The sequence below is a fragment of the Streptomyces sp. AB3(2024) genome (assembly GCF_041862025.1).
In the GTDB taxonomy this organism is placed as follows: Bacteria; Actinomycetota; Actinomycetes; order Streptomycetales; family Streptomycetaceae; genus Streptomyces.
In genome coordinates this window covers 1-53,738 of sequence record NZ_JBGWAB010000045.1, presented here as the reverse complement: position 1 = coordinate 53,738, position 53,738 = coordinate 1, and the positions used below count along the sequence as shown (strand labels likewise).

Sequence of the window (53,738 nt, the reverse complement as noted above, 5' to 3'; positions counted from 1 at the left end):
CGCGTCGCGATCGAGGACGTCGGCGCCTGGACCGTCGGCGACTTCAGCTACTCCGACAGCTGAGCCGCTCCCGCACCGCACACGGACGGGGGCCCCCCCGCCCCCCCCGGGGGGGGGGGGGCGACCCCCCCGGGGGGGGGACCCGCCACCGTCATACGCCCTGCCAGGATGAGTGCATGTCCCGACTCGTCCACTCCCCCTTCAGGTCAGTGACGTACACGCGCTGGCTGCACCTGTGCGTACCGCTCCTGCTCCTCGCCGTGTGGATGTTCATCAACCCTCGGTGGCCGTGGATGCCCCTGCTGATCGTCATACCGTTCGGGTTCGTTCCGTGGGTACGGCTGGCGGAGGGGCTCCAGGCACGCTTCCTGCTGACCCCGCAGGAGCGCGAGAGCGAGGAGAGCGGCATCGGCACCGCCCCCGCCGCCCGCTGGGCGGATCGCTGGCGGACCGTGCTCTGGCTGGAGATACGGCTGGTCGTCTCCGGTGCGGCCATGTTCGCCACCGTATGGCTGCCGGTCATGACCGTCGAACTCGTCGCGACCGCTCTCGGGCACCCGCTCGACGACGACCCGGCCGTGCCGTTCACTCCGGCGCCCTGGGCCGCGGCCCTCCTCGCGCCGCTGCCGTTGGTCGTGCTGATCGTGGTGGTCGTCGTGCTCGGAGAGCTGATCACCGCGATCGCGAAGCGGCTGCTGGGGCCGTCGGCGGCCGAGCGGCTGACGGCACTGGAAGCACGCACGGAACAGCTGCTGGAGCGGACCCGCATCGCCCGCGAGCTGCACGACTCCATCGGGCACGCGCTGACGGTGGCGGTGGTCCAGGCGGGCGCGGCGCGCGCGGCCGGCGACCCGCAGTTCACCGCACGCGCCCTCAGCGCGATCGAGGAGACGGGCAGAGCCGCCCTGGAGGACCTGGAGCGGGTACTGACGGTCCTGCGCGAGTCGGGACAGCCGCCCTCGCAGCGGCCGACGCTGGCGGAGGCGGGCCGGCTGCTGGAGTCCGCCCGGGCCTCGGGAGCGGCGGTGGACGCCCGGCTGACCGGCCCGCTGGAGAAGTTGCCCGGACCCGTCACCCGTGAGGGCTACCGGATCCTGCAGGAAGCGCTCACCAACGTGCTGCGGCACTGCGGTCCCGTTCCCGTCCGGGTCCGGGTGGAGATGGCTGCGGACCGGCTGGAGCTGGAGGTCACCAACGCGCTGCCCGAACGCCCGAGGGTCATGTCAGGGAGCGGGAGCGGGCTGCGCGGCATGCGGGAGCGGGCCGCGCTGCTCGGCGGAGAGACCGAAACCGGTCCCCACGAGGGCCGTTGGAGAGTGCGCGCCCGGCTTCCGCTGGAGCGAATACGCTGACCGGATGCCGGTTACCGTACTGCTCGTCGACGACGAACCCCTGGTGCGCGCGGGTCTGCGCGCCGTCCTGGATGCCCAGCCCGACATCGAGGTGGTGGGCGAGGCCGCGGACGGTGCCTCCGTCATCCCCCTGGTCCGCCAACTGCGGCCGGACGTGGTGGCGATGGACGTGCGGATGCCCCTGCTCGACGGGATCGAAGCCACCCGGGCGGTCCTGCGCTCGGTGGACTCGCCGCCGAAGATCCTCGTGGTCACCACCTTCGAGAACGACGAGTACGTCTACCAGGCGCTGCGCGCCGGAGCGGACGGTTTCCTGCTCAAGCGGGCCCGGCCCTCGGAGATCGTCCACGCGGTGCGGCTGGTGGCGGAGGGCGAGACGCTGCTCTTCCCCTCGGCCGTCCGTGCCCTGGCCGCCGAGTACGGCAATCAGCAGGCGCGCGCGGTGCTCAAGCGGGCCGCGCTCACCGAACGTGAGGAGGCGGTGCTGCGGCTGATGGCACGCGGCCTGACCAATGTGGAGATCGCGGGGGAACTGATCGTCGGCACGGAGACGGTGAAGTCACACGTCAGCGCGATTCTGGGGAAGCTGGGGGCACGCGACCGCACCCAGGCGGTGATCACCGCGTACGAGTCGGGGTTCGTCTCCCCGGCCTGAGGGGTGGGGGTGATCGGGCTGATGGGGGGACTGGTCCTCGCAGCGGCGCCGGGGGCGCAGTACGATCCGGCTGACAGGGCCGCTAGCTGGGAGGACACACGTTGGGGCAGCTGACCGGCGGGGATCCCTCTCTGCTCCGGCGGATCAATTCGGCCGTGGTGCTCCGTGCGCTGCGCGCGGCCCGATCGCCGACCCTCACCGACCTCACCCGGGTCACCGGGCTCTCCCGGCCGACCGTCGAGGGGGTCGTGGAGGGGCTGATGGGAACCGGGCTCGTCGTCGAGGCCGAGGCCGAGGAAGGCGCACGCCGCCAGGGACGGCCCGCGAGGAGGTTCCGCTTCCGTGCCGAGGCCGGGCATCTGCTGGGCATAGAGATCGGCTCGCACCGGGTCGCGGTGCTGCTGTCCGGGCTGGACGGGCGGGTGATCGGCGCCGGAACGAAGGAGGTCGCCGAGACCGCTTCGGCCGACGAGCGCCTGGAGCGGGTCAGGGCTGCGGTGGCCGATCTGCTGCGCCGGGCCGGCGTGCCGCGGGACTCCCTGCGGGCGGTCGGTGTGGGCAGCCCCGGGATCGTGGAGGCGGACGGCACCGTCCGCCTCGGTACGGCGCTGCCCGGCTGGACGGGACTGCCGCTCGGGGACCGGCTGCGCCGCTCGTTCCGCTGCCCGGTCCAAGTGGAGAACGACGCCAACGCGGCGGCGGTCGCCGAGCATTGGAAGGGTGCGGCACGGGACACGGACGACATCGTGTTCGTGATGGCCGGGCTGAGCCCCGGTGCGGGCTCGCTGATCGGCGGCAGGCTGCACCGCGGGTTCGGCGGTGCGGCGGGCGAGATCGGCGCACTGCACCTGCTGGGCCGCGAGGTCACCCCGGAGCGGCTGCTGTCCACGACGGGCGAACCCCTGCACCCGCTGGACGAGCCGGCGGTCGCGGAGGTGTTCGCCATGGCCAAGCGGGGTGACGAGCGGGCGGTGGCCGCGGTGGAGCGGTTCATCCAGCGCCTGGTGCACGACGTGGCGGCGCTGGTGCTGGCGATGGATCCGGAGCTGGTGGTGGTCGGCGGCTGGGCGGCCGGCCTGGACGGGGTCCTGGAACCGCTCCGGCGAGAACTGGAGCGGTACTGCCTGCGGCCCCCGCGGGTGGCGCTGTCGCTGCTCGGCGAAGCGGCGGTGGCGACGGGGGCGTTGCGGCTGGCGCTGGACCACGTGGAGGAAGAGCTCTTCGCGGTGGAGAAGACGGTCACCGCCCGCCGGTGACCCCGCCGTAGCCCCCGGCGCCCCTGCCGCCCCGGTGGATCCCCGCCCGCCCACGGCCGTGGCGACGGGCCGGGGCTCCCCCGCCCGGCTCCGCGGGACGACGTCCCCCGGCCCGTACGGGGCGGCCCGGAGGCCCACAGCCCGGTGGTGTGCCCGGACCGGAGCCGTCCCGAGGGGCCGATCCCGTCCGGCGCAGCAGAACAGCAGCCGGACACCCGCGGCGCCGGCGCCGGAGAGCAGCCCACTCGATGCCCGAGGGGGTGGTCCGGCCGCCCGTCAGCGGACGGGCCTCGCCCGCATGAGCCGACGGAGCGGTCGTCGATTGCCGTGAACGGCTCAAGCGCGCCGGTGGTTCGGCGTGGACGTCCCATTGGCCGGCCGGGGACCCCTCGTTCGGCGTGTAGCGGTCAGTCGGCCGGCAGGACCTTGACGCCGAGCGCCGTGAGCTGCTTGACGACGGCGTTGCGGGGGGCGGCGTCGGTGATCAGTGCGCTGACCTTCTCCCACGGCAGGACGCGGAACCGCGATGCCGTGCCGATCTTCTCGGACGAGGCGAGGACGTAGGTGTCCGCGGCGCGGGCGGCCAGGGTGCGCTTCATCGCGGCCTCTTCGGCGTCGCCGGTGGTCAGTCCCGCTTCCGGGTGCACGCCGGCGACGCCGAGGAGGCACAGATCGGCGGAGACGTTCTGTGCGGCCTCGACCGCGGCCGCGCCGCAGGCGACCGCGGAGTGCTTGAAGACGCGGCCGCCGAGGAGGAAGAGCTCGGCCTGCGGGTGGCCGAGCAGGGCGGCGGCGATCGTCGGACTGTGGGTGATCACGGTGCAGGCGAGATCCCGCGGGAGCGCGTGGGCGACGGCCAGGGCGGTGGTGCCGCCGTCGAGGATCAGCGCGCTGCCCGGCCGCACCAGCCCGGCGGCCACCGACGCGACCTTCCGCTTGCCGTCGGTAGCCACGGCCTGCCGGGCGGCGTAGTCCGCCACGGCCGGGGAGGCGGGCAGTGCCCCTCCGTAGACCCGCTGGCACAGTCCCTCGGCCGCGAGATCGCGCAGGTCGCGCCGCACGCTGTCCTCGGAGATCCCCAGTTCGGCGGCGACGTCCTTGGCGACGATCTTGCCCTCGCGGGCGAGCAGCCCCAGCAGGTGGTCACGGCGTTCAGCGGCCAGCATCCGTATTCTCTCCAGTTCTTGCACGTTTCTGCATGTATCGTAGCGCCCCATGACCGGGCGGCTGCTTCGCGGCGGCCGCCGAAATCCCCCGCAGCACCCCGCAGGAGACCGCGTGACGAGCCGCCCCGGCATCGACATCCCCGACCACCGCGGCCGCACCGACCTCGACCAGGCCGGACGCGGCCTGGCCCGCAACCCCGACGTCGTGGTCCGCGACGTCGAGCTCACCTCCCAGGGCTGGCACGTCCTGCGCCGCACCACCTTCGACCACCGCCGTCGCGACGGACGTTGGGAGACCCAGCAGCGCGAGACCTACGACCGCGGCAACGGCGCCGTCGTCCTGCCCTACGACACCGGACGCGGCCGCGTCCTGCTCACCCGCCAGTTCCGCTACCCGGCCTACGTCAACGACCACCCCGACGGCATGCTCGTCGAAGCGGCCGCGGGGCTGCTCGACGCGGACGACCCGCCGACCGCGATCCGACGCGAGAGCGCCGAAGAACTCGGCGTCGTGCTCGGCCCGCTCACCCATGTCCTCGACGCCTACATGAGCCCCGGATCCGTCACCGAACGCCTCCACTTCTTCGCCGCCCCCTACACCCCGGCCGACCGGACCGGGACCGGCGGCGGACTCGAGGAGGAGGGCGAAGACATCGAGGTCCTCGAACTGCCCTTCACTCAAGCCCTTGCCATGATCCGTGACGGTCGCATCGCCGACGGAAAGACCATCCTGCTCCTGCAATGGGCAGCCCTGGACGGCCCGTTCGCCCCCGCCGCGGGCGGCCGCTGACCACACCGCCCCGGCGGATGGCCCGTCGGCCCGAACGCCATCGCGAGGGCAGCGTCCGGGCTGTTCGCGCCGTTGGTGCTGCGGGATCAGACGGCCAAAGGCGCCTCTTGTGACGGCCCCCGCCCGTGCGGAGGGTGCCTGCCGGGGCACTGTTAGCCTGACTGGCATGATCATGAAGAGCTCCGGGCAGCGGATATCCGGCTTACTGTCGCCCAGCGGTCCCCAGCGTGCCCTGATCATCGCGAGCTTCGTCAGCCGGGTGGGCAACGGGCTCTTCAACACCGCCGCGGTGCTCTACTTCACGCTGGTGGTACACCTGCCCGCCGCACGGGTCGGCGTCGGCCTCACGATCGCCGGGCTGGTCGGGCTGCTGGCCGGGGTCCCGGCCGGGAACCTGGCCGACAGGTACGGGCCGCGCACGGTCTGGCTGACGTCCCTCGCGATGCAGGCCGCGACGATGGCCGCGTTCGTCTTCATCCACGACTGGCTCACCTTCACGCTCATCGCCACCCTGGACCGGCTGGCGGCAACCGCCGGCGGCGCCGCGGGCGGTGCGCTCATCGCCCGCGCCGGCGGTGAGCGCCCGGCCGCCTTCAGAGCGAGGCTCCGCACGTTCGTCAACCTCGGCGTGGTCCTGGGCACCCTCGGTGCCGCCTTCGCCGTCTCGGCCGACACCCGCACCGCGTACACCGTGCTCATCCTCGCCAACGCCGCCAGCTTCGCCTGCGCCGGTCTGGTCACCCTGGCCGGGGTCCCGAACTACCGGCCCCTGCCCCGGCCCGAGGAGCACCATCGCACGGCCGTCCTGTCCGACCGGCCGTTCGTGTCCTTCGTGGCGCTCTACGGCGCGATGGGCCTGCAGTACCAGACCGTCTCCCTGCTGCTTCCGATCTGGCTCTCCGCCCACACCGACGCGCCCCGCTGGACCGTGGCGGCGGTCTACGCGGTCAACAGCGGGGTGTGCGTGCTGCTCCAGAGCCGGATCGGCTCCCGGGTGGAAACCCCGCGCCAGGGAGGCCGGGCGTTCCGCCTCGCGGGGCTCTTCTTCCTGGTCAGCTGCCCCTTGATGGCCCTGACCGCGGACGTTCCGGTCTGGATCGCGCCGGGGCTCGCCGTCCTCGCCGTCGCCGTCCACAGTCTCGGAGAGGTGTGGGAGTCCTCGGGCGGCTTCGCGATCGGCTTCGGTCTCGCCCCCGATCACGCCCAGGGCCAGTACCAGGGCTTCTTCGGCGTCGGCTTCGACGCCGGGCAGGCCCTGGCTCCTGTGGTGCTCACGACGGTGGTGCTCGGGCTCGGGCACGCGGGCTGGCTGCTGCTCGGCGTGTTCTTCGCGGCTCTGGGCGCGGCGGGGCCGCCGATGGCCGCGTGGGCGGAGCGCACCCGCCGCTCGAACCCGGACACGGCCGGCGCGACACACGACCGGCCCGACGGGGCCCCGCTTCCCGACGCCGTCTAGCTCTTCGCGGGCGGTGGCGGCCCCGGGCCCGCGGCTCCGGGGGAAGGCCGGGTCAGGAGGCCGCGCGGCTTTCGGTGATCTCCACGCCCGAGTCGCCGAAGGTCAGGCGGCAGGTGTCGGCGCGGTACGTGGCCACGGAGACGGCGGCGGTGCCCTCCGTCGTGAAGTAGCGGGTGGTCACGAGCAGCACGGGGGCGCCGGGCAGCCGGTCCAGCTCCTTGGCGTCGTCGGCGCGGGCGGAGCCCAGCTCGACCGAGCGGTCCTGCCCGTCGAGGGCGAGCCGCTGGAGTTCCCGCAGGACGGCGCGCGCCCGCGCGGGTCCGGCGGGGGCGTCGATGGCGGAGAGGCCGGGCACGGACGCGGCGGGCACGTACAGCAGCTCGGCGGCGACGGCCTGGCCCTGGGTGACCCGGGTCCGGCGCACGGTGTGCACCGGCTGCTCGGGGGCGGTGCCGAGGAGCTTCAGGACGGCGGCGGCGGGGACGGTCTCGGAGGCGTCCACGGCCTCCCAGCCGTCGGCGTCCTCTGCGGGCCAGCCGTGCTGCGTGCTGCCGACGGCGACGCCGACCCGCGGCGGGGCGACGGTGGTGCCGACTCCGCGGCGGCGCTGCAGGCGGCCTTCGAGTTCGAGCTGCTCCAGGGCCTGACGCAGGGTGGCGCGGGCGACGCCGAAACGCGCGGCGAGTTCACGCTCGTTCGGCAGGACCTCGCCGACCGCGAAGTCCTGGTCCAGCGCGTCGCTGAGCACGGTCTTGAGGTGCCAGTACTTCGGCTCCGGCACCGATTCGAGCTGCGTGGTCCCCACCCTGACTCCTCCTGCAATCGCCGCTATCGCCGTGTTCGAGCGGCAGTTCCGCACCGCAGTTCCGCGCCTTTGTTTATTAAAGGTTCCTGCACTATCCCTGCGACGATAGGACGGCACACCCCCTTGGTCAAGACCAATGCTCGCCGCTTTGCCGGGCAGATCGGGCATATGCAGCAAGCCGTTCACAGGATGTTCTCGCTGCCCACCCGCGGCGCACCCGCCCTTCACCCCGACTTCCACCCCGGCCTTCCCCGTCGTCCGGAGGTCTTGTAGGCGGGGGCTACCGGGCGGTAATCATGGGCACAGTCGTTACTGACGGCCTGTCTCACACGCGTCCACCCGACGAGGAGCAGCATGACCGCCACGGTCTCGTTCACGATCGATTCGCCGCTCGGCCCCCGCCCCGCCACCGTCGCCTACGAACGCAAGGGCGCGGGCGAACCGCTCCTCCTGCTGCACGGCATCGGCCACCACTTCCAGGCGTGGCACCCGGTGAGCCACGTCCTGGCCGCCGACCACGACGTGATCGCCGTCGACCTGCCCGGCTTCGGCGCCTCCGCCCCGCTGCCGCCGGGGGTGCCCTACGACCTCGCCACCGTCGCCCCGGCCCTGGGGGCGCTCTGCGCCGCCCTCGGCGTCGAGCGACCGCACGTCGCGGGGAACTCCCTCGGCGGGCTGCTCGCGCTGGAGATGGGGCGCAGCGGCCTCGTCCGCTCGGTCACCGCGCTCTCGCCGGCCGGGTTCTGGTCGCAGGGCGAGCGCCGGTACGCCTTCGCGGCCCTGCGCGCCATGCGCGTCGGCGCGCGGTCGCTGCCCCGCCCCGCCCTGGAGCGGCTGTCGCGCAGCGCCCCCGGCCGGGCCGCGCTCACCGGCACCATCTACGCCCGCCCGGGCCACCGTTCGCCCGGGGCCGTGGTCGCCGAGACCCTCGCCCTGCGGGACGCCACCGGTTTCGAGGAGACCCTGGCCGCGGGGGCCTCCGTACGGTTCGCGGACGACGTGCCGGGCATCCCCGTCACGATCGCCTGGGGGGCCCGCGACCGGCTGCTCCTGCCCCGGCAGGGCGTGCGCGCCAAGTACACCGTCCCGGGGGCGCGGCTGGTGCGGCTGCCGGGCTGCGGTCACGTGCCGATGAACGACGATCCGGCGCTGGTGGCGCGCGTGGTCCTCGACACCGCACGGGAGGCGGCCCCGACTGCCGCCCGGTCATGAGCGGCTGACGGCTGTTCATCCGGGGTTCGCGTGGGCGACGCGGCCGGTCCGGCGTGCGGCGGCACACTGGTCCGGCCCGCCCCCCGCCGTCCCCTGGAGACGACACCGATGGCACCGATGCCGCACACCCGACGGTCCCTGCTCGGCGGTTCGCTCGCCGTCCCGCTGGGTCTCGCCCTGTCCACGGCGTTCGCCGCTCCCGCCCTGGCCGCCCCGGCGGGAGCTCCCGCCTTCGCCCGCTCCGGCCGGCCGACGGCGCTCTGGGGGACCCAGTCCGGTGAGATCACCTCCTACTCCGCCACCGTCTGGACCCGGTCCGACCGGCCCGCGCGGATGTACGTGGAGACCTCCCCCAGCGAGTCGTTCCGCTACGGGGTGCGCCGCCACGGCGGCCCGTTCCTCGGCCCGGCCACCGACTTCACCGGTACCGCCACCCTGCGCGACCTGCCGCCCGGCCGGCAGATCCACTACCGGGTCGTGCTGACCGACCCGGACGACCCGCGCCGCTCGGGCGAGCCGGTGCGCGGCACCTTCCGCACCACGCCCGTCTCCCGCCGCGGCGGCGTGCGCTTCCTGTGGTCCGGCGACCTGGCGGGCCAGGGCTGGGGCATCAACCCCGAACTCGGCGGCTACCGCGTCTTCGAGGAGATGCGGCTGCGCGACCCCGACTTCTTCCTCTTCAGCGGCGACACGATCTACGCCGACGGGCCGATCCAGGCCGCGGTGCCGCTGCCCGACGGACGCATCTGGCACAACGTCACCACCGAGGAGAAGGCGAAGGTCGCCGAGACCCTCACCGAGTTCCGCGGGAACTTCCGCTACAACCTGCTCGATCGCAATCTGCGCGACTTCTACGCCCAGGTCCCCGTCCTCGCCCAGTGGGACGACCACGAGGTGCGCAACAACTGGTACCCGGGCCAGCTGATCGACGATCCCCGCTACACGGTCAGGGACGTCGACACCCTCGCCGGCCGGGCCCGCCAGGCCTTCGGCGAGTACTTCCCGGTCACCGACCTGCGGGGTGGGCGCGCCGAGGGGCGGATGTACCGGGTGATGCGGCACGGCCCGCTGCTGGACGTGTTCGTGCTGGACATGCGCACGTACCGCGACGCCAACTCCCCCGGCCGCCAGACCGACGACCCGGTCGGCATCCTGGGCTCCGAACAGCTCGGCTGGCTCAAGCGGGAGCTCTCCCGCTCTCGTGCCACCTGGAAGGTCATCGCCGCCGACATGCCGCTGGGCATCGTCGTCCCCGACGGGGCGGTGAACTTCGAGGCGGTCGCCCAGGGCGACCCGGGGGCTCCGCTGGGGCGCGAGCTCCAGATCGCGGACCTCCTGCGCCACATCAAGCACCAGCACATCACGGGAACCCTCTGGCTCACCGCAGACGTCCACTACACGGCCGCCAACCACTACGCACCCGAGCGTGCGGCCTTCTCCGACTTCGCGCCGTTCTGGGAGTTCGTGTCCGGCCCCATCGGCGCGGGCGGCTTCCCGGCAGGACGGCTCGACGCCACCTTCGGCCCGCGGACGGCCTACGTCCAGTCGGCCCCGGTGGCCAACATGTCCCCGGCCGAGAACCCCCCGTACTACGGTGAGGTGGAGATCGACGGCGGCAGCGGTGAGCTCACGGTCCGGTTGCGCAGCCAGGGGGGCGGCGTGCTCTTCACCCGGGTTCTCCAGCCGGGTCGTGTGGGGCAGGAGTGACCGCGGTCCGGCGGGCCGGGCACAAGCAGGCTCGGGGCAGGGCAGGGCAGGGCAGGCGACCTCATCGGAAATCCGCCTGAAAACTGGAAGAAACCGGCCAGATCGACACTTAACCAGTCGGTCACAGATCGTTCGTGATCACGCAACACCCCTGAGCCACAGTGGTGTGCATGACTGACCGTACCCCCGCTTCCGCAGCCCCGCGTCCGCACCGCCACCACTGGCGCCGTGACCTCGTCGAACTCGCCGCCCTCTTCTGCGCCGTGGCGGTCGCCGACGGCATCGCGAACCTCGTCGCCCACGGCCCCGGCGGCCCCGTCCTGCTGGTGGCCTCGGCCGTCGCGCTCCTGGTCACGGCGGCCTTCCACACCTGGTGGGCCCGCCGGCACAGCCATGCGCCGCCCCCGGCCGACACCGCGCCCTCCGATCCGGCGCCGCGCGCGGCGGCCGGGTCGGAGGGCTCCGGCGCCGGCACCTCCCTGTGGCGGATGCGGACGACCGTGCGCGACGAGCCCGGCAGCCTGGCGGCGCTGTGCACCGCACTCGCCGGGAACCGCGTCGACATCCTGAACCTGCAGACCCACCCCCTCCCCGAGGGCGGCACGGTGGACGAGTTCCTGCTGCGCGCCCCGCAGGACCTGGCCTCCGGTGACCTCACCCGCTCCGTCGCGCGGGCCGGCGGCCACAGCACCTGGATCGAACGCGCCGACGCCCACGACCTGGTGGACACCCCCACCCGGGTACTCGGCCTGGCCACCCGCACCGCCCTGGACGCCGCCGAACTCCCGCTCGCGCTGCGCCACCTGCTCGGCCGCTGCACCATCCACTCGATCCCGGCGACCACCCTCTCCGGCCGCCCCAACGCGGGCGCCGACGCCCCCGTCGAGGGGGTCCTGGAGTCGACCGTGATGCGGCTGCGCGACCCGTCGGGCGGCGCGATCACCGTCGAGCGGCCCTATCTTCCCTTCACCCCGACCGAGTTCGCCCGCGCCCGGGCCCTCGTCGAGCTCGACGCCCGCCTCGGCCCCCGCGTCCCGCGCAGCCAGGACGTCCTGACGCTGCCCGAGGGCAACGAGATCACCGTGCGCCGCGCCGACGGCGACGACCTCGCGGCCGCCCGCGCGATGCACGACCGCTGCACCGAGCGCACGCTCGGCCTGCGCTACCACGGCCCGGTCTCCGACGCGGACCGCTACCTGGGCCACCTGCTCAGCCCCCGCTTCGGCCGCACCCTCGCCGCCACCACCGCCTCCGGCAAGCTCGTCGCCCTCGGCCACCTGCTGTGGGACGGCGACGAGACCGAGGTGGCCCTGCTCATCGAGGACGACTGGCAGCGCCGCGGCATCGGCTCCGAACTCCTGCGCCGACTGCTGGCGATGGCCGTCGAGGCCGGCTGCGACAGCGTCTACGCGGTGACCCGGGCCGCCAACACCGGGATGGTCGCCGCCATGCGCGGCCTCGGGCTCCCCCTGGACTACCAGATCGAGGAGGGCACCCTGGTGATCACGGCCCGGCTGGACGCGACCCCGGTCCCCACGCGGCTGCCCTACGAACTCCCGCGCGCGCAGGCCCCGTACGAGGCACGGCACCGGCGCTGAGCCTGCGGGCCCGGACGGACACCGGCCGGGCCGCAGCCGTCCTGGGGCCACGCTCGACCCCGGATCGGGCGGCGCTGGGGCGGGCGGGCGCCGGGACCCGTCCGACGCCCCGGCGTCGTGCCGCCCGACGGGCGGCGCCACCGGCCCGAACGGACGGCACGGACGGCGATCCGGGTGTCGCGGAGGGCGTCCCCTCCCCGGCGAGGACCGCGCCGACAGGAGGCTGGGTAAGTACGGTGATGACGTAGGGGTGTCCGCCGTACGAAGATGGCCGCATGTCAGAGACCCTCCACAGCGACAGCGCAGCCCGTCTGCCCCGTCAGGTCGCAGACGCCTACGTCGACGACCTCATCGCCATCGACCCCATCACGGGCACCTACCTCGGTGTCGCCGCCAGCTCCGGCAGGCTGCCGGACTACTCCCCCGCCGGCCGCGCCGCCGCCGCCGAGCTGTCGCGCACCACCCTCGCCCGGCTGGACGCCGCCGAGCGGCTGCCCGGCGCCGACACGGACGCCGAGCGCCGCTGCGCCCGCCTGCTGCGCGAGCGGCTGAACGCCGAACTCGCGGTCCACGAGGCCGACGAGGACCTGCGCGCCGTCAGCAACATCCACTCCCCCGCGCACTCCGTCCGCGAGATCTTCACCGTGACCCCGGCGGACACCGAAGAGGACTGGGCGGCGATCGCCGAGCGGCTGCGCGCCGTTCCGGACAGCTTCGCCGGCTACCGCGAGAGCCTCGCCCTCGGTCTGGAGCGCGGGCTGCTGGGCAGCCCGCGCCCCGCCGCCACCTTCGTCGAGCAGCTCACCACCTGGGCCGGCGAGGGCGCGGACGGCGGCGGGGACTTCTTCGGCACGTTCGCCGCCGCCGGACCGGATTCCCTGCGCGCCGAGCTGGACGAGGCGGCCGCCGCCGCGACCGCGGCCGTCGCCGCACTGCGCGACTGGATGCGCGACGTGTACGCCCCGGCCGTCGCGGACGCCCCCGACCCGGTGGGCCGCGAGCGCTACGCCCGCTGGTCGCGCTACTTCAACGGCACCGACCTGGACCTGGACGAGGCGTACGCCTACGGCTGGTCGGAGTACCACCGGCTGCTCGCGGAGATGAAGGAGGAGGCCGCCAAGATCCTGCCCGGCGAGCCGAACCCGTGGGACGCGCTGCGGCACCTGGACGAGCACGGCACCCACATCGAGGGCGTCGACGAGGTCCGCGACTGGCTGCAGGGCCTGATGGACGAGGCGATCGAGAACCTCGACGGCACCCACTTCGAACTCGCCGAGCGGGTCAAGCGCGTCGAGTCGATGATCGCCCCGGCGGGCGGCGCGGCGGCGCCGTACTACACCAACCCGTCGGAGGACTTCTCCCGTCCGGGCCGCACCTGGCTGCCGACGATGGGGCAGACCCGCTTCCCCGTGTACGACCTGGTCTCCACCTGGTACCACGAGGGCGTACCGGGCCACCACCTGCAGCTCGCGCAGTGGACGCACGTGGCCGACCAGCTGTCGCGCTACCAGGCGAGCGTGGGCCTGGTCAGCGCGAACGCCGAGGGCTGGGCGCTGTACGCGGAGCGCCTGATGGACGAGCTGGGCTACCTCAAGGACGCCGAGCAGCGCCTGGGCTACCTGGACTGCCAGATGATGCGCGCCGCGCGGGTGATCGTGGACATCGGCATGCACCTGGGGCTGGACATCCCGGCGGACTCCCCGTTCCACCCGGGCGAGCGGTGGACGGTCGGGCTGGCGCAGGAGTTCTTCGGCCTGCACAGCGGCCGGCCGGCGGAGTTCATCGAGAGCGAGCTGACCCGCTACCTGTCGATGCCCGGACAGGCGATCGGGTACAAGCTGGGCGAGCGCGCCTGGCTGCTGGGCCGGGACAACGCCCGCGCCGCGCACGGAGAGTCCTTCGACCTGAAGGCGTGGCACATGGCCGCCCTGTCGCAGGGTTCGCTGGGTCTGGACGACCTGGTGGACGAGCTCTCGAAGCTCTGACCGCGCGGGCCGCGTACGGCGACGGGCCGCCCGTTCCCCCCGGGGGATCGGGCGGCCCGTCGCCGTACGGACGGCCGTCCGCGCCGCGGTTCAGCAGCCGCAGTCGTCGGAGTCGGTGGGGGCGGTCAGCGGGTCGGCCCCGGCGCGCCGCTCGGCGCCCTGCCAGGTCTCGACCTCGAAGCCCTCGCGGATCCAGTACTCGATGCCGCCGAGCATCTCCTTGACCTGGAAGCCCAATTCGGCCAGGGCGAGGGCGGAACGGGTGCCGCCGTTGCAGCCGGGGCCCCAGCAGTACGTCACCACGGGCACGTTCCGGTCGAGGAGCCGCTCGGCCTGCTCCGGGATCAGGGCGGTGGGCAAGTGGATCGCACCGGGCACGTGGGCCTGGTCCCAGGAGGGGGTGGAGCGGGAGTCGACCAGCTGGAAGCCCAGCTCGGCGCCCTGCTCCCGGTGGGCCTTGAAGGCGGTGGCGACGTCGGACACGTCCGCGTGGAAGGCCAGGCTCGCGGCGAAGTACGCGGCGGCGGCCGCCGGGCTCGCCGGAGGGACCCGGAGCACGGGGTTGGCCGGGGCGGACGGGCCGGTGGTGGGGGCGGTGGTGGTGTTCTGCGTCGTCATGGCTCAAAATCTACGAACCGTTGATCATCCGGGGAAGTGGATTTCCCCGGTGATTCCCTTGTTCCAGCAGGCATTCCCCTGCTAGACCTGCGAAATGACCGACTATTCCCCCGACGCCACCGACTGGCGGATCCTCGCGGCCCTCCAGGACGACGGCCGCGCCAGCTTCACCGAGCTGGCCCGAACCGTCTCCATGTCCCCGAGCGCCGTCACCGAACGGGTCCGCCGGCTGGAGGAGGCCGGGATCATCACCGGCTACACGGCCGTCGTCGACCACGAGAAGCTGGGCAAGGCCATCCTGGCGCTGGTCCGGCTGCGCTATCCGCACGGCAACTACAAGCCGTTCCACGATTTCCTGGAGGCCACCCCGGACATCCTGGAGGCCCACCACGTCACCGGCGACGACTGCTTCGTGCTCAAGGTCGCCGCCCGCTCCATGGCCCACCTGGAAGAGGTCACGGGCCGGATCTCCGGCCTCGGCGCGGTGACCACCAGCGTCGTCTATTCCTCCCCGCTGGCCCGGCGTCCGCTCAGTCCGTGACCCCCGCCGTGCGGTGGCGCACCACCGAACCGCCGCGCTGCTTGACGATCTCCAGCTGGGCCTGGACCCGGGTGCGCAGGTCGCCCACGTGGCTGACGATGCCGACGCTGCGGTCCCGTTCGCGCAGCGAGTCCAGCACGTCCAGCACCTCGTCCAGCGCCTGGTCGTCGAGGCTGCCGAAGCCCTCGTCGATGAAGAGGGTGTCCAGGCGCATCCCGCCCGCCTCGTCGGTGACCACGTCGGCCAGGCCGAGGGCCAGGGCGAGGGAGGCGAAGAAGGTCTCGCCGCCCGAGAGGGTGGCGGTGTCGCGCTCGCTGCCGGTCCAGGCGTCCACCACGTGCAGCCCCAGCCCGGAGCGGCCGCGTCCGCTCGCGCGGGCGTCGGAGTGGACGAGGGTGTAGCGCCCGCCGGACATCCGCAGCAGCCGGACCGTCGCGGCGGCGGCGACCTGCTCCAGCCGCGCGGCCAGGACGTACGCCTCCAGCCGCATCTTGCGCTCGTTGTCGGCGGAGGTGCCCGCGGTGAGCCCGGCGAGGCGGGCCACGCGCTCGTACGCCTCGCGCAGCGGGCCCAGGGCGCGCAGCTCCTGCTCGGCCCGGCGGGAGAGCCGGTCCAGTTCGGCGCAGCGCACGCGGGCGGCGTCGACGGCCGAGGCCGCGGCACGCAGCCGGGCCGCGGCGCGCGCCTCGGCGGCCTCCGCAGTGTGCGGGTCGGCCGGGGGCAGGTCGGCGGCTCCGGCGGCGTCCCCTTCGGCGGCCCGCTCGGCGAGCATCGCCTCCTCGGCCTGCCAGGTGTCCGTCCGGTGCTGGAGGGCGGTGCGCTCGTACTCCGGCAGGACAGCGTCGGCCGCCGCCTCGACGGTGTCGAACCCGGCCTTGAAGGCGGCGTCGGCCAGCTGGTCGTCGGCCTCCTTCAGCCGTGCGGCCGTGACTTCGGCCCGGCGCAGCGAGGCGGCGGCGCCGGTGACCATCCGGATCCGGTCCTCCAGCGTGCGGGCGCGGGCGGCGACGCTGGGCGAGTCGCCGCGTACGAGGACCAGTTCGGCTTCCAGGGAGGCCTGTTCCCGGTCCAGGGCCTCGCGCCGGGAAGCCCTGGCCGCAGCCCGGCGCTCGGCGTCGAGCCGGTCCGAGCTGCGCGCGTCGTGCTCCCGTTCGGCGCGGGCGAGGCGCTCGCGGGCGGTGTGCAGTCCGGCGGCGTCCGCGTGGGCGGCGGCATGACGGGCACTCAGGTCGGCGGTGAGGGCGAGGAGTTCGCCGGTGCCGGACGCTCCGGCCGCGGAGGCGGCCTCGGCCTCGGCCTCGCGCACGGCGGCGAGCCGGCTCTCGACGGCGGCCCGGCGCTCCTCGGCCTCCTCGAAGCGGACGTGGGCGGCGTCCTCGGCGGCCCGGTCGACGTGCCCGGGGGCGGGCCGGGCGGGCGCGGGGTGCTCCGCCGACCCGCACACGGCGCAGGGCTCCCCGGCGGTGAGGGCAGCGGCCAGTTCGGCGGCGATGCCGCGCAGCCGGGCCTCCTTGAGCTCCAGCCAGCGCTCGCGGGCCGCCGACGACTCCTCGCGCACGGACAGCAGTTCACCGCGGACGGCTTCGGCGTCGGCCGCGAGGGCGTCCCGCCGCCGGGCGGCGGTCAGCTGCATCCGGGCGGGCTCCAGGCGCCCCGCGAGCTGCTCGGCCAGCGTGGCGGCCTGCTGCGCGGCGTCGACCCGGTCCTGCAGGGCGGTCCGGATGGCGTCCCAGCGGGCGAGCCAGTCGGCGGACTCCTGGTGCTGCTCCTCGGCGTCCCGGGACTCCCGCTCCAGGGTGGCGCGCTCGCGGCCGATCTGGGCACTGCGCTGTTCCGCCCGCTGGGCGGCGCCGACCGCGCCGAGGTCCTCGCGCAGCCGCTGCTCGACGGTGGCCAGCTGCTCGGTGCCGGCTTCGGCGAGGGCCGGCGGGAGGGCGGCCCGGGCGAGGCTCTCGGCGTGCGCGGCGGTGAGGTGGGCCGCGCCGGCGGCTCCGCGCAGTTCCAGGGCGGGGGCCACGAGGGCACCCCGGCGGGCCCGGTCCAGGAGGTCCCGTACCCGCTCGCGCTCCGGCCCGGCGGCCCGGAGCAGGGCGGCCCGGCGGGCGGTCTCGGCGTGGCGGCGCTGGAGCCGGTCGAGCTCCCGGGCCTCTTCGGCGGCGCGCCGCGCCGCGTGGTGGCGTCCCTCGACGGCGGCGAGCGCGTACTCGGCGACGGTGAGCCGTTCCCGGGCGGAGCAGCGGGCGACGGCCGCCCACGCCCGGACGGCCCCGGCGAGGCCGGGGTCGCCCGGCTGGTGCGCGGGCAGCGGCCAGGCCCGCAGGTCGCCGCAGTCGCCGGCGGCCTGGGCGAGCCGCTGGGCGGCGGCGAGCACCTTCTCGTCGCCGGCCCGCACCTTGGCCTCGGCGGCCCGGCGGCGGTCGGCGAGGAGGGTCTCGACGGCGGCGAAGCGGCGGGTGTCGAAGAGCCGTCCGAGCAGTCGGCCGCGGGCTTCGGCGCCGGCCCGCAGGAACTGGGCGAACTCCCCCTGCGGCAGCAGCACCACCTGGCAGAACTGCTCGCGGCTCATGCCGAGGAGCTGTTCGATCTCCTCGCCGATCTCCTGGTGGGACTTGCTGAGCCCGGTCCAGCCCTCCCCGGTGTGCTCGCGCAGGAGGCTCTGCGCCTTGTCCTTGGTGGTGCCGGTGCCGCGCTTCTTGGGGCGGTCCTGCTCGGGGCGCCGGGTGATCTCCAGGCGGCGCCCGCCCACGGTGAGTTCGAGGGTGACCTCGGTGGGGGTGTCGGGGGCGGCGTGGTCGCTGCGCAGGGTGGTGCCGGGGGCCTGGCGGGAGCCGGGCACGGATCCGTAGAGGGCGTAGCAGACGGCGTCGAGGACGGAGGTCTTGCCCGCGCCGGTGGGTCCGTGCAGCAGGAAGATCCCGGCGCCGGAGAGGGCGTCGAAGTCGATCCGCTGGGGTTCGGCGAAGGGGCCGAAGGCGGTCACTTCGAGCCGGTGCAGCCTCATCGGGCGCTCTCCTGACGGTGTTCCGCGCGGTCCTCGCGGGAGGTCTGGACGCGCACCTCGTCGAAGGCGGCGCGCAGCACGGTCCGCTCGGCCTCGTCGGCGCCGCCCCCGCCGCGCACGTGGGCGACGAAGTCCTCGGCGATCTCCTGGTCGCTGCGGCCCTTCAGGCGCTGGGCGTAGGAGGCCGCACCGTCCTCCTCGCGGCCTTCGGGGTCGAAGGCGAGGCTGAGGGTGTGGGGGAAGCGGGTGGCGAGCCGGGCCATGGGGTCCTCGGGGCGGACCGGGTCGGTGAGGGTGGCCTCGACCCAGCTGTCCTCGCGGGCGGCCAGCGCGGGATCGGCCAGGAGGTCCTCCAGGCGTCCGCGCAGCCGGGCGAGCGGGCGCGGGACCGGGGTGTCGATCCGCTCGGCGGTGACCTCCCCGGCCGGGCCGAGCTCGACCAGCCACATGGTCTTGCGGTGGTCGGCCTCGGAGAAGGAGTAGGCCAGCGGGGAACCGGAGTAGCGGACCCGTTCGTTGATCGTCTGGCAGCCGTGGAGGTGGCCGAGGGCGGCGTAGTCGATCCCGTCGAAGACGGCGGCGGGCACGGCCTCGACCCCGCCGACGGCGATGTCGCGCTCGCTGTCGCTGGCCTGCCCGCCGGTGACGAAGGCGTGGGCGAGGACCACGGAGCGGGTGCCCGCGGCCCGGCCGGCGAGGTCGGCCCGGATCCGGTCCATGGCCGCGCCCAGCACCGCCTCGTGGCTGACCTTCGGCGCGCCGAACTCGTCCTTGACCAGGGCCGGTTCCAGGTACGGCAGCCCATAGAGGGCCACGTCACCGTGTACGTCGGCCAGCACCACGGGGTCGGCGCAGCCGGCCGGGTCGGTCCTGAGGTGGATCCCGGCCCGCCCGATCAGCCCGGCGCCGACCCCGAGGCGGCGGGCGGAGTCGTGGTTCCCGGAGATCATCACCGTCGGCACGCCGAGGTCGGCGAGCCGGTGCAGCGCCCGGTCGTAGAGCTCGACGGCGGGCAGCGGGGGCACGGCCCGGTCGTAGACGTCCCCGGAGACGAGGACGGCGTCGACCCGGTGCTCACGGACCGTCCCGACGAGGTGGTCGACGAAGGCGGCCTGGGCGCCGAGCAGGTTCACGCGGTGGAAGGACCGGCCCAGGTGCCAGTCGGAGGTGTGCAGGAACTTCACTCGACCGCTCCGACCCGCACGCTTGCTCTCCTCGTGTCTCCACGCCGTGTCTCCACGCCCGACCGGTCGGCACCGGCCTGCCCGCGGCCGGACCGGGGCCTCGCCGACGGACCCCGCACCGACCCTCCAGGCTAACCCCTTCCGCGCCGCACTCCCCCGCCCGTTACGGGATCATGGCGGCGGCACGAAAGGTCTGTGGCCGAACTCCCCCCACGGCCTTGCCCACTTGTCCGCCGCCCCGGCCGCTGGCTAGCTTCGCCGCATGCCGCTCACCCGACCCGTCCGCGTCCGTCCCGCGCTGCTCTCCGCAGGCTCCGCCGCGCTCCTCGCCCTGACCGCCGCCGTCCCCTCGGCCGCCGCGCCGGCGCCCCCGCTCCCGGCCGGGGCGGGGTCGGTGGTGCTCGACTGGTACGACACCACCGCCCGGACCGTCGCGGCCACGGCGGCTCCCACGCAGATCACCAACAGCCGCACCTGGGCGATCGGCTGGATCGCCGCCGCGCGCGCCGCCCGGGAGGCCCCCGCGGGCCCGGCCCGGGGCCGCTTCCAGGACGCCGCCGTCGCCTCCGCGGTGCACGACGCGCTGGTCGGCCTCGCCCCGTCCCGCCGGGCCGACCTCGACGCGGCCCTGGCCGCCACCCTGGGCCGGATCCCGGACGGCTCCGCCGAGACGGGGGGCGTGGCGGCGGGTGCCCGGCAGGCCGCGGCCGTGCTGGCCGCCCGCGCAGGGGACGGCCTCGACCCGGCCTCGGTGAACGCGCCGTTCCCGGTGCCGCCCGCCGCACCGGGGGTCTGGCAGCCCACGCCCGACGGGTACGCGCCCGCCGCGCAGTACGGCACCCGCCTGGCGAAGCCCTTCCTGCTGGAGCGCGCCGACCAGTTCCGGCTGGGGCCGCCGCCCGCGCTGGACTCCCGCCGCTACCGGACCGACCTCGCCGAGGTGCGTGCGTACGGGGCCGCCGACAGCGCCGTGCGCACGCCGCGCCAGACCGAGACCGCGAACTTCTGGTACGCGTCCTCCCAGGTCCTGTACACCGAACCGCTGCGGGTGGCCGTGGCCCGCTCGCACGGCTCGACCGCCGAGCGGGCGGAGCTGCTCGCGCTGTTCCACGCCGCGTCCGTCGACACCCAGATCGCCACCTCGGACAGCAAGTACACGTACGTGCGGTGGCGGCCGGTCACCGCGATCCGGACCGGGGACATCGGCACCGACCCGGCGTGGACCCCGCTGCACCAGACCCCGGCCCACCCCGACTACCCGAGCGGCCACGCCACGTACGCGGGTGCCGCGCAGGCGGTGCTGGACGGGCTCGCCGGGCCGGTGACCGCCCCGTTCGGGCTGACCAGCCCGACGGCGCCGGGCGTGCGGCGCACCTACACCGGGTGGCGCCAGCTGACCCGGGACAACGTGGACGCCCGTGTGTACTCGGGGATCCACAGCCGCAGCGCCGACGAGGCGGGCGTCCGGCTCGGCGAGGCCGTCGGGCGGTACGCCCTGCGGCACGCCGACCGGCTGTACGGGGCGCTCTGACGGCACTCCCCACGGGCGGGCCCGGCCGCCGCGGGCCCGGCCACCGGCTCCGGCCGCCCGGCCCGGCCCCGCCGCCGGAGCCGATCAGCCCTCCGCGTAGGCCTCTCCGCCGAGCTCGAAGGCCGCGGTTCCGGCGGTGACGTCGGCGAGCCAGGCCCGGAAGGCCTCGACCTCCGCCTCGGGGAGGCCGATCTCGATCGAGACGGCCTCCCCGTAGCGCACGTCCAGCACCGCCCGCCCGGTGGAGCGCAGATCGTTCTGGGTCTTCCCGGCCCGCTGGTGGTCGACGGTGACGGTGGCCAGCCGGTAGCGGTGCCGGGTGACGGTTCCGAGGGCGTCCAGGGCCTCCCCGACGACCCCTCCGTAGGCCCGGATGAGCCCGCCGGCGCCGAGTTTCACGCCGCCGTAGTACCGGGTGACCACGGCCACCGCGTACCGGATGTCGCGCCGGGTCAGCATCTGCAGCATGGGCACCCCGGCGGTCCCGCCGGGTTCCCCGTCGTCGCTGGCCTTCTGCACGGAGGCGTCGGCGCCGATCACGTAGGCGTAGCAGTTGTGCGTGGCGGCGGGGTGCTCCTTGCGGACGCGCGCGACGAACTCCTGCGCCTCCCGCTCGGTCGCCGCGGGCGCGAGCGAGCACAGGAACCGCGAGCGGTTGATCTCGGACTCGTGCGTTCCCTCTCGGGCCACCGTCACGTACTGGTCTGCCTTCACCGCTCCACCCTACGGGGAATCGGACAGGCGTCCCCTTCGTTGAGGCGGGGAGAGCAGAGCGGTCCGGAGCAACAGGAGGCGGCGCGCGTGTACGGCGACCCGGCGACCATTCGCAAGATCCTCACCGAACTCGGTGACACATGGGCCGTGGTGGGCCTGTCCAACAACCAGGACCGTGCCGCCCACGGGGTGGCGCGGGTGCTGCAGCGGTTCGGGAAGCGGGTCGTTCCCGTGCACCCGAAGGCGGAGACGGTGCACGGGGAGCCGGGGTACCCGTCGCTGGCGGCGATCCCGTTCGAGGTGGACGTGGTGGACGTCTTCGTGAACAGCGCGCTGGCCGGCGCGGTCGCCGACGAGGCGGTGGCGGTGGGCGCCCGGGCCGTCTGGTTCCAGCTGGACGTGATCGACGAGGAGGCCTACGTCCGCACCCGCGGGGCCGGCCTGGAGATGGTCATGGACCGCTGCCCCGCGATCGAGATCCCGGCGCTCTAACCGACCCGTGGGGCCCGTGGGGCCCGACGACACCCGCCGGGCGCCGTCAGTGGGCGCCCGCCACCCCCTGGACCGGCGGGATCGACACGGCCATGGTCATCTCCATCGGCGCGGGACCCTCGTTGCGGTAGGCGTGCGGCACGTTCGCCTCGAAGGAGACGGCCCCGCCCGCCGGGACCACGTATCGGCCGTCGGCGATCTCCAGGGTGAGTTCCCCGGCCGTCACGTGCAGCATCTCGAAGGTGCCCGCCGGGTGGGGGTCGGAGGCCGTGCCGTCTCCGGCCTCCAGCCGGTAGATCCACATCTCCACGGGCCCGCGCCGGTCGTCGCCGAGCAGCATGCGCGCCTCGCTGCCCGTCCCGCTGGACCACATCCGCACCCCCTGCCCCGGCTCCACCACGTGCACCTGAGGGCTGCGCTCGTGGTCGAGGAGGGTGGTGATGCTGACCCCGAGGGCGTCGGCCAGTTTGACCGTGGTGCCCACGCTGGGGTTCGTACGGGCCTGCTCGATCTGGATGATCATGCCGCGGCTCACCCCCGCGCGGGCGGCGAGGGCGTCCAGGGTGAATCCGCGCTCACCGCGCCACCGCTTGAGGTTCCGGGCGAGCGCCTGGGTGAGCTGTTCGAGGTCCGACACCATTCCGTCCAATATTTTGGATGACACAGTTCAATAGACTGAACTAACCTGCGGTGTATTCGATGCTGCACTCCACCGTTCACCGCACTGTACTGCGAGGTCCTGCCATGACCGCCCTGTTCGCCCTGGCCACAGCCGTGCTGTGGGGCTTCGCCGACTTCGGCGGCGGGCTGCTGACCCGCCGGATCCCGGCGCTGACCGTGGTCGTGGTCTCGCAGATCGCCGCCGTCGCCGTGCTCGGGGCGATCGTGATCGGCACCGGCGCCTGGCGGGAGGCCGGACCGCAGCTGTGGTTCGCGGTGGCCGCCGGTCTGGTCGGCCCGGCCGCCATGCTCAGCTTCTACAAGGCGCTGGCCCTCGGCCCGATGGGCGTGGTCTCGCCGCTCGGCTCCGTCGGCGTGGTCGTACCGGTCGGGGTGGGTCTGGCCCTCGGCGAGCGGCCCGGACCGGGGCAGTTCGCGGGCATCGCCGTGGCCGTGGCCGGCATCGTCCTCGCGGGCGGCCCCGAACTGCGCGGCGCGCCCGTACAGCGGCAGGCCGTCGTGCTCACCCTGCTCGCCGCCTTCGGCTTCGGCGCCGTCATGGCCCTGATCGCGCACGCCTCCACCACCCTGACCGGCCTGTTCCTGGCCCTCTTCGTCCAGCGGGTCACCAACGTGGCCGTCGGCGGCGCCGTCCTGTGGGTGCAGGTCGGGCGCGGCACCCCGGCCCTGCCCGCCGGAACCGGGCCGCGCGTGCTGTGGAGCCTGCTGCCCGCCCTGGCCTTCGTCGGCCTGGCGGACGTCGCGGCCAACGGCACCTACTCCATCGCCGCCCAGAACGGCCCGGTCACCGTGGCCGCCGTACTGTCCTCGCTCTACCCGGTGGTCACCGCGTTCGCCGCGTTCGCCGTGCTCAAGGAACGGCTGCGCAGCGTGCAGGCGGCCGGTGCCGGACTGGCCCTCGCGGGCACGGTCCTGCTCGCCGCGGGCTGAGCCCCGGCGCGCGGGAGCGGCTCAGGGCTGCTCGGCCTCCGCCAGCCGCGCCAGCCCGCGCAACTGCTCCGGCGTCATCCCGTCCGGGATCGGCACCGGCGCCGGGGTGCGCAGTGGCGGCTGCCAGCCCGTGTCAGGCTCCCACCGGCGCACGATCCGGGCGGGCGCCCCCGCCACCACCGCGTGATCGGGCACCTCGCCCCGTACGACGGAACCCGCGGCCACCACCACGTTGCGGCCCAGCCGGGCCCCGGGGAGGATCACCGCACCGGTGCCCAGCCAGCAGCCCGGTCCGATCTCGACCGGCGCGCTGCGGGGCCACTGCTTGCCGACGGGCTCGTGCGGGTCGTCGTAGCTGTGGTTGGTGGAGGTGATGTACACCCCCGGCCCGCAGAAGGTGTCGTCGCCGATGCTGATGCGGGTGTCGGCGATGACGTGGCTGCCGCGTCCGAGGACCACGCCGTTGCCCAGCACCAGCATCGGTTCGGGCCCGAGGTCGAGGTCGGGCATCATCCCGGCGGTCAGGGTCACCTGTTCGGCGATGATGCAGTGCTCGCCGAGCCGGATCCAGCGCTCCCCGAAGACGGTGCCCTGGGGGAAGGCCAGCCGGGTGCCGTCGCCGATCGCGCCGAAGCGCAGCCGCCCGGGGTGCTGCGCGGTGACCGCGCCCGCCTGCTGCATCCAGCGCCAGCCCGCGTGCACCACGCGGCCGGCGACCCGTCGGCGCAGGGCCGTCAGCGATGAGAACGTGTTCTGGTTCTTCGGCACCCGGCCACGGTAGTGCGCCGCGCGCCGGGCCGCCGGACCACGTTCCTGTGATCTTCACCCCATCGCGGGACCGCGGCGGCGCGTGCCCTACGGTGCCGGTAGCGCGGCATACGGAAACAGAGGGACATGACCATGACGCAACAGCCGAACCAAGCCCGGGCGGGACTCATCGCGAGTGTCGGCGACCGGCACCCGTCCGTGGACCCGACGGCCTTCACCGCTCCGACCTCCGTCGTGGTCGGCGACGTCACCCTGGCCGCCGGCGCGAGCGTCTGGTACTCGGCGGTGCTGCGCGCCGACTGCGGCCCGATCACGCTCGGCGCGGACAGCAACGTGCAGGACAACTGCACGCTCCACGTGGACCCCGGCTTCCCGGTGTCCATCGGCGAGCGCGTCTCCATCGGGCACAACGCCGTCGTGCACGGCTGCACCGTGGAGGACGACTGCCTCATCGGGATGGGCGCGACGGTCCTGAACGGGGCCGTCATCGGCGCCGGTTCACTGGTCGCGGCGCAGGCGCTGGTCCCGCAGGGAATGGTCGTCCCGCCCGGCTCGCTCGTCGCGGGAGTGCCGGCCAAGGTGCGGCGGGAGCTCACCGGGGAGGAGCGCGAGGGAATCAAGGTCAACGCCGCGATGTACACGGAGCTGGCGAAGCAGCACCGCGCCTCGGTGACCCCGGACGCCTGAGCCCGGGACCGGGCGGGACGGGACCGGACGGGACCGGGCCCTTCGGGGCCCGGACCGGCGTCAGTCGGAGGTCGCGGCGGCGGCGGCCGTCGCCGTCGTCGGCTCCGCCTCGTGGACCTCGGCGGCGGCCTTCTTCATGCGGAAGCGCACCACCAGCGTCACGGCGAGGCCGATCAGCAGGGCCACCACCAGCGCCAGCCAGGAGAACCGCTTGATCCACGGCTCGGCGACGATGCCCACGGTGTAGATGACGGCGGTCGTACCGCCCGCCCACAGGATGCCGCCGAGGACGTTCGCGATCAGGAACCGCCAGTACGGCATGCGCAGGACGCCCGCGAGGGGCCCGGCGAAGATCCGCAGCAGGGCGACGAACCGGCCGAAGAAGACGGCCCACATGCCCCACTTGTCGAAGGAGCGCTCCGCGAGGGCCACGTGGGCGGGCCCGAAGTGCTTGGGGAAGCGCCGGCCGAGCCGTTCCAGCAGCGGCTTGCCGCCCCGGCGCCCGATCGCGTAGCCGATGGAGTCGCCGATGATCGCCCCCGCGACCGCGCAGGCGCCGAGGACCACGGGGTCGATGTGTCCCTGCTGCGAGGCCAGCAGGGCCGCGCTGACCAGGATGATCTCCCCGGGCAGCGGGATGCCGAGGCTCTCCAGTCCGATGACCAGGCCCACCAGGAGGTAGACGCTGATCGCCGGAATCGTCTCCAGCCATTCCTGGATGTGCACCGGCACGTCCTCCCGAGTCCTCGGCGGCGCGCCCCCGTGACACGCCGAACGGGCAGCCTATCCGCTCCCCGCGACAGCCCCGGGCCGCGAGGGAGGTTCACGGGAGGAACGACCGGCGAACACCTGGCGACGGCCGGAACCGACCGGCCCGTCAGGCCGTCACGGGTCAGGCCGTCACGCGTTGGGGCGCAGGGTCCAGACGACGGTCATCTCGCCGGTGACGGCCTCGTCCTCGCGCTGGATGGCGATGGTGACGGGGAACTCCGGGCGGCCGCCCGCGTCCAGTTCGGCCACGACGTCGGCGGCCGGGCGGCCGAGGGTGGCGGTGGCGGTCACGACGCCCTTGGCGAGCTTCTTGTAGCCGATCTCCGCGCGGACGGCCAGCGGCACGGCGCGCGAGAGCTGGTCGCCGAAGGCGGCCAGGACGATGGCGCCGCTCGCGGACTCGGCGAGGGTGAACATGGCACCGGCGTGCGGGCCGCCGACGTGGTTGTGGAAGGCGGGCTGGTCGGGCAGCCGCACGACCGCGCGCTCGGGGGTGGTCTCGATGAATTCGAGGTTGAGGGTGCCCGCCATCGGCACGGTCTGGGCGAGCAGTTCGCCCACGTTCATCTGGTCTGCGCTCATGACACGCGATGTTACCCACGAGTAGAGAGGCTTGACCAGACCCTGCCAGGGGGCGGCCGTGGCTCCCCGCACCCTCTCCCACTATCGTTACCGGCCATGTGGCCAGGACAGCAGCAGCCGCCCGGGGGCGAACACAACCCTCAGGACGCGCAACAGAACCCGTACCAGCAGCAGCCGGGACAGCCGAACCCGTACCAGCAGCCGCAGCAGCCGCAGCAGCAGCCGGGATTCGGACAGCAGCAGCCCGGCTACGGGTACCCGCAGGCCGGATACCAGACGCCGCCGCCGACCCAGCCGTGGGGCCAGCAGGCTCCACCGCCGCCGTCCCCGCCCTCTGGCGGAGGCAAGCTCTCCACCCGCACCGTGGCCATCGTCGCGGCCTCGGCGGTCGTGGTGGCCGCGGCCGGCACCGCGGCCTTCGTCCTGACCCGGGAGGACAAGAAGGACGACCGGGCCGACGACAAGCCGACCGCCGCCGCCTCCACCCCGGTGGTGCCCTCCCCCAGCGCCCCGTCCGGCAACCCGCGCGCCGGTGGCGCGCCCCAGCCGGTGATCCCGGGCTGGAAGGTGGTCGTCAACACGAAGTACGGGGCCGCCTACGACGTGCCCCCCGACTGGGACGTCCCCGAGTCCGGCTCGGTCCTCTTCTTCGACGACCAGGTCAAGAAGGACGGTTCGCCGGTCATCACCATGACCGGCACCTCCTCCTTCAAGCGCGAGTGGTGCACGGTCGACACGGACAAGAACGGCAGCCTGGAGAAGTTCTCGCTCGCCGACGCCGGCATCAAGGGCGGCCAGGGCGCCAAGGACACGGCCCAGGTCGCGACCGACAACACCGGCTCCTGGGTCTGGGCGGGCTACGCCCAGAAGGAACCCAAGGGAACGGTCAAGGTGACCGACCCCAAGGAGTACACGACCTCCTCCGGGCTCAAGGGCCACATGGTGATCGCCACCGCGCCGAACGTGAAGAAGGAGCACAAGTGCTCCACCGACGGCAAGGCGGTCGGCTTCGGCTTCAAGAACGCCGTCGGTGACTTCGCCAGCTTCGTGCTGGTCGGCCCGGCCGGCGTGAAGGACGAGGTCCAGGCCGACGTCTACGACAAGATCCTCAGCTCCATCCGACTCACCGCGAACTGATCCCCCGCGTCCCGGCGCCGGGCCGGCGATCCAGCCGTAATCGGTTTGGAGTCCCGGCCCGGGCAGGGGATAGTCCGTGGGTGAGCCCTTCCCCCACCGCCACCCCCCACGGCCCGCCGCGCCGCCGGCCCGAGTGGGCCGGGCGCAACTACACGCTGCTGACCGGCGCCGCCGTCATCACCAACCTCGGCAGCCACGGAGCGCTCATCGCAGCCGCCTTCGCGGTCCTCGAAGCCGGGGGGTCCGGCGGGGACGTCGGCCTCGTCGCCGCCGCCCGTACGCTCCCCCTCGTCCTCTTCCTCCTCGTGGGCGGCGCGCTCGCCGACCGGCTGCCGCGGCACCGGGTGATGGTCGCGGCCAACGCGCTGAACTGCCTCTCGCAGGCCGTCTTCGCCGTCCTCGTGCTCGCCGGGGACCCCCAGCTGTGGCAGATGATGCTGCTCACCGCGCTGTGCGGCACCGGTACGGCCTTCTTCAACCCGGCCGCGGAGGGGATGCTCCTCTCCAGCGTGTCGGGCGAGCACTCCAACCGCGCCTTCGCCCTCTTCCGGATGGCGATGAACGGCGCCGGCATCGGCGGCGCGGCCCTCGGCGGCGCCATGATCGCGGCGATCGGGCCGGGCTGGGTGCTGGCCGTGGACGCGGCGGCCTTCGCGCTCGCCGGTCTCCTGCGCGCCTTCCTCCAGGTGGATCACGTCGCCGGGCGGGCGCCGGGCGGTGGCCTGCTGGCCGACCTGCGCGAGGGCTGGGTGGAGGTGCGGACCCGCCCCTGGCTGTGGAGCATCGTGCTCCAGTTCTCCGTGGTCGTCGCCGTCGTCGGTGCCGCCGAGGCGGTCTACGGCCCCCTCGTGGCCCGCGACAGCCTCGGCGGGCCGGCCCCCTGGGGCGTGGCCCTCGCCTGCTTCGGCGCGGGCACCATCGCCGGGGCCCTGCTGATGATGGTGTGGAAGCCGCGCCGCCTGCTCCTGGTCGGCACCCTGTGCGTGTTCCCGCTGGCGCTGCCCTCGGCGGGGCTGGCCGTACCGCTGCCCGTGTGGGGGCTGTGCGCGGTGATGTTCGTCAGCGGCGCCGCCATCGAGGTGTTCGGCGTGAACTGGATGACCGCCATGCACCAGGAGATACCGGAGGAGAAGTTCTCCCGGGTCTCGGCCTACGACTGGTTCGGCTCGGTCTCCATGCTCCCCCTGGCCACCGCCCTGGCCGGACCCGCCGAGACCGCCTTCGGCCGCGCCACTGCCCTGTGGGGCTGCGCGGCACTGGTGGTCGTCGGCACCGCGGCGGTGCTGTTCGTGCCCGACGTCCGCCGGCTGACCCGCAAACCCCCGCCCGTACGCTCCGCCGCCCTCACCCCCGCTCCTGCGGCCCCGGACGCGGCGCGCGGCAGCGCCGCCGGAGTCTCCTGACGGCGGAGCCGGGGAACGAGTGCTCTTCCGGACCGGGCTCAGCCGAGGCTGAACGCCCCCTCCGGCGGCTCCGGCGAGGCCACCGCGTCGGCGTCCGCCACCACCCTGGCCCCGCGCACGAAGCGGGCCAGCGCCTCCCCGTGCTCCACCCGGGCCGGGAAGGCGTCCCCGGCGCACCGCCGGGCGAGGCCGGCCACCGGAAGGGCGGCGTCCGAGGCCAGCAGCACCGCGTTGCCGAAGCGCCGGCCCCTCAGCACGCCCGGCTCCGCGATCAGCGCCAGCTCCGGGAAGACGGCCCCGAAGTTCGCCAGCTGGGACCGCAGGAAGCCGAACGGCGCCCCGTCCGCCAGGTTCGCCGCGTACAGCCCCCCGGGCCGCAGCACCCGGGCCGCCTCCCGCGCGTACTCCACCGAGGTGAGCTGGGCCGGCACCCGGGAGCCCCCGAACACGTCGGCGACCATCACGTCCGCGCTCCGGTCCGGGGCGGAGGCCAGCCAGCCCCGGGCGTCGGCCGCGTGCACGCTCACGTCCGCCCCGGCGGCCAGCGGCAGGTGTTCGGCGACCAGGTCCACCAGGCCGGCGTCGAACTCCACCACCGTCTGCCGGGACCCGGGCCGGGAGGCGGCGGCGTAGCGCGGCAGGGTCAGGGCGCCGCCGCCCAGGTGCAGCAGGTCCAGGGCGGCCCCCGGCCCGGCCGCGCAGTCGAGCACGTGCGCGAGGCGGCGTACGTACTCGAACTCCAGGTGCTCGGGCTCATCGAGGTCGACGTACGACTGCGGGGCCCCGTCCACGGTGAGCAGCCAGGCCCGCTCCCGGTCCACGTCCGGCATCAGCTTGGCGGTGCCCTGGCCCACTTCCCGGATCACCGGGATCTGTTCGTCGCTCACCCCACCATTGTCAGGCCCCCGCCGGACCCTCCCAGACCTCCCGGGCCGCCTCCACGTGGGCGGCGGCCTGGGCCAGCCCGGCCCGCGCGGCCGGGTCCCGGCGGGCGGGGTCGAGCACGTTGCGCCCGAAGGCCTTGCGGGCCTCGGGCGACGGGGTGATCAGCAGCACCCGGGCCCCGTCGGCCCGCAGTCGCGCGGCCTGCGCGGAGGGGGCGGGAACCTTCCCGGAGCCCATGGCGATCGGGGCGATGACCACGACGCGGCGGTATCCCGCGGCGAGGTCGGCGTTGGTGGCGGAGCGGACCCCGCCGTCGACGAACCGGCGCCCGCCGATCGTCACCGGCGGCCACACCCCGGGTACGGCGCAGCTCGCCGAGACCGCTTCCACCAGCCCCGCGTCCCCGTCCCGCTCGAAGGCGGCGAGCTCCCCGCTCAGCGCGTCGACGGCGGTGACGACCAGGCGCCGCTCGGGCCACTCGTGGGAGACCAGCCGGGCTTCGAGCACCGCGCGCCGCTCCGCCTCGTCGGTGGTGTCGGCGGCGAGCGCCATCGCGCCGACCCGCCTGCGGTAGCCGGCCGCGTCGCGGGAGCGGGCCATGGCCACGGCGTACCGGGCGATGACGCCCGCGCCGATCCGGGCGGCGACCTCTCCGGCGGTGTCGCCGAGCTGACGCTCGTACAGCTCCTGCGGGGTGAGCATCCCGGAGGCGAGCTGCGCGCCGACCACCGAGCCGGCCGAGGTGCCGACGACGAGGTCGGCGCGGAAGAGGTCCACTCCGGCGCGGGCGAGCCCGTAGAGGATCCCGGTCTCCCAGCCGATGCCGGTGAGTCCTCCGCCGCCGAGCACCAGTGCCGTGTCGCCGCTCATCGCCGCCCCGTTCCTCTCTCGTCGGCGTGCGCACGCGTACGCGCGCCGTGTGGTGACGGCAGTCTGGCGCAGGGACACCGCCGTCACCACACCGGGTCGCGTCGACCGGCCCGAGTCAGCCGGCCCCTGTCAGCCGACCGCCGTCACCGTGCCCGCGCCCACCGTGCGGCCGCCCTCGCGGATCGCGAAGCCGAGGCCGGACTCCAGCGGGACGTCCCGCCCCAGTTCGACGGTCATGGTGACCGTCTCCCCGGGCCGGGCCACACCGGCCGCGCCCAGGTCCACGTCGCCGACGACGTCGGCGGTGCGGATGTAGAACTGCGGCCGGTACCCGGAGGCGATCGCCGTACTGCGTCCGCCCTCGCGGGCGGAGAGCACGTAGACCTGCGCGGTGAAGCGCCGGGCGGGCGTCACGCTGCCGGGCGCGGCGACCACGTGGCCGCGGCGCACGCCGTCGCGGTGCACGCCGCGCAGCAGCAGGGCGACGTTGTCGCCCGCCTCGGCGGACTCCATCGGCTTCCCGAAGGTCTCCAGCCCGGTCACCACCGTCTCGACCGGCTCGCCGTCACCGCCGAGCACGCCCACCCGGTCGCCGAGGCGGACGGTGCCGCGCTCGACGGCTCCGGTGACGACGGTGCCGCGGCCGGTGATCGTGAGGACGTTCTCCACGGACAGCAGGAACGGCGCGTCGGTGTACCGCACGGGCATGGGCACGTACGTGTCCACCGCGTCCAGCAGCGCCTCCACCGCACCGGTCCACCGCGGGTCGCCCTCCAGCGCGCCGAGCCCGGAGACCCGTACGACCGGCGCCGCGTCGCCGCCGTAGCCGTGCGCGGTGAGCAGCTCGCGGACCTCCAGCTCGACCAGGTCGGTCAGCTCGGGGTCCCCGGCGTCGGCCTTGTTGAGCGCGACCACGATGTGGTCGACCCCGACCTGGCGGGCGAGCAGGACGTGCTCGGCCGTCTGGGGCATGACCCCGTCGAGGGCGGAGACGACGAGGATCGCCCCGTCCAGCTGGGCAGCGCCCGTGACCATGTTCTTGATGTAGTCGGCGTGGCCGGGCATGTCGACGTGGGCGTAGTGGCGGGTGCCGGTCTCGTACTCGACGTGCGTGAGGTTGATGGTGATGCCGCGCCGGGCCTCCTCCGGGGCCCGGTCGATGCGCTCGAACGGGACGTAGGAGGCGCCGCCGCGCTCGGCGAGGACCTTGGTGATGGCGGCGGTGAGGGTGGTCTTGCCGTGGTCGACGTGACCCATGGTGCCGATGTTGAGGTGCGGCTTGGTGCGGGTGAAGGCCGTCTTGGCCATGGTTTCTTTCCCGTGTTCGAAGCGTGGACGGGACCCCTGGAGCGAGCCGACCCTCCCCCTGCGGGGTCCGCCGGACGATCCGGGAAGGGTCAGCTTCGTGCGCCGTCGAATGCGGCGAAGGGTGCCGCCGCGAAGGCTTCGGCGAGGAAGCCCGCTGCGGGGAAGGAGTCCGGGGCAGCCTTCGGCGCGTCCGCGACTGCGGACGGCGCTGTGGGGAAGGCGTACCGGAACATGTCCCCGATCCTGCCGGACCGGACCGGGGGCGTCGAATGAATTTCCTTGTGCCGGGAGCCCGTTCGGACGGGAGGCGCCCGCCGGTCCTACAGGTTCTTCAGGGCCTCGCGCACCGACAGCGGTGCGAGCAGGGCCCTTTGGGCCGTGACGAAGGCCCGGACGGCCTCCGGGTCCGTCTTGGCGTACTCGCGCAGGGCCCAGCCGATGGCCTTGCGGACGAAGAAGTCCGGATGGCCGGCCCGGCGGTGGCAGTACGCGAACAGCCGCTCGGCGTCGGTGGCGGACTTGTACGCGAGCTGGTACAGGAGGGCGGTGCGCACGAGCCAGATGTCGTCGTCCCCGATCCAGGCGTCCATCACCGTGGTCAGCCGCGGGTCCGCCGCCACCCGCGGGCCGACCGCGTGCGCGGCGAGCAGGTCCACGGTGTCCCACCAGGAACCGGTGACGAGCAGGTGCCGCACCACGGGCAGGAAGTCCGAGGAGCAGCGGGAGACGTGGCGGCGCAGGTAGTCCACCGCGAAGTACCGGTACTCACGCTCCGCGAGCCCCCGGCAACGCAGCGCGAGCGCGGCGCAGTCCGTCTCGGTGGGCGGCGGAGTGTCCTTCGTCACGGTGCGGGACAGCGCGCGGCGCTCGGGGGTCGGGATGCCGAGGAAGGGGGAGACGTCCTTCATGTACGCGGCCATCGGCCCGGCCCGCTCGGGATCCGCGGCCGCTCCGTACGCGGTGGTGAGCCGCTCCAGGAGGACGTCCGCGAGGGCGCTGTGCGGGATCCCCGCGGGTCGCCGCGTGTTCGGCCGCATGAGGCCCACATTACGGCGCGGCGCCACGGGCCTCGGTTAGTCTCCCGGAATGTCCCTCCTCCTCGCGCCGTGGGCCCGGCTGTCGCTGCTCGTCGTGCTGCTGGTCTCGGCCGGGGCGTGCGTGGTCCTCTACGAGCCCCAGCGGCTGCTGTCCCGGGGCTGGCCCCCGGAGCTGCCGCTCGGCGCGGGGGTGCTGCTGTTCGCGGGTGCGTACGGCCTGTGCACGGCCGCGTTCGTGCCCCGCCCGCTGCTGAACCTCGCGGCGGGGGCGGTCTTCGGTTCGGTGTTCGGGCTGGTGGCGGCCGTCGGCGGGACCGTCCTCGGCGCCGCGGTCGCCTTCGGGCTCGGGCGGGTCCTGGGGCAGGAGGCGTTGCGCCCGTATCTGCGCGGACGCTGGCTGCTGGCGGCCGACGGGCAGCTGAACCGGCACGGGTTCCGTTCCGTGCTCGCGGTGCGGATCTTCCCCGGCGTGCCGTTCGCGGCGGCCAACTACCTGGCGGCGGTGTCCCGCTGCGGCTGGCTGCCCTTCCTCCTCGCCACGGCGCTCGGCACGGTCCCCAACACCGCCGCGTACGTGATCGCGGGGGCCAGCGCCGCCACTCCCGGGTCGCCCGCGTTCCTCGTCTCGTCCGGGTTCATCGCACTGTCCGCGGTGGTCGCCGCAGCGGTCGCCTGGCGCAAGCGGCACCGCCTCGCGCCCCCCGCCGCGGAGGCTCCCGCGCACCGGCCGCGGGCTGTTCACCCCCCTGTGGTCACGGCCGCTCCGCACGGGCCCTAGCATCGGACCCGAACTGCCCTACGATCACAAGGACGAGCGCACCCCGACATGAGCTGGTTCGAATCCCTAATCCTCGGTCTCGTCCAGGGGCTTACGGAGTTCCTCCCGATCTCCTCCAGCGCCCATCTGCGGCTGACCGCGGCGTTCGCCGGCTGGCACGACCCCGGTGCGGCCTTCACGGCCATCACCCAGATCGGCACCGAGGCCGCCGTCCTCATCTACTTCCGCAAGGACATCGCGCGGATCATCTCCACCTGGTTCCGCTCGCTGTTCACCAAGGCGCTGCGCTCCGAGCAGGACGCCAAGATGGGCTGGCTGGTCATCGTCGGATCGCTCCCGATCGGCGTGCTGGGCCTGCTGTTCAAGGACCAGATCGAGGGCCCCGCCCGTGACCTGCGGCTGACCGCCACCACCCTGATCGTGATGGGTCTGATCCTCGGCTTCGCCGACTGGCTGGCCTCGCGCGACGAGCAGGGCGGCCGCCACCGGGTGGTCCACCAGCGCAAGACGCTGAAGGAACTGGGCGTCAAGGACGGCCTCATCTTCGGCGCCTGCCAGGCGATGGCCCTGATCCCGGGCGTCTCCCGCTCCGGCGCGACCATCTCCGGCGGTCTGCTGCTGGGCTTCACCCGCGAGGCCGCGGCCCGCTACTCCTTCCTCCTCGCGATCCCGGCCGTGCTGGCCTCGGGCGCCTTCGAGATCAAGGACGTGATCGAGACCCCCGGCCACATCACCTGGGGTCCGACGATCTTCGCGACGGTCATCGCGTTCTTCGTCGGCTACGCCGTCATCGCGTGGTTCATGAAGTTCATTTCCACCAAGAGCTTCATGCCCTTCGTGATCTACCGGATCCTGCTCGGCATCGTGCTGTTCGCCCTGATCGGCGCGGGTGTGCTCAGCCCCCACGCCGGCGAGTCGGGGTCCTAGCGGCACCGCCGCTCACCAATCGGCGTGAATCGGAGGCCGCCCGGGAACGTTCCCGGGCGGCCTCCGCGTCGTTGTCCTTGGAGCGAGGAACAGCAGCAGGGGGTGTCCCGTGAGCCGTGTGGTACTGGAACGATTTCCGGCCGGAAGTCCGAGGGGGAGCTGGCCGGCCGAGGAGTACGCCGCCCAGCGGATGCGCGAGGGCGTGCCGGCGGAGGTGGTGATGGACCTGGCCAGCGACGCGTTCCTGGTCGTGGTCCGGCAGCGGGAGGCGCGTTCGGGGCGCTGAGGGAGGCCACCCGGACCCGCCCGGCCCCCGCCCGGCGGACGTCGCGCACCGGATCACCGTCGCGCACCGGCGTCGGAAACCCGCCCCGGCGGTGGTCCGTCGGCCATCCGGTGGCCGCACGCCCCTTGGCCTGGCGGCCCCGCAGCCCCACACTGTCCCGATGACGCAGCGTGTGGACCTGGCGACGGTGATGGACCGGCTGGCCATCGACGAGGTGGTCTCGGGGTACGCGGCGGCCGTCGACGACGGGGACTGGCCCGGCTACCGCGCCCTGTTCACGCCGGACGGGCGGGCCGACTACCGCTCGGCGGGCGGCATCGAGGGTCCCGCCGGGGAGGTCGCGGACTGGCTTCGGCGGACCATGACGCTGTTCCCGGTGCGCCAGCACCTGATCGTCAACCGGCTGGTCCGGCTGGAGGACCAGGGCGGCTCCCCCGGGGACACGGCGCGGGTCCGGGCCGACTTCCTCAACCCGATGCGGCTGGCGGGCGAGGACTTCGACGGCACGGTCACCGCCCCGAACTTCGTCGCCGCGGGCCGCTACGCGTTCGAGCTGGCCCGCACCCCCGACGGCTGGCGCCTGAGCGGGGTCACCGTGCACGAGAAGTGGCGACGCCTCTCGGAGTGAAGGGCGGGGCCGCAGGTCCCACACTGGAAGCGGAGGCGCGCATTGGTCACGGAGCGGACCCGGTGGTGGCGTACGGCCGCGGCGGTGGCGGCCGGGGCACTGCCGTGCCTCGCCTTCCCCGCCCCGGCGCTCTGGTGGTTCGCCTACGTCGCCCTCGTGCCCTGGATGCTGCTGCTGCGCTCCGCCCCCACCGGGCGGCGGGCCGCCCAGGAGGGCTGGCTCGGGGGCGCCGGGTTCATCGTGGCGGTGCACCACTGGCTGCTGCCGAGCCTGCACGTGTTCCTGCTGCCGGTGGCGCTGCTGCTGGGGCTGCTCTGGATCCCCTGGGCTCTCCTGGTGCGGGAGCTGCTCGGCGGGACGCCGCACGGGTGGCGGGCCGCGGCCGCGCTGGTCCTCGTACCGGCGGGGTGGCTGCTGTCGGAGCTGGCCCGGTCCTGGCAGGGGCTGGGCGGGCCGTGGGGGCTGCTCGGCGCCAGTCAGTGGCAGGTGCCGCCGGCGCTGCGGCTGGCTTCGGTGGGCGGGGTGTGGCTGGTGAGCCTGCTCGTGGTGGCGGTGAACTGTGCCGTGGTGCTCCTGGTCGCCGTGCCCCGTGCGCGGGTTCCCGCGGTGGCCGCCGTGGCGGGGTGTGCGGTGCTCACGGGGATGGTGTGGCTGTGGCTGCCGCTCCCCGAGGCCTCGGGCGGCGTGCTGCGGGTGGCCGTGGTCCAGCCCGGCCTGATGGCGGACGGCCCGGACGGCGCCTCCGGCGCCGGGGGCACCACCGCCACGGCGGCGGCCGACGCGGCCCAGCGGCGGTTCGACGCGCAGGAGCGACTGACCGGGACGCTGGTGGGGCGGCGGGTGGACCTGGTGGTGTGGGGCGAGAGCAGCGTCGGCGCGGACCTGGCGACGCGGCCGGACCTGTCCCGGCGACTGGCCGCCCTGTCCGCGCGGGTCGGGGCCCCGCTGCTGGTCAACGTGGACGCCCGGCGCTCGGACCGGCCCGGCATCTACAAGAGCTCCGTCCTGGTCGGCGCGCGAGGACCGACGGGTGACCGGTACGACAAGATGCGGCTGGTGCCCTTCGGCGAGTACGTGCCGGCCCGCGCGGTGCTGGGATGGGCCACCTCGGTGGGCAAGGCGGCCGGCGAGGACCGGATGCGCGGCGCCGCCCCGGTGGTCATGGGGCTGCCGGACGGCACCCGGATCGGCCCGCTGGTGTGCTTCGAGTCGGCCTTCCCCGACATGAGCCGGGAGCTGACCCGGATGGGCGCGGCGGTCCTGGTGGCGCAGTCCTCCACGTCCACCTTCCAGCACAGCTGGGCCCCGGCCCAGCACGCCTCCCTGGGGGCGCTGCGCGCGGCCGAGAACGGCCGTCCCTTCGTGCACGCCACCCTCACCGGCGTCAGCGCCGTCTACGGCCCGTCGGGCGCGCGGATCGGCCCGGCCCTGTCCACGTCGGCGAGCACGGCGGCCCTGTACGAGCTGCCGCTCGCCCGGGGCACCACCCTCTTCGTGCGCTTCGGGAACTGGCCCGGGGGCGCGGCGGTCGCCGCGGTGGCGGCGTACTGCGCGCTCCGCTGCGTCCGGGCGGTCAGGCCCGGGAGGCCTGCTCCAGAGCCGTCAGCACCACCCGCTCGCACAGTTCGTGGGTCAGCAGCGCGTCCCGGGCGCTGAGCGCCTTGCCGGCCTCCACGGCCTCCAGGAAGGTGTCCACCGCCTGCTCGATGCCGCGCTGGCGGGCCACGGACACCCAGTCCCCGCGCCGCCGCACAGTGGGCTGGCCCTTGTGGTCGATGATCTCGGCGAGGTTGACGACCTGACGCTTGGAGTCCTGTCCGGAGACCTCCAGGACCTCCTCGGTGGATCCGGAGAGCCGGTTCATGACGCCGAGGGCGGTGAAGCCCTCGCCGGACATCTGGAGCACCACCTGGTGCATCAGCCCCTCGCGCACCACGGCCCGCACGTCGATGTGGTCGGCCTCGCCGGGAAGCAGGAAGCGCAGGGTGTCGACGACGTGGATGAAGTCGTCGAGCACCAGGGTGCGCGGGTCCTCGGGGAGCCCGACCCGGTTCTTCTGCAGGATGATCAGCTCGCGCGGGTGGTCGGCGCACTGGGCGTAGCCGGGCGCGTGGCGGCGGTTGAAGCCGACGAAGAGGCCGACCCCGCGCTCCTCGGCCAGTTCCACCAGGCGCCGCGAGTCCTCGAACGCGTAGGCCAGCGGCTTGTCCACGTACGTCGGCACGCCGGCCCGCAGCAGCCCCTCGACGATCTCGGGGTGGGCGGCGGTCGGCGCGTGGACGAAGGCGGCGTCGAGGCCCTCGGCCAGCAGTGCGTCGAGGGTGGTGTGGCGGCGTTCGCGCGGGACGTGGTGGATCGCGCCGATCCGCTCCAGCGTGGCGGGAGTGCGCGTCTGCAGGTGCAGTTCGACTCCGGGGCGGGTGGTGAGGACGGGCAGGTACGCCTTGCGGGCGATGTCGCCGAGTCCGATGACGCCGACCTTCACCGGGTGCCTCCTCATATGTACGCAATGGGATACCGGCAGCTTAATCCCTGGTGGGAGGGGGCGTGTTCGGTCAGGATGACGGTCATGACATCCGATGGATCACACCGCTCCGAACCCTCCACCACCGCCGGCGAGCGGGACATGCTGGACGGGTGGCTCGACTACCACCGTTCGACCCTGGCCTGGAAGTGTTCCGGGCTGACGGAGGAGCAGGTGCGCCTGACCCCGCTGAAGCCCTCCGGGCTCAGCCTGATGGGCCTCGTACGGCACATGGCGGAGGTGGAGCGGTACTGGTTCCGCGAGATCTCGCTGGGCGAGGACCTGCCCGAGCTCTACAGCACCCGGGAGGACCGCGACGGCGACTTCCACTTCACCGGTGCCGATACCTGGGCCTCCGCCGAGCGCGTGTGGCAGACCGAGGTGGAGCTGGCGCGGCAGGCCGCCGCGGGCCGTTCCCTCGACGCGGTGTCGGACGCCGCCGTCCACCACCGCGGCGAGGTGTTCAGCCTGCGCTGGATCTACACCCACATGATCGAGGAGTACGCGCGCCACAACGGGCACGCGGACCTGCTGCGCGAGCACATCGACGGCGCCACCGGCGAGTAGGCGCTGTCCTCCGGACATCCCCTCCGCGTCACCCGTGCGGGGTGAATATCGGTCCAGGGTTTTCACAACGGGGTCCTCGCACAGCAGAGTTGCGCGGGTGCATCCAACCCGAACCTCGACGAAACTGCTCCTCGGAGCCGCCTGCGCGGCCTCCGCCGTCTCCACCGTCTCCGGTTGCGTGAGCGTGGGTCCCGGTCCGGGGCGGCCGGCGACGGCCCCTTCCGCCGGGGCGGCGCCCCGGTACGAGCCGCGCGGGGGCCCGGGGGCGCTCCCGGTGGTCGTCCAGGCACCCGCGCTGGAGGCGCTGGGGGCGGTGCCGGGCGGAGCGGAGGGGGGGGGGGGCCCGACGTCCGCGGGCCGGGGCACGGCGCGCACGGCCCCTCCGGCGCCGCCGGAGGCCGCGGAGGGCGTTCCCCCGGTTCCGGACATCCCGGAGCCCCGGAAGCCAGCCCGGCCCGGCGAGAGGCACCGTGAGGGCCGTCCGGACCCCTTGCGGAAGGACGCGCGGGTGCCGCGCGAGCTGGTGCGGGAGCTGCCGGTCCGGCCGGCCGACGTCTGCGCGCTGGGCAGGCGGCACGGGCAGTGGCACCCGGACAGCCCGGAGGCCCGCATCTGCGCGGGCGTCCACGACGACTGAGGGACGGCTCGCGCGGCGGGGACGGCCCGCGCGGGCCCTACGGGGCTGAGGCCCCGGCCCTGCGACTTCCGCCCCGGCCCTACGGGGACTGCCCGGGAAACGGCCGGGGCCCTTGCCCCGGCTCCGTCGCGAGCCGCCGCTCCAGCCGGGCGATGGCGGCCCGCACGCCGTTGCCGTACCCGTCGTCGGAGAGTTCCGCGGTGGCCGCGCGGGCCCGCGCCAGGTGCACCCGGGCCGCCTCGGGACGGCGGAGTTTGACGTAGTCGGCGGCGAGGCTGAGGTGCAGTGCCGGGTAGAAGGCGCGGACCGCCTCGCGGGGCCGGTCCGCGAGCCCCTCGGCGGCGGTCAGCGCCCTCAGGTCCCAGGCGAGTTCGTCGCCGGGGTCGTCCTGGGCGTCGGCCAGGTAGTGCGCGAGGGTGCAGCGGTGGAGACCGTCCCCCTCCTCGCCGATCTCGGACCAGATCTCGCCGAGGCGGTTGCGGGCCTCCTCGCGGTCACCGGCGTGCAGCAGGATGACCGCCTGGCCGATCCTGGTCATGACGGCGTCCTCCGACGCCTCCTGCTGCTCCCTCAACGCGGCCTCCGGCTCGCTCCGCCGGACCCGCTCCGGTCCGGTCGTCACGAAGCTAGCCGGAGGCGGCGCCTCTGACGTCGAGGCGCGGTGTGGCGTCAGCCCAGGTCCGGGATCCGCCAGTCGATCGGCTCATGGCCCTGGGCGGCGACGGCCTCGTTGATCTGGGTGAAGGGGTGGGAGCCGAAGAACTTCTTCGCCGACAGCGGCGAGGGGTGGGCGCCCTTGACGATCACGTGCCGTTCCCCGTCGATCAGCGGGATCTTCTTCTGGGCGTAGGCGCCCCAGAGGACGAAGACGACCGGGTCCGGACGGTCGGAAACCGCGCGGATCACTGCGTCGGTGAACTTCTCCCAGCCCTTGCCCTTGTGCGAGTTCGGCTCGGCCTCGCGGACGGTGAGGACCGCGTTGAGCAGGAGGACGCCCTGCTGGGCCCAGGGCATCAGGTAGCCGTTGTCCGGGACCGGCAGGCCGAGCTCCTCCTTCATCTCCTTGTAGATGTTGCGCAGCGAGGGCGGGGTCTTGACCCCGGGCTGCACGGAGAAGCACAGGCCGTGGCCCTGGCCCGCGCCGTGGTACGGGTCCTGGCCGAGGACCAGGACCTTCACCTTGTCGAACGGCGTGGCCTCCAGGGCCGCGAAGACCTGCTCGCGGGGCGGGTAGACCGGCCCGTTCGCCCGTTCCTTCTCGACGAACTCGGTGAGTTCCTTGAAGTAGGGCTGGTCCAGCTCCCCGCCGAGAACGGGGAGCCAGGACTCGGGCAGCATCTGGGTCACGTCGACAACCTCCGGTACAAGTTCGTGCAACTGCTCAGAACCTACCGGGGACCACTGACAACGCCGCGACCCGGGCACCGCCCCCGGACGTCACCAGCTGGTCTTGCGGTACAGCTCCCACATCTGCATGGCGGTCTGCGGGTCCAGGGCCCGCTCGGCGCCGGCGATGTCCTCGCGCGCGCCGACGTAGAGCTTGCCCTGCCACAGGGGCAGCAGGCGGACGTCCTGGGCGAAGATCTGCTGTGCCTGCTCGAACTCCTTGACGCCGGCCGACCGGTCGCCCTCGCGACGGGAATTGGGCAGCAGTTCGTTGACGATGGCGGGGGGCTCGTACGGGGTGCCGACCGCGTTCTCCTTGCCGACGAACGGCGCGATGAAGTTGTCCGGGTCCGGGAAGTCGGGGAACCAGCCGCGGCCGAAGATCGGGTACTCGCCGTTCTTGTAGCCGACCTGGAATTCCACCCAGGGCTTGTTCCGCAGCGTGATCTTGAAGAGTCCGCTCTCGTCCAGCTGGCGCTTGAGTTCGGTGAACTCGTCGGCGGTGGAGCCGCCGTAGCGGTCCGAGGTGTACCAGAGGGTCAGGTCGACCGGGGTGGGCACCCCGCCGTCCTTGAGGATCTTCCGGGCCTTCTCGACGCTGGGCTGGCCGTAGAGGTCGTAGAAGGGCGTCTTGTGGCCGACGACCCCCTTGGGGACCATCGAGTACAGCGGTTCGGCGGTGCCCTGGTAGACCTTGGTGACCAGCGCGCCGCGGTCGACGATCTGGGCCATGGCCTGGCGCACGGGGAGCTTGGCGACCTGCGGGTCCTTGGGGTTGAAGACCAGGTAGCGGATCTCCGCGCCGACGTTCTCGACGACCTGGACGCCCGCGTTGTGCGAGGCCGGGCTCTGCAGGTCCTTGATCTCGGGGGCCGAGAGGCCTCGGTAGGTCGCGTCGATCTCCTTGGCCTTCAGGGCCGCGACCATCGCGTCGGACTTCTTGAAGTAGCGGATCGTCACGCCGTCGTTGTGGCGGTTGGCGAAGCCCTGGTAGGTCTCGTTGCTCCCCAGGACCGCCTCGGAGCCCGCCTTGTACGAGGTGAGGACGTAGGGGCCGGATCCGGTGACCTTGCCGTCCTCGCGCACCTTGTCCGCCGGGTACTCCTTGGGCGCGACCAGCGAGGCGGCCGGCGAGCCGAGGACGAAGGGGAAGGTGGCGTCCGGCGTGTTCAGGTGGAAGACCACGGTCAGCGCGTCCGGGGTCTCGATCTTGTCGAGGGAGTTGAAGAGGCCCTTGGGGCCGACCTTCGAGTCGATCTTCCTGATCCGGTCCAGGGAGTACTTGACGGCCTTGGCGTCGAGCGGCTCGCCGTCGGAGAACTTCAGCCCCTTGCGCAGCGTGCACCGGTAGGCGGTGTTCGCCGTGTCGGTGAAATCGCAGCCCTGGGCGGCGTCCGGCTGGGGCTTCGTGCTGCCCGTGGGGAACGCCAGGAGGGTCTGGTAGACGTTCCGGTAGAGCTCCCAGGAGCCGTCCCACGCCGCCGCCGGATCGAGGGTGCTCGGGGCGCTCGTCGTACCGACCACGATCCTCTTGGCCTTGTCCCCGCTGTCGTCGGAGAACAGACCGCATCCGGAGAGCAGGGATATGGACGCAAGGGCCGCAGAGACCTGCAGGCATCTGGTCCGGTTGAACACGTGCACGCTCCTCGATCAGCCAGGGGTGCGGCAGACCCTACCGCAGTACGTCACAAATCCAATGGGCAGGTTTCGTGAGGCACTTGACCGATTACGTGCGTATTCGATACGCATTTGCCTCCCCGAGGGAGGCAAATGCGTCCGTTTATCGGTCAGTGGACTCCGGCATTGAGGAACATGCCTCCGTCGACCACGAGGGTTTGTCCAGTTACCCATTCCGCTTGTGCAGATGTGAGGAATGCCGCCGCACCCCCGATGTCCTCCGGGACCCCCAGCCGGCCGAGCGGGTACGCCGCGGCGGCCTCCTGCTCACGGCCCTCGTAGAGCGCCTGCGCGAACCGCGTCTTGACCACCGCCGGGGCGATCGCGTTCACCCGCACCCGCGGCGCCATCTCGTGCGCCAGCTGCAGGGTGAGGTTGATCATGGCGGCCTTGCTCATCCCGTACGCCCCGATGAAGGGCGAGGCGGAGACGCCGGCGATGGAGGCGATGTTCACGATCGCCCCGCCGTTGTCCTTCTGCCAGGCGTGCCAGGTCCGCTGGGCGAAACCTAGGGCCGAGATCACGTTGGTCTCGAACACCTTGCGCGCGACCCCGAGGTCGAGGTCCGCCATCGGCCCGAAGACCGGGTTGGTCCCCGCGTTGTTCACCAGGAAGTCGACGCGGCCGAAGGCCTCCATCGCGCGGTCCACGGCGACGGCCTGGTGGGCCTCGTCGTGGGCCTTCCCGGCCACGCCGATCACCCGGTCCGCGCCGAGCCGCTCGACGGCCTCCTTGAGGGATTCCTCGTTGCGCCCGGTGATGCAGACCCGGTCGCCCCGGGCGACCAGCGCCTCGGCGATCCCGTAGCCGATGCCCCGGCTCGCGCCGGTGATCAGCGCGACCTTGCCGCTGTCGGTGCCGTTGTACGTCATGCCGTACGCCCTGCCTCTCGTGGACGGGTCAGTTGAGCGGGCCGCCGGCCACGTACATGACCTGGCCGGAGACGAAGCCGGCGGCCTCGCCCGTGAAGAAGGCGATGGCGTTGGCGATGTCGTCCGGGCGGCCGACGCGCTGCACCGGGATCTGCGTGGCGGCGGCCGCCTGGAACTCCTCGAAGCCCATGCCCACGCGGGCGGCCGTCTGGGCGGTCATCTCGGTCACGATGAAACCGGGGGCGACCGCGTTGGCCGTGACGCCGAACTTGCCCAGCTCGATGGCCAGGGTCTTGGTGAAGCCCTGCAGACCGGCCTTGGCGGCGGCGTAGTTGGCCTGGCCCCGGTTGCCCAGCGCGGAGCTGCTGGAGAGGTTCACGACCCGGCCGAACTTGGCCTCCACCATGTACTTCTGACAGGCCCTCGCCATCAGGAAGGCGCCCCGCAGGTGCACGTTCATGACGGTGTCCCAGTCGGTGTCGCTCATCTTGAACAGCAGGTTGTCGCGGAGCACGCCCGCGTTGTTGACCAGGATGGTCGGGGCGCCGAGCGCGCTCGCGACCCGCTCGACGGCCGCCTCCACCTGGGCGCTGTCGGAGACGTCGCAGCCGACCGCCAGGGCCCGGCCGCCGGCGGAGGTGATCGCCTCCACGGTGTCCTTGCAGGCCGCCTCGTCCAGGTCGAGTACGGCGACCGCACGGCCCTCGGCGGCCAGGCGCACGGCGGTGGCGGCGCCGATGCCCCGGGCCGCCCCGGTGACGATCGCGACGCGCTGCTCGGTGGTGGACATGCTGGATCTCCTCGCCCTTGAGAGCGGCCGCCCGAAGGTGAGCAACCGCTTAGTAGCTTCAGTTGAGGAGACGCTAGGAGCCGTGACACCTCGTGTCAACGGCACCCCGGCGCGCGCGTCCCGCCGATCCCCGCGTCAGCGGACCAGCAGGTCGAGGAGCCGTTCCAGCTCGGCCTGCGGGTCGGCCGTCAGACCGGTGTGGACCGGGCCGGGCTGGACCACCGTGCTGCGGGGGGCGATCAGCCACCGGAAGCGCCGTCCCGGATCGTCACCGGCCGCCTGTCCGGCCCGCTCGCCGCCCGCGCACAGCCCCTCGACCCCGCGCAGCGCGGCCCGGACGCCGGCCACGTCGGCCCCCGGGTCCAGCGCGAGGAGCTTCGCCTCGTCGAGGTGGGTGCGCGCGGCGACGTACGCGTGCGCCCGGCAGTAGACGACGACCCCGGCGTTGAAGCACTCGCCGCGCTCCATCCGGGGTACCACGCGCACCAGCGCGTACTCGAACACGTCCCGCTCGGTCACTCGTCGCCGCTCTTCCGCTCGTTCTTGTCCGACTGGGGAGGCAGGCGCTCGGCGAGCCAGCCCGGCGGACCGGACCGCGGCCTGACCTCGGCCTCCATGGTGATCCTCTCGTGGATCGTCGCCGCGCGCGGCAGCAGCGCCTCCACGTAGGCGCGGCGCACCGCGTCGGTGGAGTCGAAACCGGGCTCGTCGACCAGCCATTCGTCGGGGACGTCGGCGGTGACCTCGGTGAGCAGGTCCTCGGTCACCAGAGGGGCCAGCTCTGCGGCGGCCGCGGCGATGTCCGGTCCCACGGGGGCCAGGACGTGGTCGGAGGCGTTGTAGGGCTTGGCCGCGGCGGACCGGGCGGTGGGCCAGTTGTGGTGCCAGATCATGGTGGCGCCGTGGTCGATGAGCCACAGGTCGCCGTGCCAGACCAGCATGTTGGGGTTGCGCCAGGAGCGGTCGACGTTGTTGATCAGGGCGTCGAACCAGACCACGCGGCCCGCCTCGGCCGGGTCGGCCTGGTACGCGAGCGGGTCGAAGCCGATCGAGCCCGGCAGGTAGTCCATCCCGAGGTTGAGCCCGCCGCTGCCCTTGAGCAGCTCCTGGACCTCCTGGTCGGGCTCGGCGAGCCCGATGACGGGGTCGAGCTGCATCCCCACAAGCCGCGGGACCCGCAGGCCCAGCCGCTGGGCGAGTCGCCCGCACACGACTTCGGCGACCAGGGTCTTGCGGCCCTGGCCGGCTCCGGTGAACTTCATGACGTAGGTCCCGAGATCGTCGGCCTCGACGATCCCCGGGAGCGAGCCGCCCTCACGCAGGGGCGTGACGTAACGGGTCGCGATCACTTCTGTGAGCATTTGCCCAGGCTAGCTGGCGGGCGGGCGGCCCGTCCTGGGGCTATTGCGGAGCCCACCGCGCGAGCAGGGCCTCGGTCGTGGTGACTTCCGCCACCAGCGCGAGGGAGTTGCGGATCACCTCGGCGGTGCACGAGGCCGGCACCCCGGCGATCGCGTCGGCGGGCACCACGACCCCGTACCCGAGGTTGACGGCGTCGAAGACGGTGTTGGGGATCGCGATGTTGGAGGAGACCCCGGTGACGACGAGGGTGCGGATGCCGAGGTTGCGCAGGAGGGCGTCCAGGTCGGTGCCGGCCATCGGGGACAGTCCGTGCAGCCGCCGGACCACCAGGTCCCGTTCGGCCACGGTGATCGGGGCCGCGACCTCGACGGCCCGGCTCCCGGTCAGCTGGCGCACGGGCAGCCTCCCGGCGGCCCGGAAGAGCCGCGCGTTGGTACTGGCTCCCAGCCCGTCCGGCCGCCGCTCGGCGACGGCGTGCAGCACCTGTACGCCGGCCGCGCGCGCGGCGGCGGCGAGGGCGGCCACGCGGTCCAGCATCCCGGAGTCCCGCGCCTCCTTCGCCAGCTCCGGCAAGGCGCTCTCCTCGCCCACGACGCCGTTCTGACACTCGACGGTGAGCAGCGCGGTGGTGGCGGGGTCGAACTCCGGCATGGCTCCCCCTGGCGTGGTGGCGGCGGAGCCCGCATGATTCCTGACACACAGTCAGATGTGAAGGGGCAGGGGCACGATGGACGAGACGCTCGGGGCCGGAACACAGCGGCGGGGCCGCCGCATCATGATGACCGACGCGGAAGTGGACGCCTTCCTCCGCGAGCAGCGCACCTGCCGGGTGGCCACGGTCTCCCCCGACGGGCGGCCGCACGTGGGGGCCCTGTGGTTCGCCTGGGACGGCACCTCGCTGTGGCTGTACTCGATCACGCGCAGCCGCCGCTGGGCCGACCTGCGCAAGGACCCCCGGATCTCGGTGGTGGTGGACTCCGGCGAATCGTACGACGAGCTGCGCGGGGTCGAACTGTCGGGCAGCGCCGTCTTCGTGGGCGAGGCTCCGCGCACCGGCGAGCCCTGCCCCGAGCTGGCGGAGCCCGAACGGATCTTCCCCGTCAAGAACTTCGGCATCGAGGAGATGCCCCACGACGGCCGCCACGCGTGGATCCGCGTCACGCCGCACTCCGTCGTCTCCTGGGACTTCCGCAAGATCTGACCCGGCGGCCGAGGGGCCCGAAGGCGTCCTACACGGCTGCCGCCGCCTCGCGCAGCGCCGCGACGGCGGCCCGGATGGAGGGCCGCCGGCCGGCGTCCGCGCGCCAGACCGCGTACACGTGACGGCGTACGGCGTCGCACACCGGCAGCAGCCGGACGCCCGGCGGCACGGGTCCGCGGCCCAGCCGGGGGGTCACGCACACCCCCAGCCCGGCCTCCACGAAGGCGAGCTGGGTGTGGTGCTCCTCGGCGATGTGCGCGACGCGCGGCTCGACCCCGGTGCCGCGCAGGGTGAACACCAGCCACTCGTGACAGAACTGGCCTTCGTTCCAGGAGATCCAGTCGTCGTCGGCGAAGTCGGCCAGGGAGATCTTCGTACGGTCGGCCAGCGGATGGGAGCGCGGCACCGCGATGTCGACGGCGTCGTCCAGCAGGTGGGTGCGGGTCAGTTCGGCCGGCACCGGCATCCGCTTGTTGTGCCAGTCGATGGCCAGGGCCATGTCGAGGTCCCCGCGCACCACGGCGAACATGGCCTCCTCCGGTTCCTGCTCCCGCACCATCGCCCGCAGGTCCGGGTGGTCGGCGCGCAGCGCGGTCAGCGCCCGGGGCAGCAGCCCGCGCATCGCGGTGGGGAAGGCGCCGATCCGCAGCTGCCCGACCGCGCAGCCCCGCTGGGCCTCGACGTCGGCCTGGGCCAGCTCCACCTGCGAGATGATCCGGGCGGCATGGTCGGCGAGCAGCCGCCCGGCGTCCGTCAGGCGTACCCCGCGGCCGTTCTTGGCCAGCAGGGGCTGGCCGACCTCCCGCTCCAGCTTGGCCATCTGCTGGGAGACTGCGGACGTGGTCACATGGAGGCCCTCGGCCGCGCCGCTGACCGAGCCGTGGCGGGCGAGGGCGTCCAGGGTACGCAGGCGCTCCAGGTTCAACATGTAAGCGATGCTACGCGGTGAGGCGGAGGAAGTCTCGCTTGTCCTACGAGGTCCCCCGCAGCAGAGTGAGCACATGAGCGCACCCGCCCCCTCCCGCCCGGCCCGTTCCGCCCCCTCCCCCGCCACCGCGACCACCCCGGCGTCCGGCACGGGCACCGCCACCGGCGGTCTCGACTGGCGGCTGCGCTTCGCCTTCCTCTCGGTCGTCTGGGGCTTCAGCTTCCTCTTCGTCAAGGTGGGCACCGAGGCGTTCGCGCCCTTCCAGGTCGCCTTCGGCCGCGTCCTGTTCGGCGCCCTCGCCCTGCTGGCCGTGCTGCTCGTACGGCGCGAGCCGCTGCCCCGGGGAGCGCGCACCTGGGGCCACCTCACGGTGGCGGCGCTCCTGCTGAACACCGCCCCCTTCTCTCTGTTCGCGTACGCCGAGCTGAGCATCTCCTCCACCCTGGCCGGGATCTGCAACGCCACCTCGCCGCTGTGGGGCATGGCGCTCTCGCTGGTCGCCCTCTCCGAGGACCGTCCCACCCGCCGCCGCTTCGCCGGTCTGGGCCTCGGCTTCCTCGGCGTCCTGACGGTCCTCGGCGCCTGGCAGGGCTTCGCGGGCATCGACGCCAAGGGCACCGTACTGGCCCTGCTGGCCTCGCTCTGCTACCCGATCGGCTGGATCTACGTCCGCCGCACCCTGGCGGGCACCCCGGGCTCCCCGGTGGCGCTGACCGGAGCGCAGCTCATGGTGTCGACGGTGCAACTGGCTGCCGTCAGCGCCCTGTTCACCTCCGCCCCCGCCGGCTTCCCGCTCTGGCCGACCCTCTCGGTGATCGCCCTGGGCGCCCTCGGCACGGGCATGGCCCTGCAGATGCAGTACGGGCTGGTGACCGAGATCGGCCCCACCACCGCGCAGATGGTCACCTACTTCATCCCGGTCATCGCCACCACCGCCGGCGTCCTGATCCTCGGCGAGCAGCTGCACTGGAACACCCCGGTCGGCGCCGTCGTCGTCCTGGCGGGCGCAGCCCTCACCCAGGCCCGGCCCCGGGCGCCCAAGCCCGCCTGAGCCGCACCGGCCCCCCGCCGCCCGCCCCCGTCGCATTCCGCGGCGGGGGCGGATCCGTCCGGCGACGCCGCGCGACGCCCCGGCGGCCCGTTCAGTCGGAACGGCCGCCGGGCACAGGGCGGACCGCCGCCGCCACCGCGTCGGCGAGCGGGCCCACCTCCGCCGGGGAGAGCCCGGAGACGGTGATCCGCACGCCGGGGCCCGCCTCCACCCGGAACCGGGCCCCGGCCGTCACCGCCCACCCGGACGTCAGCAGCCGGGTGACCACCGCCGTCTCGTCGGCGACCGGCACCCACACGTTGATCCCGCTGCGCCCGTGCGCCCGTACGCCGTGCTCGGCCAGCGCCGCGATCAGCCCGTCGCGGCGCAGCCCGTACGAGCGCGCCACCACCTCCTTGTCCACGGCGCCGGAGGTCCACAGCTCCACCACCGCGCGCTGCAGGAGGCGGCTGACCCAGCCCGGCCCCAGCCGCTGGCGGCCCCGGACCCGGTCGAGGGTCACCGCGTCGCCGGTGAGCACCGCCACCCGCAGGTCCGGCCCGTACGCCTTGGCCGTGGAGCGGACCAGCGCCCAGTGCCGGGTCACCCCGCCCAGCGGGCACAGGGGCACGTCCACGATGCCGTGCCCGTGGTCGTCGTCGATGACGAGCACCCCGGGATGCGCGGCCAGCAGCTCCCGCAGTTCCCGGGCGCGCGCGGCACCGACCGCGGCGCCGGTCGGGTTCTGCGCACGGGCCGTCACCACCAGGGCCCGCGCGCCCTCGGCCAGGGCCCGCGCCACCGCCGTCGGAACCGGCCCCTCGTCGTCGACGGCGACCGGCAGGATCCGCAACCCCAGCGCGGGGACGAGGTCGAGCATGGCCCCCCAGCCCGGGTCCTCGACCGCGACCGCGTCGCCCGGCCTGAGGTGGGCGGCCAGCACCCGCTCGATGCCGTCCAGCGCCCCCGAGGTCACGGCGACGGGCCCGGCCGGGACCCCGTCGGCGTCCAGGTCCGCCCGCGCGATCCGGGCGAGGTCTGGGACTACCGGGTCCTGGCCGTAGAGGACCGGGGCCTGCGCGTACCAGCGGGCGGCGGCGGCCAGCGCCGCGTCGAGGGAGGGCAGCAGGGACACGTCCGGGTTGCCCTCCGCGACGTCCCGGACGCCTTCGGGCACGGCCGTCCGCAGGGAGTCGCGCGGCGCCGTGGCGGGCCGCTCCCGCACCCGGCTGCCGCGCCGGCCGTCCGTCTCGATGACCCCGCGTTCGCGCAGGGTGCGGTACGCGGCGGCCACGGTGTTGGGATTGACGCCCAGCTCCCCCGCCAGTTCCCGCATCGGCGGCAGCACCGCTCCGGGCGCGAGCGCGCCGCAGCCGACGCCCGTTTCGACGCTCGCCGCGATATCCGATGCGCGACGGCCTGTGATCCGATACTCTCCTAGCACAAACGACATTATGCACTAGTACAACGGAGTCCGCACCATGAGCGCCACCCCGGCCGCGTACGAACCCACCGACCGCACCGTCCCGACCCGCGGCCGCCCCAGGGCGCGCTACGACCGCGAGACGGTGCACTCGATACTCGACCAGGCCTACGTCTGCCACCTCGGGTTCGTCCGCGACGGTGCGCCGGTGGTCCTGCCGACCCTCTTCGGCCGGGTGGGCGAGACCCTCTACGTCCACGGATCCACCGGTTCGCGCCCGCTGCTGGCCGCCGGGAAGGCCGACCCGGGCCTGCCGGTCTGCCTGACGGTGACGCACGTGGACGGCCTGGTGCTGGCCCGCTCCGCCTTCCACCACTCGATCAACTACCGCTCGGTGGTCGTCCACGGCACCGCCTACCAGGTCACCGACGAGGACGAGTGCCGGATGGCCCTGGACGCCCTCGTCGACCACGTCGTCCCGGGCCGCTCGGCCGACTCCCGCCGGGCCGACGCCAAGGAGCTCGCCGCGACCGCGGTGATCCGCCTGGACCTGACCGAGGTCTCCGCGAAGGTCCGCACCGGCGGCCCGAACGACGACCCGGAGGACCTGGGCCTGCCGTTCTGGGCGGGCGTGGTCCCGGTCGCGCCGGCGTACGGGACCCCGGTCCCGGCCGCCGACCTGACCCCCGGCGTCGCGGCCCCGGGTTACCTCGCCGCGCTCTGAGGCTCCGGGGCGGCCCCGGCCACCGGCCCGGAACCGCCCCCGGCCACCGGCCCGCCCCCGGCCGAGGCCCGCGGACCGCGCGCCTCGGCCGCGATCAGCGCGCCCACCGCCGACAGCAGCAGTACGGTGCCCAGCACCACCGCCCCGGTCAGCCGTTCGCCGAGCATCCCGACGGCGATCGCCGCCGCACTGACCGGCTCGATCAGCATGATCACCGACACCGTCGCGGCGCGCACCGACGCGGCGCCGGTGAAGTACAGCGCGTACGCGAGGGCGGTGGGCACCGTGGCCACGTAGACCAGCAGCCAGCACACCCGGCCCCAGTCGGCGGTGTGCGGCAGCAGCCCCTCGACCAGGGCGAGCGGCAGCAGGCACACCGTGCCCACCGCCACCGACCACGCGGTGGTGACCAGCGGGTCCCCGCCCGCCCCGCGCCGTCCCAGCCACCGCGCCCGCAGGGTCATCCCCGCGTACCCGGCGGCCGACAGCAGCGCCCAGCCGACCCCGAGCGGCCGCACCTCGCCCCCACCGGAGCCCAGCACCAGCACGGCCAGACCGGCCAGGGCGCCGAGGACTGCGGCCGCTCCGCCCCTGCCCAGCCGCTCGGCCATCCAGTACCGGCCGCCCAGCGCGATCAGCACGGGCCCGGCCCCCAGGGTCACGACGGTGCCGACCGCGAGGCCGGTGTCGCGTACGGCGGCGAAGTACGCCGCCTGGAACAGGGTGAACATCAGCCCGGTCCCGATCAGCGAAACCGCCGGGACGCGCGCGGCCGGCGCGACGGGCGAGGCCGCCGCGGCCCGCGGAGCCCGCCGCACCCGCACCGAACGGCGTACGGCGAGCACGCCCAGCAGGACCACCAGCCCGCCCGCGCACCGCCAGAACGACAGGGCGACCGGGCCGAGGTCACTGGCCAGGAAGAGGAGGGAGGCAGCCGCCCCGGCGGTGCCCCAGGCGACTCCGGCGACGACGAGGTACAGCAGACTGCGCCCGGAAGCGGGCGAATGGTTCGACACGTGTGTCTCCGCGCATGCGTGAAGGATGAAGGAAGCAGGTCATCGCTTCGCGGGCAGCGCTCACCGGCCCGGGGACTCCCCGGGCCGGTCTCTCATTCGCGTGGAGGCCGCCCGCGCTAGGCGGCGGGAGGCGGAAGCACGGTCGACGGCATGACCGGCAGCCTACGGGGCGCCCCCGCCTCCGGCCAGTCGGCCCCCGCCCTACGTCCTACGCCCTCGCGGTCTCGGGGGCCGGCACGGCCGGATCCGGCGCCGCGGGCGGCGCCGGCCGCGAGGACTGCGCGATGAAGGCCCCGCCGAGCACCAGCGCGCCGCCCACGATCTGCGGGGTCGAAAGGTGTTCGCCCAGCAGCACCCAGGCCAGCACGGTGGCGATGACCGCCTCCAGACAGGCCACCACGCCCGCCACCTGCGGGGAGAGCTTGCGCACCGACACCACCCCGGTCAGGTACGCGAACACGGTGGCGACCAGCACCACCCAGCCCAGCAGGGCCAGGGCGGGAACCGCTGTGTCCCCGAGCAGCGCGTCCCCGCCGAGCACGGCCCAGTCCATCTCCCAGGGGCGCGCGAGCACCGTCATGACCGCGGCCCCGACGAGCATCCCGTACGCGATCACGCCCATCGGGTCGGGTACGTCGTCCCCGTCGGTGCCCTGGTCGGCGAAGACGAAGTAGAAGGCCTGGCAGCAGGCGGCGGCCAGCCCCAGCAGCACCCCGAGCGGGTCCAGGCTCAGCCCCGACCAGATCTGGACCACGCACGCCAGTCCCGCGACGGCCACCGCCGCACCGGCCGCGGCGGCCCGGGTCACCGGCTTGCGCTGCACGAAGCGGATCCAGCCGAGCAGCAGGGCCGGGCCCAGGTACTCCAGCAGCAGGGCCACGCCGACCGGGATCCTCGACAGCGAGGCGAAGTAGAAGGCCTGCACGCCCGCGACGGCGACCAGACCGAAGCCCGCGAGCAGCAGGGGCTTGCGCCGCACCAGGTCGCGGTGGCGCCAGGCCAGCGGGGACAGCACCAGCGCCGCCCCGGCCACCCTCAGCCACACCACGTGCAGCGGGTCCAGACCCGCCTCGATCAGCGGCTTCGCCGCCACACCCGAACCACCGAACGCACACGCCGAGACGAGGGCGAGGCCCAGTCCGGCGTTCTTCCCTGACGCTTGCATCGGGCCATCATGGCAGGGCCGGTCAGGAGCGTCACGCCGGTGACGCCTGTTGAGACGCAGTCGGTACCGGCCGGTCCGGAACCCACTGTTTCTGACAGGTCGTCAGTATTGAATGTTCCGCCCCCCGGGACTACCTTCCGCCGCACGAACCCGACGAGAAGGGGTGGACGCATGGCTGAAGTCACCGCGGAATCACGCATCGAGGCGCCCGCCGCGAAGCTCTGGGCCCAGCTGACCGACTGGGACGCGTACGGGCAGTGGAGCATGACCCACACGAACTTCCCGAAGGGCGGTCCCGAGACCCTCGCGGTCGGGTCCACCTTCGCCGAGAACATGAAGATGATGGGCTTCCCCGCCGAGGTCCTGTGGACCGTCTCGGAACTGGAGGACCAGCACGTCTTCGCCATCACCGGCAAGGGCCCGATGGGCGTGGCCGTCCTGACCCGCTACACCCTGGTCCCGGACGGCGGTGCCACCACCGTCCGCATCGACGGCGAGTTCACGGGCGCCGCGGTGTCCCTCATGGCGGGCAAGCTCAAGGACTCCGCGACCGCCGCCCTGAACGAGTCCCTCCGCAAGCTGGCCGGCCTGGTCGCCTGACCCCGGGACCCCCCCGGGGCGCGCCCCCCCGGCGCGGGGCCGCCCCGCGCTCCGGGGGGGGGGGGGGGGGGGGGGGCGCGGGGAGGGGGGGGTGC

General features: G+C 73.9%; 55 protein-coding genes. 27 read left to right on the top strand and 28 right to left on the bottom strand.

Annotated elements, in window-relative coordinates; genetic code table 11:
* The first annotated feature begins 176 nt into the window (after nt 1–176).
* From ACEPPI_RS19430 to ACEPPI_RS19420, 3 genes are all read left to right on the top strand, one after another.
* Entirely contained in the window at nt 177–1,352 is a 1,176-nt protein-coding gene (locus tag ACEPPI_RS19430) for a sensor histidine kinase (RefSeq protein WP_373916487.1), read from the top strand.
* Nucleotides 1,353–1,356: 4 nt separating this feature from the next.
* Complete coding sequence (locus ACEPPI_RS19425; protein WP_373916486.1) at nt 1,357–2,007, top strand: response regulator; 651 nt, start codon at nt 1,357–1,359, stop codon at nt 2,005–2,007.
* Between the two features lie 101 nt (nt 2,008–2,108).
* Nucleotides 2,109–3,263: an ROK family transcriptional regulator gene (locus ACEPPI_RS19420; RefSeq protein WP_371679818.1), complete on the top strand. Its 1,155-nt coding sequence runs from the start codon at nt 2,109–2,111 to the stop codon at nt 3,261–3,263.
* Between the two features lie 407 nt (nt 3,264–3,670).
* Here the strand turns inward: ACEPPI_RS19420 and ACEPPI_RS19415 are convergent, their stop codons facing one another.
* Nucleotides 3,671–4,429, bottom strand: coding sequence for a DeoR/GlpR family DNA-binding transcription regulator (locus ACEPPI_RS19415; protein WP_373916485.1), 759 nt, complete (start codon nt 4,427–4,429; stop codon nt 3,671–3,673).
* A gap of 112 nt (nt 4,430–4,541) precedes the next feature.
* Between ACEPPI_RS19415 and ACEPPI_RS19410 the strand changes: the two genes are divergently transcribed.
* On the top strand, nt 4,542–5,219 hold the full coding sequence (locus ACEPPI_RS19410; RefSeq protein ID WP_373916484.1) for an NUDIX domain-containing protein: 678 nt from the start codon (nt 4,542–4,544) through the stop codon (nt 5,217–5,219).
* A gap of 166 nt (nt 5,220–5,385) precedes the next feature.
* Entirely contained in the window at nt 5,386–6,675 is a 1,290-nt protein-coding gene (locus ACEPPI_RS19405; protein ID WP_373916483.1) for an MFS transporter, read from the top strand.
* A gap of 52 nt (nt 6,676–6,727) precedes the next feature.
* Here the strand turns inward: ACEPPI_RS19405 and ACEPPI_RS19400 are convergent, their stop codons facing one another.
* Entirely contained in the window at nt 6,728–7,480 is a 753-nt protein-coding gene (locus tag ACEPPI_RS19400) for a GntR family transcriptional regulator (protein ID WP_373916482.1), read from the bottom strand.
* Nucleotides 7,481–7,834: 354 nt separating this feature from the next.
* On the opposite strand from ACEPPI_RS19400, the gene ACEPPI_RS19395 reads away from it, so the two are divergent.
* From ACEPPI_RS19395 to ACEPPI_RS19380, 4 genes are all read left to right on the top strand, one after another.
* On the top strand, nt 7,835–8,692 hold the full coding sequence (locus ACEPPI_RS19395; RefSeq protein ID WP_373916481.1) for an alpha/beta fold hydrolase: 858 nt from the start codon (nt 7,835–7,837) through the stop codon (nt 8,690–8,692).
* 117 nt (nt 8,693–8,809) lie between these two features.
* Entirely contained in the window at nt 8,810–10,399 is a 1,590-nt protein-coding gene (locus ACEPPI_RS19390) for an alkaline phosphatase (protein WP_373916491.1), read from the top strand.
* 170 nt (nt 10,400–10,569) lie between these two features.
* Nucleotides 10,570–11,997, top strand: a complete 1,428-nt coding sequence (locus ACEPPI_RS19385) for a GNAT family N-acetyltransferase (RefSeq protein ID WP_373916480.1) — start codon at nt 10,570–10,572, stop codon at nt 11,995–11,997.
* Between the two features lie 275 nt (nt 11,998–12,272).
* A complete protein-coding gene (locus ACEPPI_RS19380) occupies nt 12,273–13,982 on the top strand; it encodes a DUF885 domain-containing protein (protein ID WP_373916479.1) in 1,710 nt (569 codons plus the stop codon).
* Nucleotides 13,983–14,072: 90 nt separating this feature from the next.
* Here the strand turns inward: ACEPPI_RS19380 and ACEPPI_RS19375 are convergent, their stop codons facing one another.
* Complete coding sequence (locus tag ACEPPI_RS19375; RefSeq protein WP_373916478.1) at nt 14,073–14,600, bottom strand: rhodanese-like domain-containing protein; 528 nt, start codon at nt 14,598–14,600, stop codon at nt 14,073–14,075.
* 94 nt (nt 14,601–14,694) lie between these two features.
* Between ACEPPI_RS19375 and ACEPPI_RS19370 the strand changes: the two genes are divergently transcribed.
* Entirely contained in the window at nt 14,695–15,141 is a 447-nt protein-coding gene (locus tag ACEPPI_RS19370; RefSeq protein WP_373916477.1) for an Lrp/AsnC family transcriptional regulator, read from the top strand.
* Here ACEPPI_RS19370 and ACEPPI_RS19365 read toward each other — a convergent pair.
* Both ACEPPI_RS19365 and ACEPPI_RS19360 read right to left on the bottom strand, forming a co-directional pair.
* On the bottom strand, nt 15,131–18,142 hold the full coding sequence (locus ACEPPI_RS19365; protein ID WP_373916476.1) for an AAA family ATPase: 3,012 nt from the start codon (nt 18,140–18,142) through the stop codon (nt 15,131–15,133). The two genes, ACEPPI_RS19370 and ACEPPI_RS19365, sit on opposite strands and share 11 nt — an antisense overlap.
* On the bottom strand, nt 18,139–19,326 hold the full coding sequence (locus ACEPPI_RS19360) for an exonuclease SbcCD subunit D (RefSeq protein ID WP_373916475.1): 1,188 nt from the start codon (nt 19,324–19,326) through the stop codon (nt 18,139–18,141). The genes ACEPPI_RS19365 and ACEPPI_RS19360 overlap by 4 nt, the downstream gene beginning before the upstream one ends.
* A gap of 262 nt (nt 19,327–19,588) precedes the next feature.
* On the opposite strand from ACEPPI_RS19360, the gene ACEPPI_RS19355 reads away from it, so the two are divergent.
* Nucleotides 19,589–20,857: a vanadium-dependent haloperoxidase gene (locus ACEPPI_RS19355; protein WP_373916474.1), complete on the top strand. Its 1,269-nt coding sequence runs from the start codon at nt 19,589–19,591 to the stop codon at nt 20,855–20,857.
* 84 nt (nt 20,858–20,941) lie between these two features.
* On the opposite strand, the gene ACEPPI_RS19350 is transcribed toward ACEPPI_RS19355, so the two are convergent.
* Nucleotides 20,942–21,571 carry a YigZ family protein gene (locus tag ACEPPI_RS19350; protein ID WP_373916473.1) on the bottom strand — a complete coding sequence of 210 codons (630 nt, stop codon included), beginning with the start codon at nt 21,569–21,571 and terminating at the stop codon, nt 20,942–20,944.
* Nucleotides 21,572–21,658: 87 nt separating this feature from the next.
* Here ACEPPI_RS19350 and ACEPPI_RS19345 point away from each other — a divergent pair, with 87 nt between their 5' ends.
* Nucleotides 21,659–22,063, top strand: a complete 405-nt coding sequence (locus ACEPPI_RS19345; protein ID WP_373916472.1) for a CoA-binding protein — start codon at nt 21,659–21,661, stop codon at nt 22,061–22,063.
* A gap of 46 nt (nt 22,064–22,109) precedes the next feature.
* Here ACEPPI_RS19345 and ACEPPI_RS19340 read toward each other — a convergent pair whose 3' ends face one another.
* Nucleotides 22,110–22,700 carry a helix-turn-helix domain-containing protein gene (locus ACEPPI_RS19340; protein WP_373916490.1) on the bottom strand — a complete coding sequence of 197 codons (591 nt, stop codon included), beginning with the start codon at nt 22,698–22,700 and terminating at the stop codon, nt 22,110–22,112.
* 107 nt (nt 22,701–22,807) lie between these two features.
* Here ACEPPI_RS19340 and ACEPPI_RS19335 point away from each other — a divergent pair, with 107 nt between their 5' ends.
* The gene (locus ACEPPI_RS19335) at nt 22,808–23,674 is read left to right on the top strand and encodes an EamA family transporter (protein ID WP_373916471.1); all 867 of its coding nucleotides are present in this window, start codon (nt 22,808–22,810) and stop codon (nt 23,672–23,674) included.
* Nucleotides 23,675–23,695: 21 nt separating this feature from the next.
* On the opposite strand, the gene ACEPPI_RS19330 is transcribed toward ACEPPI_RS19335, so the two are convergent.
* Nucleotides 23,696–24,442: a DapH/DapD/GlmU-related protein gene (locus tag ACEPPI_RS19330; RefSeq protein ID WP_373916470.1), complete on the bottom strand. Its 747-nt coding sequence runs from the start codon at nt 24,440–24,442 to the stop codon at nt 23,696–23,698.
* A gap of 132 nt (nt 24,443–24,574) precedes the next feature.
* Here ACEPPI_RS19330 and ACEPPI_RS19325 point away from each other — a divergent pair, with 132 nt between their 5' ends.
* Nucleotides 24,575–25,129 (top strand): gamma carbonic anhydrase family protein, encoded by a 555-nt coding sequence (locus ACEPPI_RS19325; protein WP_373916469.1) that lies wholly within the window; start codon nt 24,575–24,577, stop codon nt 25,127–25,129.
* 60 nt (nt 25,130–25,189) lie between these two features.
* Here the strand turns inward: ACEPPI_RS19325 and ACEPPI_RS19320 are convergent, their stop codons facing one another.
* Both ACEPPI_RS19320 and ACEPPI_RS19315 read right to left on the bottom strand, forming a co-directional pair.
* Entirely contained in the window at nt 25,190–25,855 is a 666-nt protein-coding gene (locus tag ACEPPI_RS19320) for a DedA family protein (protein WP_373916468.1), read from the bottom strand.
* A 174-nt stretch (nt 25,856–26,029) separates the two neighbouring features.
* On the bottom strand, nt 26,030–26,482 hold the full coding sequence (locus ACEPPI_RS19315; RefSeq protein ID WP_078950544.1) for a DUF4442 domain-containing protein: 453 nt from the start codon (nt 26,480–26,482) through the stop codon (nt 26,030–26,032).
* A gap of 96 nt (nt 26,483–26,578) precedes the next feature.
* On the opposite strand from ACEPPI_RS19315, the gene ACEPPI_RS19310 reads away from it, so the two are divergent.
* On the top strand, nt 26,579–27,619 hold the full coding sequence (locus ACEPPI_RS19310) for a hypothetical protein (protein ID WP_373916467.1): 1,041 nt from the start codon (nt 26,579–26,581) through the stop codon (nt 27,617–27,619).
* 80 nt (nt 27,620–27,699) lie between these two features.
* Complete coding sequence (locus ACEPPI_RS19305) at nt 27,700–29,022, top strand: MFS transporter (protein WP_373916466.1); 1,323 nt, start codon at nt 27,700–27,702, stop codon at nt 29,020–29,022.
* Nucleotides 29,023–29,060: 38 nt separating this feature from the next.
* On the opposite strand, the gene ACEPPI_RS19300 is transcribed toward ACEPPI_RS19305, so the two are convergent.
* From ACEPPI_RS19300 to ACEPPI_RS19280, 5 genes are all read right to left on the bottom strand, one after another.
* Nucleotides 29,061–29,852, bottom strand: coding sequence for a spermidine synthase (locus ACEPPI_RS19300; protein WP_373916489.1), 792 nt, complete (start codon nt 29,850–29,852; stop codon nt 29,061–29,063).
* Nucleotides 29,853–29,919: 67 nt separating this feature from the next.
* Nucleotides 29,920–30,777, bottom strand: coding sequence for a patatin-like phospholipase family protein (locus ACEPPI_RS19295; protein WP_373916465.1), 858 nt, complete (start codon nt 30,775–30,777; stop codon nt 29,920–29,922).
* A gap of 129 nt (nt 30,778–30,906) precedes the next feature.
* Entirely contained in the window at nt 30,907–32,085 is a 1,179-nt protein-coding gene (gene tuf / locus ACEPPI_RS19290) for an elongation factor Tu (protein ID WP_373916464.1), read from the bottom strand.
* A gap of 89 nt (nt 32,086–32,174) precedes the next feature.
* The gene (locus ACEPPI_RS19285; RefSeq protein WP_373916463.1) at nt 32,175–32,318 is read right to left on the bottom strand and encodes a hypothetical protein; all 144 of its coding nucleotides are present in this window, start codon (nt 32,316–32,318) and stop codon (nt 32,175–32,177) included.
* 87 nt (nt 32,319–32,405) lie between these two features.
* Nucleotides 32,406–33,122, bottom strand: coding sequence for a DNA alkylation repair protein (locus ACEPPI_RS19280; RefSeq protein ID WP_373916462.1), 717 nt, complete (start codon nt 33,120–33,122; stop codon nt 32,406–32,408).
* Nucleotides 33,123–33,171: 49 nt separating this feature from the next.
* Between ACEPPI_RS19280 and ACEPPI_RS19275 the strand changes: the two genes are divergently transcribed.
* From ACEPPI_RS19275 to lnt, 5 genes are all read left to right on the top strand, one after another.
* Nucleotides 33,172–33,900 (top strand): TVP38/TMEM64 family protein, encoded by a 729-nt coding sequence (locus ACEPPI_RS19275; protein WP_373916461.1) that lies wholly within the window; start codon nt 33,172–33,174, stop codon nt 33,898–33,900.
* Nucleotides 33,901–33,948: 48 nt separating this feature from the next.
* Nucleotides 33,949–34,827: an undecaprenyl-diphosphate phosphatase gene (locus ACEPPI_RS19270; RefSeq protein ID WP_356220208.1), complete on the top strand. Its 879-nt coding sequence runs from the start codon at nt 33,949–33,951 to the stop codon at nt 34,825–34,827.
* Between the two features lie 109 nt (nt 34,828–34,936).
* Nucleotides 34,937–35,113: a hypothetical protein gene (locus tag ACEPPI_RS19265; protein ID WP_356220210.1), complete on the top strand. Its 177-nt coding sequence runs from the start codon at nt 34,937–34,939 to the stop codon at nt 35,111–35,113.
* A gap of 160 nt (nt 35,114–35,273) precedes the next feature.
* Nucleotides 35,274–35,741, top strand: a complete 468-nt coding sequence (locus tag ACEPPI_RS19260; RefSeq protein WP_373916460.1) for a nuclear transport factor 2 family protein — start codon at nt 35,274–35,276, stop codon at nt 35,739–35,741.
* Between the two features lie 42 nt (nt 35,742–35,783).
* Complete coding sequence (gene lnt / locus ACEPPI_RS19255; RefSeq protein ID WP_373916459.1) at nt 35,784–37,397, top strand: apolipoprotein N-acyltransferase; 1,614 nt, start codon at nt 35,784–35,786, stop codon at nt 37,395–37,397.
* On the opposite strand, the gene ACEPPI_RS19250 is transcribed toward lnt, so the two are convergent.
* Nucleotides 37,315–38,226 carry a Gfo/Idh/MocA family protein gene (locus tag ACEPPI_RS19250; RefSeq protein WP_373916458.1) on the bottom strand — a complete coding sequence of 304 codons (912 nt, stop codon included), beginning with the start codon at nt 38,224–38,226 and terminating at the stop codon, nt 37,315–37,317. The genes lnt and ACEPPI_RS19250 overlap by 83 nt on opposite strands.
* 84 nt (nt 38,227–38,310) lie before the next feature.
* Here ACEPPI_RS19250 and ACEPPI_RS19245 point away from each other — a divergent pair, with 84 nt between their 5' ends.
* Entirely contained in the window at nt 38,311–38,832 is a 522-nt protein-coding gene (locus tag ACEPPI_RS19245) for a DinB family protein (protein WP_373916457.1), read from the top strand.
* Between the two features lie 508 nt (nt 38,833–39,340).
* A complete protein-coding gene (locus tag ACEPPI_RS19240; RefSeq protein ID WP_373916456.1) occupies nt 39,341–39,469 on the top strand; it encodes a hypothetical protein in 129 nt (42 codons plus the stop codon).
* A gap of 79 nt (nt 39,470–39,548) precedes the next feature.
* On the opposite strand, the gene ACEPPI_RS19235 is transcribed toward ACEPPI_RS19240, so the two are convergent.
* The 8 genes from ACEPPI_RS19235 to ACEPPI_RS19200 all read right to left on the bottom strand — a co-directional run bounded on the left by ACEPPI_RS19235 (nt 39,549) and on the right by ACEPPI_RS19200 (nt 46,207).
* Entirely contained in the window at nt 39,549–40,043 is a 495-nt protein-coding gene (locus tag ACEPPI_RS19235; protein ID WP_266841481.1) for a hypothetical protein, read from the bottom strand.
* Nucleotides 40,044–40,138: 95 nt separating this feature from the next.
* Complete coding sequence (locus tag ACEPPI_RS19230) at nt 40,139–40,807, bottom strand: uracil-DNA glycosylase (protein WP_373916488.1); 669 nt, start codon at nt 40,805–40,807, stop codon at nt 40,139–40,141.
* A 99-nt stretch (nt 40,808–40,906) separates the two neighbouring features.
* Nucleotides 40,907–42,490: an ABC transporter substrate-binding protein gene (locus ACEPPI_RS19225; RefSeq protein ID WP_373916455.1), complete on the bottom strand. Its 1,584-nt coding sequence runs from the start codon at nt 42,488–42,490 to the stop codon at nt 40,907–40,909.
* 152 nt (nt 42,491–42,642) lie between these two features.
* Nucleotides 42,643–43,404 carry an SDR family oxidoreductase gene (locus tag ACEPPI_RS19220; protein WP_373916454.1) on the bottom strand — a complete coding sequence of 254 codons (762 nt, stop codon included), beginning with the start codon at nt 43,402–43,404 and terminating at the stop codon, nt 42,643–42,645.
* Between the two features lie 28 nt (nt 43,405–43,432).
* On the bottom strand, nt 43,433–44,194 hold the full coding sequence (gene fabG, locus ACEPPI_RS19215; RefSeq protein ID WP_266837611.1) for a 3-oxoacyl-ACP reductase FabG: 762 nt from the start codon (nt 44,192–44,194) through the stop codon (nt 43,433–43,435).
* Between the two features lie 135 nt (nt 44,195–44,329).
* Nucleotides 44,330–44,713: a DUF3037 domain-containing protein gene (locus ACEPPI_RS19210; RefSeq protein ID WP_373916453.1), complete on the bottom strand. Its 384-nt coding sequence runs from the start codon at nt 44,711–44,713 to the stop codon at nt 44,330–44,332.
* A complete protein-coding gene (locus ACEPPI_RS19205) occupies nt 44,710–45,555 on the bottom strand; it encodes a HipA family kinase (protein WP_373916452.1) in 846 nt (281 codons plus the stop codon). The genes ACEPPI_RS19210 and ACEPPI_RS19205 overlap by 4 nt, the downstream gene beginning before the upstream one ends.
* 40 nt (nt 45,556–45,595) lie before the next feature.
* Nucleotides 45,596–46,207, bottom strand: coding sequence for a cysteine hydrolase (locus tag ACEPPI_RS19200; RefSeq protein ID WP_373916451.1), 612 nt, complete (start codon nt 46,205–46,207; stop codon nt 45,596–45,598).
* A gap of 76 nt (nt 46,208–46,283) precedes the next feature.
* Here ACEPPI_RS19200 and ACEPPI_RS19195 point away from each other — a divergent pair, with 76 nt between their 5' ends.
* On the top strand, nt 46,284–46,757 hold the full coding sequence (locus ACEPPI_RS19195; protein WP_373916450.1) for a pyridoxamine 5'-phosphate oxidase family protein: 474 nt from the start codon (nt 46,284–46,286) through the stop codon (nt 46,755–46,757).
* A 28-nt stretch (nt 46,758–46,785) separates the two neighbouring features.
* Here the strand turns inward: ACEPPI_RS19195 and ACEPPI_RS19190 are convergent, their stop codons facing one another.
* Entirely contained in the window at nt 46,786–47,685 is a 900-nt protein-coding gene (locus ACEPPI_RS19190) for a LysR family transcriptional regulator (protein ID WP_373916449.1), read from the bottom strand.
* A gap of 73 nt (nt 47,686–47,758) precedes the next feature.
* Here ACEPPI_RS19190 and ACEPPI_RS19185 point away from each other — a divergent pair, with 73 nt between their 5' ends.
* Nucleotides 47,759–48,736 carry a DMT family transporter gene (locus tag ACEPPI_RS19185; protein WP_373916448.1) on the top strand — a complete coding sequence of 326 codons (978 nt, stop codon included), beginning with the start codon at nt 47,759–47,761 and terminating at the stop codon, nt 48,734–48,736.
* 91 nt (nt 48,737–48,827) lie between these two features.
* On the opposite strand, the gene ACEPPI_RS19180 is transcribed toward ACEPPI_RS19185, so the two are convergent.
* On the bottom strand, nt 48,828–50,159 hold the full coding sequence (locus tag ACEPPI_RS19180; RefSeq protein WP_373916447.1) for an aminotransferase class I/II-fold pyridoxal phosphate-dependent enzyme: 1,332 nt from the start codon (nt 50,157–50,159) through the stop codon (nt 48,828–48,830).
* 37 nt (nt 50,160–50,196) lie between these two features.
* On the opposite strand from ACEPPI_RS19180, the gene ACEPPI_RS19175 reads away from it, so the two are divergent.
* Nucleotides 50,197–50,862: a pyridoxamine 5'-phosphate oxidase family protein gene (locus tag ACEPPI_RS19175; protein ID WP_373916446.1), complete on the top strand. Its 666-nt coding sequence runs from the start codon at nt 50,197–50,199 to the stop codon at nt 50,860–50,862.
* On the opposite strand, the gene ACEPPI_RS19170 is transcribed toward ACEPPI_RS19175, so the two are convergent.
* Nucleotides 50,844–51,878 (bottom strand): DMT family transporter, encoded by a 1,035-nt coding sequence (locus ACEPPI_RS19170; protein ID WP_373916445.1) that lies wholly within the window; start codon nt 51,876–51,878, stop codon nt 50,844–50,846. The two genes, ACEPPI_RS19175 and ACEPPI_RS19170, sit on opposite strands and share 19 nt — an antisense overlap.
* Before the next feature lie 208 nt (nt 51,879–52,086).
* Nucleotides 52,087–53,043 carry a DMT family transporter gene (locus tag ACEPPI_RS19165; protein WP_373916444.1) on the bottom strand — a complete coding sequence of 319 codons (957 nt, stop codon included), beginning with the start codon at nt 53,041–53,043 and terminating at the stop codon, nt 52,087–52,089.
* A 171-nt stretch (nt 53,044–53,214) separates the two neighbouring features.
* Between ACEPPI_RS19165 and ACEPPI_RS19160 the strand changes: the two genes are divergently transcribed.
* Nucleotides 53,215–53,643: an SRPBCC family protein gene (locus tag ACEPPI_RS19160; RefSeq protein ID WP_373916443.1), complete on the top strand. Its 429-nt coding sequence runs from the start codon at nt 53,215–53,217 to the stop codon at nt 53,641–53,643.
* The last annotated feature ends 95 nt before the right edge of the window (nt 53,644–53,738 follow it).

What these genes read in the sequence shown, in the direction of transcription:
- ACEPPI_RS19195 (WP_373916450.1), top strand. Translation starts at nt 46,284, where the DNA reads ATGGACGAGACGCTCGGGGCCGGAACACAGCGGCGGGGCCGCCGCATC.
- ACEPPI_RS19395 (WP_373916481.1), top strand. Translation starts at nt 7,835, where the DNA reads ATGACCGCCACGGTCTCGTTCACGATCGATTCGCCGCTCGGCCCCCGC.
- ACEPPI_RS19385 (WP_373916480.1), top strand. Translation starts at nt 10,570, where the DNA reads ATGACTGACCGTACCCCCGCTTCCGCAGCCCCGCGTCCGCACCGCCAC.
- ACEPPI_RS19295 (WP_373916465.1), bottom strand. Translation starts at nt 30,777, where the DNA reads ATGAGCGGCGACACGGCACTGGTGCTCGGCGGCGGAGGACTCACCGGC.
- ACEPPI_RS19160 (WP_373916443.1), top strand. Translation starts at nt 53,215, where the DNA reads ATGGCTGAAGTCACCGCGGAATCACGCATCGAGGCGCCCGCCGCGAAG.
- ACEPPI_RS19405 (WP_373916483.1), top strand. Translation starts at nt 5,386, where the DNA reads ATGATCATGAAGAGCTCCGGGCAGCGGATATCCGGCTTACTGTCGCCC.
- ACEPPI_RS19200 (WP_373916451.1), bottom strand. Translation starts at nt 46,207, where the DNA reads ATGCCGGAGTTCGACCCCGCCACCACCGCGCTGCTCACCGTCGAGTGT.
- ACEPPI_RS19380 (WP_373916479.1), top strand. Translation starts at nt 12,273, where the DNA reads ATGTCAGAGACCCTCCACAGCGACAGCGCAGCCCGTCTGCCCCGTCAG.
- ACEPPI_RS19245 (WP_373916457.1), top strand. Translation starts at nt 38,311, where the DNA reads ATGACATCCGATGGATCACACCGCTCCGAACCCTCCACCACCGCCGGC.
- ACEPPI_RS19175 (WP_373916446.1), top strand. Translation starts at nt 50,197, where the DNA reads ATGAGCGCCACCCCGGCCGCGTACGAACCCACCGACCGCACCGTCCCG.
- ACEPPI_RS19315 (WP_078950544.1), bottom strand. Translation starts at nt 26,482, where the DNA reads ATGAGCGCAGACCAGATGAACGTGGGCGAACTGCTCGCCCAGACCGTG.
- ACEPPI_RS19260 (WP_373916460.1), top strand. Translation starts at nt 35,274, where the DNA reads ATGACGCAGCGTGTGGACCTGGCGACGGTGATGGACCGGCTGGCCATC.
- ACEPPI_RS19335 (WP_373916471.1), top strand. Translation starts at nt 22,808, where the DNA reads ATGACCGCCCTGTTCGCCCTGGCCACAGCCGTGCTGTGGGGCTTCGCC.
- ACEPPI_RS19205 (WP_373916452.1), bottom strand. Translation starts at nt 45,555, where the DNA reads ATGCTCACAGAAGTGATCGCGACCCGTTACGTCACGCCCCTGCGTGAG.
- ACEPPI_RS19430 (WP_373916487.1), top strand. Translation starts at nt 177, where the DNA reads ATGTCCCGACTCGTCCACTCCCCCTTCAGGTCAGTGACGTACACGCGC.
- ACEPPI_RS19310 (WP_373916467.1), top strand. Translation starts at nt 26,579, where the DNA reads ATGTGGCCAGGACAGCAGCAGCCGCCCGGGGGCGAACACAACCCTCAG.
- ACEPPI_RS19325 (WP_373916469.1), top strand. Translation starts at nt 24,575, where the DNA reads ATGACGCAACAGCCGAACCAAGCCCGGGCGGGACTCATCGCGAGTGTC.
- ACEPPI_RS19190 (WP_373916449.1), bottom strand. Translation starts at nt 47,685, where the DNA reads ATGTTGAACCTGGAGCGCCTGCGTACCCTGGACGCCCTCGCCCGCCAC.
- ACEPPI_RS19285 (WP_373916463.1), bottom strand. Translation starts at nt 32,318, where the DNA reads ATGTTCCGGTACGCCTTCCCCACAGCGCCGTCCGCAGTCGCGGACGCG.
- ACEPPI_RS19370 (WP_373916477.1), top strand. Translation starts at nt 14,695, where the DNA reads ATGACCGACTATTCCCCCGACGCCACCGACTGGCGGATCCTCGCGGCC.
- ACEPPI_RS19275 (WP_373916461.1), top strand. Translation starts at nt 33,172, where the DNA reads ATGTCCCTCCTCCTCGCGCCGTGGGCCCGGCTGTCGCTGCTCGTCGTG.
- ACEPPI_RS19300 (WP_373916489.1), bottom strand. Translation starts at nt 29,852, where the DNA reads ATGCCGGACGTGGACCGGGAGCGGGCCTGGCTGCTCACCGTGGACGGG.
- ACEPPI_RS19415 (WP_373916485.1), bottom strand. Translation starts at nt 4,429, where the DNA reads ATGCTGGCCGCTGAACGCCGTGACCACCTGCTGGGGCTGCTCGCCCGC.
- ACEPPI_RS19355 (WP_373916474.1), top strand. Translation starts at nt 19,589, where the DNA reads ATGCCGCTCACCCGACCCGTCCGCGTCCGTCCCGCGCTGCTCTCCGCA.
- ACEPPI_RS19375 (WP_373916478.1), bottom strand. Translation starts at nt 14,600, where the DNA reads ATGACGACGCAGAACACCACCACCGCCCCCACCACCGGCCCGTCCGCC.
- ACEPPI_RS19390 (WP_373916491.1), top strand. Translation starts at nt 8,810, where the DNA reads ATGCCGCACACCCGACGGTCCCTGCTCGGCGGTTCGCTCGCCGTCCCG.
- fabG (WP_266837611.1), bottom strand. Translation starts at nt 44,194, where the DNA reads ATGTCCACCACCGAGCAGCGCGTCGCGATCGTCACCGGGGCGGCCCGG.
- ACEPPI_RS19270 (WP_356220208.1), top strand. Translation starts at nt 33,949, where the DNA reads ATGAGCTGGTTCGAATCCCTAATCCTCGGTCTCGTCCAGGGGCTTACG.
- ACEPPI_RS19230 (WP_373916488.1), bottom strand. Translation starts at nt 40,807, where the DNA reads ATGCTGCCCGAGTCCTGGCTCCCCGTTCTCGGCGGGGAGCTGGACCAG.
- ACEPPI_RS19425 (WP_373916486.1), top strand. Translation starts at nt 1,357, where the DNA reads ATGCCGGTTACCGTACTGCTCGTCGACGACGAACCCCTGGTGCGCGCG.
- ACEPPI_RS19220 (WP_373916454.1), bottom strand. Translation starts at nt 43,404, where the DNA reads ATGACGTACAACGGCACCGACAGCGGCAAGGTCGCGCTGATCACCGGC.
- ACEPPI_RS19365 (WP_373916476.1), bottom strand. Translation starts at nt 18,142, where the DNA reads ATGAGGCTGCACCGGCTCGAAGTGACCGCCTTCGGCCCCTTCGCCGAA.
- ACEPPI_RS19185 (WP_373916448.1), top strand. Translation starts at nt 47,759, where the DNA reads ATGAGCGCACCCGCCCCCTCCCGCCCGGCCCGTTCCGCCCCCTCCCCC.
- ACEPPI_RS19165 (WP_373916444.1), bottom strand. Translation starts at nt 53,043, where the DNA reads ATGCAAGCGTCAGGGAAGAACGCCGGACTGGGCCTCGCCCTCGTCTCG.
- tuf (WP_373916464.1), bottom strand. Translation starts at nt 32,085, where the DNA reads ATGGCCAAGACGGCCTTCACCCGCACCAAGCCGCACCTCAACATCGGC.
- ACEPPI_RS19280 (WP_373916462.1), bottom strand. Translation starts at nt 33,122, where the DNA reads ATGCGGCCGAACACGCGGCGACCCGCGGGGATCCCGCACAGCGCCCTC.